The sequence below is a fragment of the Arenimonas terrae genome (assembly GCF_006265115.1).
Lineage (GTDB): Bacteria > Pseudomonadota > Gammaproteobacteria > Xanthomonadales > Xanthomonadaceae > Arenimonas > Arenimonas terrae.
The window spans coordinates 283,628-340,882 of record NZ_SMDR01000002.1 but is presented as its reverse complement, the minus strand read 5'-3'; the positions used below and the strand labels follow the sequence as shown (position 1 = coordinate 340,882).

Here is a 57,255-nt window from a genome sequence, read left to right as displayed (position 1 = left end):
CCGTCGGCGAGAACTTTCGCGGTGTGCCCACTATGCTTCCCACGCGGAGAATGCAGTGTCTGTCCGGCTGACAGTGATCCAGCGAGCATGAGGTCCTGAATCTCGACATTGATGGATGGGGTCTCCGACGCGCGAGCAGTAGCGACCTTGTGTCCATCTGGCACACGCCAGATGGACAAGATCGTAGAGATTGCCTTTTCGGTCCTCTGGTCTATAGATGATTCGTCCCACGTGGTGGCTCCGAACTCCTTCAAGAGATGCGAGTTGAGCAAGAGGACATCGTTGAGCTGCAGCTGGGCGGCCTTGCCATTGGCGCCATGCCATGGACCATTGGACAAGGTGCTATTCAGCTTCTTGCTTAGCAAGGTCAAATTTCCGAGCCGGTGAATGCGTGCGTCACGTTCGAGTTCGACGCCGCCTGAAGAGAGTGGCCAATGGCGGTGCCACGACTGCGGTAGAACATGTTCAATGGCATAGGTGCCGCGCCTGATTCGAACTCCAGCTGCTGAAGTTTGGCCGCGGCGCCACCCGCGCCAATCGTCTTCGATAGATTCCAGCACCATTCGCAGTCGCCCACGGCCAAGCCGTCGATAGGCCGGCAGCGATGTGAGTTCATTTCTAACCTCCTCGTCGTCGGGCCAATAGTTTGTTTCCGCAGTCTGAGTGGTGAAGAAGGACTGCAATGCGGCAGCCATAGCTTTGGCCGGGGTAGCCTTTACGAGGGAGGCGACCTCGGCGAATAGCTTGTTATATGACTTTGCCGTCGCACGGATCAGCATTCGACGAACAAACCAGCTTTCTATGATGTCGAGGCTGCGCCCCAGTTCTTCAGCAGGTAGTGGGTCCACGGGTCGATCTAGCAGTGCCAGCAGAACTGGCTTGACGACCTCGCTCTCCATCGTCTGTAGCCGATAAGCGAAAAGTCCAAGGCGATCCAGCGGACCTTCGAGGATGTCGGCCTTCTCGATGAAGCTGCGGTAGATGCCAGCCGCGCGGTCAATTTCGCGCAGAAGTTCGATCATCGTGGAGCCAGCCTGGAAATCGACATAGGCCTTGAATCGCGTGAATACCTCCCGTGCCACTACCTCTTCGCCGGTCTGCGAGATAAGCCAGTGATTAAGAAATACCGATGAGCGCGGATAGTTGAACCGGCCGACATTGACCTCTTCTTCCCAGAACGGGCTTTCGAACTGAGCCCAATAGCGGCGATATGCCTCTTCAACGTTGGCACCCTGCTCAAGCATGCGTTGGAACACGAAGTTCTTGATGAGATCAGCTGCAGTCAAAACCGATCCGCGCGCATTGAGAGTTTCAAAGATCTCCTGCGCGTTTTCTGTTGGTGTGAGGTCAATGACTACCAACTGAAGGAGTTCGCGTGCACATCTTTCCAGGACATCGGCGCGGCTAGACACCGCGTCTACTCCTTGGGCGAACAGCCACTCCCGCGCTTCTTCTGCGAAAAACGCGTGTGCTCTAGCCATACGGGATTCACCATGCGTCAGTGCGGCGTAGTCCACCGGTGGGGGCGCCGCCATAACTTCGTTGAAGGCTTCTCTATCACGATTTGTTGGCCATACCTTGAACTGGTCTTCCTTGTGACGTCGAAATGCTTCGTCGTTCGCAATAAGCGGTCTAAGTCGTGCGGCGGGCACCGCCGCTCCGGCTTGGGTCAGCTCCGCGTGGAGCGCATCCAGCAGAAGCTGAAGTGTCGTCAATCGCTGTTGACCATCAATGACTGTCCGCTGCTGAAGGTCTCCAGCCTGCGATTGCATCTGCTGTAGAACGACTGCGCCTAGAAAGTGCGGGAGCTGTGCTTCGAGGGGCTTCTGGATGACGCGGTCGGCGACACGTACCAGATCTTTCCAAAGCGGCTCCCATTGCATTTCTTCATTCCATACGTATGGGCGCTGGAATAGGGGGACAAGCAGTCGCTGAGGCTGCATGAAAACGGCTTGGGGTGTACGGACTTGGGTATCCATATTGTCCTTTGGTTGGCCCGTGACTGTGCGGTTGCCAGATTGCCAATTGAAGATTGAGATGTTTCTTACGAAGTGCAGCTGTCGCAGATAGAAGGCAGCTTCCCGAATTCCCTCTCGCAGAAACTCTCCAGCTTCTTGCGATCTAGGCCGCATATTTTGATGTAATCGCCGGTGGTGAAGTTTCCGATCTTTGACGTGGATATCAGCTTGTGACTTGCCGAGTGGATCATCGGGTACTGGGACATTTGCCGTTTCCTATCCATGTTGACCACGAATCCTTTGGGGTTCGCGGAGACCCAATTCAGGTAAGCCACCTCGTCGTCGTCAAACAGAATCGGCATCGCAGCGTCCTTTTTCGGGTTCAGTCATTTTTGTATCTCTTGTAGGGTCTTTCGTTCGCGTATGTACTTTCCGGGCGGTGACCCGACAGTTCGCCGGAATGCGGTCGCGAATGCGCTGGATGAGCGGTACCCGACCCTAGCGGCGATTTCGTCCACATGTTGGGTTCCCCTCTCCAGCAAGCCCTTCGCTACAGTCATTCGCCACACAAGCAGGTACTCCATGGGAGGCAAGCCAACCGCCCTCGTAAACCGCTCGTAAAACGCTGAGCGCGACAAAGCAGCCTTCATTGCCAGCTCGGCCATGGTCCAGGCGCGCTCCACGCAGGCGTGCATTTGCTGTAACGCCATCGCAACACGCGGATCGGCCAATCCACGCAGGAGTCCAGGCTGTGTGCCTGCTCCTGGCGCACTACGCAGGGCTTCGATCAGCAACGCGTCCACCAGCCTGGCCTGCATCAGTTCGCGGCCGGGGCGCGTGTCGGTGGCTTCTTCGCGCAGCAGCTGCACCAGGCGGGTCAGGCGGTCGACGCCGCGCACGTGCACCTGGCCGGGCAGCAGGGACACCAGCAGGGCGGCGTCGGGGGTGGCAAATTCGAACCAACCACCCAGCGATACGAAGTCGGGATCGCCGCCTAGCCGGCCGTGCCGGAGAGGCTTCTCGTCGGTCACGATGCCCCCAGCCTGCGGGTCCAGCCACACCGGCGGGGTTGGCGCGCCGCCTGACAGGGTGAAGCCCGGGGTGGCGGGCAGCAGCACGAAGTCGCCGGGCTGCAGGTCCAGCGGGGGCTGGCCGTCCACGGCCAGGCGGGCCTGGCCGGCCAGGATCACGGTGAAGGCGGGCTGGCCGAAGGCGCCGTAGCGCACGGCCCAGTCGCCGGCGCCCTCGATGGCCCGCGAGAACACGGCCCGGGGCTGCAGGCGCTGGATCACTTCGGATAGCGGATCGCTCATTCCGGACGCTCGCAAACAAAAACCGGACTTCAGAGCGTAGTCCGTCCGGGTGCCGTTCGCCAAGCTGGACTCCCCAACCAAGGAGTTCCGCCATGAAATCGATCCTGATCACCGGCACCTCGTCCGGCTACGGCCTCGCCACCGCCCGCCACTTCCTCGCCCAGGGCTGGCGCGTGGTCGCCACGATGCGCACGCCGAAGCCCGGGTTGTTCCCGGCCTCGCCGAACCTGCAGCTGCTGCCGCTCGACGTCACCGACCTGGGCAGCATCCAAGCCGCGCTGGACGCCGCCGGCGACCTGGACGCGATCGTCAACAACGCCGGCATCGGCGTGGTCGGCGCCTTCGAGGCCACGCCGATGGCGACGGTGGACGAGGTCTTCGCCACCAACACCTTCGGCACGATGGCGGTGTGCCAGGCGGCGATTCCGCGGCTGCGGGCGCGGGGTGGTGGTGTGCTGGTCAACGTCACCTCCAGCGTGACGCTGGCGCGCATGCCGCTGGCGGCCGCGTATTCGGCCAGCAAAGCAGCGGTGGATGCGTTCACCGCGTCGCTGGCGTTCGAACTGGAGCCGTTTGGCATCCGCAGCAAGCTGGTGCTGCCGGGTTACGGCCCGACCACGGCCTTCGCGGCGAATGGTGGCGATCGCATGCAGGGCCTGGTGCCGCCGGCGTATGCGGCGTTTGCGGAGAAGGTGTTTGCCGGCTTCGCCAATGTGACGCTGACCACGCGCGAGAGTGATGTGGCGGAGGCGGTGTGGCGGGCGGTGCAGGACACGACCGGCCAGCTGCGGTTTCCGGCCGGGGCGGATGCGGTGGCCTTGGCGCAGGCGCGGTAATGGGGCCCGTCATGTACCGCGCCGACGGCCTGGAAGGGTATCGTCGTGGCCGTCGAATCTGCCACTGAGGGAAGCCGAGTGACCTCCACCGATCCTATCGGAGCAACCGTGCGCGCCGACATCCAGGCTCGACTGGCCGCCGCCGAGCAGGAACACGATGTCCGTGTCCTGCTCGCCGTCGAGTCCGGAAGCCGGGCCTGGGGCTTCGCCTCCCCCGACAGCGACTACGACGCACGCTTCATCTACGTACATCGGCGCGACTGGTACCTGGCCGTCGGGCTGGAGGAGCAGCGCGACGTCATCGAGTACCCGATCGTCGACGAGGTGGACATCAACGGCTGGGATTTGCGCAAGGCGCTGCGGCTCTTCTGGAAATCCAATCCCGCGTTCGTCGAGTGGATCCAGTCGCCGATCCTGTACCAGCAGCGCGGCAGCTTCGCCAACGAGGCGCGCTCGCTGCTGCCGCAGGTGTATTCCTGCGAGCGGGGCATCTATCACTACCGCAGCATGGCCAAGACCAACTATCGCGGCTATCTCCGGGCCGATCGGGTGCCCTTGAAGAAGTACTTCTACGTGTTGCGGCCTCTGCTGGCGGTGCGTTGGCTTGAACGACATGGCGAGGCAGCGCCAATCGAATTCCACCGGCTGCTGGAGATGCTCGACGATTCGCCGCTCTTGGCCGATATCCAGGAATTGCTCGACCGCAAGCGGGTTCAGCCGGAGATGGGGCTGGCGCCGCCGATTCCCCGCATCAATGCCTTCGTCGAAGCGGAGCTGGAGCGGTTGGAAGCGCTGGTCGCGCCCGCGTGGCGACCGGTGGATGTCGTGCCGACCTTGGACGCCGTGTTTCGGAAGTTGCTTGCGGAGGCGTGGCTGGATCCGGGGGAGCCCGGAACTGCGGTGTGATGCGAAAGAAAACGGGCCGCTTTCGCGGCCCGTTTCCTTCTCCCGGTCCTCTCCCGAATCGGCAGAGGAGGGCAGTACTTACTTCTTCAGACCCGCCGCCTTGCGCAGCGCCTCGGCGCGGTCGGTCTTCTCCCACGAGAACGCCGTCGCCGTGTGTTTCTTGCCGGCGCCGTCGGTGTAGGTGATTTCCTTGGGCTTGCGGCCGAAGTGGCCGTAGCTCGCGGTCGGCTGGTAGATCGGGTGCAGCAGGTCCAGCATCTTGGTGATGCCGTACGGGCGCAGGTCGAAGTGGGCGCGGATCAGCTTCTCGATCTTGTCGTCGCTGATCTTGCCGGTGCCGAAGGTGGTGACCGAGATGCTGGTCGGCTCGGCCACGCCGATGGCGTAGCTGACCTGCACTTCGCAGCGGTCGGCCAGGCCGGCGGCCACGATGTTCTTGGCCACGTAGCGCGCGGCGTAGGCGGCCGAACGGTCGACCTTGGACGGGTCCTTGCCGCTGAACGCGCCGCCGCCGTGGCGGGCCATGCCGCCGTAGCTGTCCACGATGATCTTGCGGCCGGTCAGGCCGCAGTCGCCCACCGGGCCGCCGATCACGAACTTGCCGGTCGGGTTGATGTGCACCTTCGACTTGGGCAGGTTCTTCAGCCATTCCTTCGGCAGCACGGGCTTGAGGATGTGCTCGTACACGGCCTCGACCAGCGCCTTCTGCTTGATGTCCTCGTCGTGCTGGGTGGACAGCACCACGGCATCGAGGCCGAGGATCTTGTTGTTCTCGTAGCGCAGGGTGACCTGCGACTTCGCGTCCGGGCGCAGCCACTTGAGCTTGCCGGCCTTGCGGACCTTGGCCTGCTGCTCGACCAGGCGGTGCGAGTAGTACAGCGGCGCCGGCATGAATTCCGGGGCCTCGTTGCAGGCATAGCCGAACATCAGGCCCTGGTCGCCCGCGCCCTGTTCTTCCGGCTTCTTGCGGTCCACGCCCTGGTTGATGTCGGGCGACTGCTTGCCGAGCATGTTGATGATGGCGCAGGTGTGGCCGTCGAAGCCGACGTCGGAATTGTTGTAGCCGATGTCGTTGATGACCTTGCGCGCCAGGGCTTCGATGTCGACCCAGGCCGAGGTGGTGACTTCGCCGGCGACGATGGCCGCACCGGTCTTCACCAGGGTCTCGCAGGCGACGCGCGCGCGCTTGTCCTGCGCCAGGATGGCGTCGAGGACGGCGTCCGAGATCTGGTCGGCGATCTTGTCCGGGTGGCCTTCGGAGACCGACTCGGAGGTGAAGAGGTAGCTGGACATCGTCGCTTATATCCCTTGATTGAGATGAAAGGATGGTTGGGGCCGGGCATGATACACGCCCGGGTCCCGGGGTGCATCCTGCGCCCCCCGAGGTTGCACCTGCGTTAAGCGATTGTCACCGGGCTGACGCGGGGTTTTCACCGGGCTGTCAGGCGCGCCGCCCAAGCTGCCGGCCATCGACCCCGGACCCCGACCGATGACCGAGCTCGAACGCCGACTGGCCGAGCGTTACCCGCACTGGTTCCAGGGCCGGCGCGCCCGTTTCGCCCGGCCGCTGCTGCGCGGGCTGGGTCGCCTGGCCCGGCTCGACGAGGCCGAGGCCTTCCTGGCCGCCAACGGCCACCTCTGCGGCCGCGCCTTCATCGAGGCGGCGCTGGACCACCTGGACGTGCGCTACACCGTCGACCAGGTCGAGCGCGAGCGCATTCCCCAGACCGGGCGCCTGCTGATCGTCGCCAACCATCCCTCCGGCGCGCTGGACGCGCTGGCCCTGCTGCACTTCGTCACCGGCCTCCGCCGCGACGTGCGCATCCTGGCCAACGACGTGCTGGCCGGCATCGCGCCGCTGCGCGAGCACCTGCTGCCGCTGCGCATCCTCGGCGGCCGGCCCACGCCCGACAGCCTGGCCGCGGTCGAGGCGGCACTGCAGCGCGAGGAGTGCGTCATCGTCTTCCCGGCCGGCGAAGTGTCGCGGCTGGGCCTGGCCGGCATCCGCGACGGGCGCTGGCGCCAGGGTTTCGTGCGCTTCGCCAGGGCCACCGGTGCGCCGGTGCTGCCGGTGCGCGTGGGCGCGCGCAACTCCGCGCTGTTCTACGGTGCGTCTGCCCTGTACAAGCCGGCCGGCACCGCCCTGCTGCCGCGCGAGATCTTCGCCCGCCGCGGCAGCCGCATCGAACTGCGCATCGGCCGGCCCGGTGCGCTTCCCGAACCGCAGGCACCGGAAAAGGCCCTGGCCTCGATCCGCCAGGCCCTGTACGCGATCGGCTCGCGCCGCGAAACGCGGCCGGCCGGTCCGGAGCCGCTGGTGCATGCGGTCGACCGCCGTCTGCTGCTGGGCGAACTCGCGCGCCTGCCGCTGCTGGGCCGCACGCCCGACGGCAAGCGCATCCACGCCGGCCCGCTGGCCGCCGACTCGCCCCTGCTGCGCGAGATCGGCCGCCTGCGCGAGCTGACCTTCCGCGCGGTGGGCGAGGGCACTGGCAAGCGCCTGGACCTGGATCGCTACGACAGCTGGTACGAACACATCGTGCTGTGGGACCCGGAGGCGCTGGAGATCGCCGGCGCCTACCGCGTGGCGCCCGGCGAGCGCGTGCTGGCCGAGCGCGGGCTCGAAGGCTTCTACACGTCCACCCTGTTCCGCTACCCGTGCACCATGCTCGAGCGCCTGGCCCAGAGCATGGAGCTGGGCCGCAGTTTCGTGGCGCCGGCCTACCAGGGAACACGCAGCCTCGACTATCTGTGGCTGGGCATCGGGGCCTACCTGCGGGCGCATCCGGAGGTGCGTTATCTGTTCGGGCCGGTGTCGATCAGCGCGGATCTGCCGATTGCCGCGCGCGAGCAGTTGGTCGCCTATTACCAGCGCTATTTCGGCTGCCGCGACGGCTCGGTGGCGGCGAACCGGCCGTTCCGGTTCCTGGCCACGCCGCCGGCCTTCGGCGAGATCGATGCGGAAACCGGCTTCCGCGTGCTCAAGGCCAACCTCGGGGCCCTGGGCGCGCGGGTGCCGACGCTGTACAAGCAGTACACCGAGCTGTGCGAGCCGGGCGGCGCGCGATTCCTGGCCTTCGGCGTGGACCCGGACTTCAACAATTCGGTGGACGGGCTGATCGAGCTCGACCTGGCGCGCGTGCGGCCGCGCAAGCGCGAGCGTTACCTGGACGCGGGCGCGGCCCCGCTGGCGGCGCCGGAGGCGGCGTGAGCGCCGCGGCCGCCCTGCCGAAGCAGCGGGCGGTCTTCGTCTCCGATGTGCATCTGGGGTCGAAGAACTGCCATGCCGCCGAGCTGGCCAACTTCCTGTCCGGGCTGCAGACGCGGCGCCTGTACCTCGTCGGCGACATCGTTGACCTGTGGTGGATGGCGCAGCGCCGCGCCGCCTGGGGCGCCGACCAGCACCGCGTGGTCGAATGCCTGCACGACCTGGCGCGCGCCGGCACCGAGCTGATCTACGTGCCCGGCAACCACGACCGCCCGATCCGCCGCTTCTGCGGCCTGATGCTGCCGAACATGCAGGTGCGCCGGCGCGCCATCCACACCCTGGCCGACGGCCGCCGCCTGCTGGTGACGCACGGCGACGACTACGACGCGGTCACGCATTTCGGCGGCTTCCAGGAACGTTTCGGCGACTGGCTGTACGACCGCATCCTGGCCGGCAACCGCGTCACCAACCTCGCGCGCCGGCAGATGGGCCTGCGCTACTGGTCGCTGGCGGATTTCCTGAAGCGGCAGAGCGGGGCGGCCGAGCGTTATATCGAACGTTTCGTGCACGCGGGCATCGAAGACGCCCGCCGGCGCGGGCTCGACGGCATCGTCTGCGGCCACATCCACCGCGCCGCGCTGCGCGAGGTGGACGGCCTGGTCTACGCCAACGACGGCGACTGGGTCGAAAGCCTGACCGCCCTGGCGGAAGATGCCGAGGGCGCGCTGTGCCTGCTCGGCCACGACGGTCGCGTGCAGACCCGCCTGGAGCCGCGGCGCCGCCCGCTGCGCCTGGCCTACGCCGCCTGAGGCCGCCACGCCGCGCTCACCGCCGGCTCGGCTAGCATGGCGGCATGGATTCCCTGACCCAGTTCGTGCTCGGCGCGGCCGTCGCCGGCGCCATCGCTCCCGCCCGCCATCGCCGCGCGGCCCTGTTGGCCGGCGCCGCGCTCGGTACCTTCCCGGACCTCGACGCGCTGGCGCTGATGGCCATGGACGTGGACCCGGTGCGCAACATGACCTGGCACCGCTCGGCCTCGCACTCGCTGCTGGTGCTGGCGCCGCTGGCGGCCTTGGTCTGGGCCTTCTTCCGGACGCGCGGCGGGCGGGTGAGCGAAGCGCCGAAACGCTGGTACTGGGCGATCACCCTGGCCCTGGTCACGCATCCGCTGCTCGACGCCTTCACCGTCTACGGCACGCAGCTGTGGTGGCCGCTGTCGCCGCCGCCGGCGATGTGGTCGAGCGTCTTCATCATCGACCCGCTGTACACGCTGCCGCTGCTGGTGGCCTGCGCGCTGGCCTGGGTGAAAAACTGGCGGCCGGCGGCGCAGACCGCGCTGGTGGCCGGCCTGGCGCTGAGCACGGCCTACCTGGGCTGGTCGCTGGTGGCCAAGGGCCTGGTCGAGCGCGCGGCGGAGCGCACGCTGGCGGAACGCGGGCTGCAGGACGCGCCGCGGTTCTCGGTGCCGATGCCCTTCACCACGCTGCTGTGGCGGGTGGTGGTGATGACGCCGGAGGGGTATCTGGAGGGGGAGCGGTCGCTGGTGGCGGATCGCGGGGCGATGCGTTTTTGCGACTATCGGTCGGACGTCCGGGCGCTCGATGAGGTCGCCGGTTTTGAGTCCGTGTCGCGACTCCTTTGGTTCAACCACCGCTTCATGAAGTCCGAAGCGCGCGAGGGCCGGCTGGTGCTGTCGGACCTGCGCATGGGCGTGGAGCCGGACTACACCTTCCAGTTCGTCGTCGCCGAACGCGCGGGCGGGGGCTGGCGTGAAGTGCGGCCCGAACAGCTGCGCTGGCCCTGGGATGCGGCCGAGCGGCTGCCGCAGATGTGGCGCCGGATCTGGACGATGCCGGCGGCCGCGCCCGCAGGCGCGCACCGGCCTTGCGGGGTCACCGCCGGCTGAGCGCCGGCCGCGCCGGAAGCTCAGGCCGCTGCGGCGGCCTCCCAGGGCAGGCCGGCGGCGAGGGCGTCGAAGTAGTCGCGCGTGAGTCGAAGCTGGTCGTCCGCGCTCTCGGCGCGGTTCACCACGCTGCGGAATGCGGCGTTTTCCGGGCGGTCCTTCGCGTACCAGCCCAGGTGCTTGCGGGCGATGCGCACGCCGGAGACTTCGCCGTAGAAGGCGTGCAGGTGTTCGAGGTGGCCGAGCAGGATGTCGCGCACTTCCGGCACGGTCGGTTCCGGCAGTTTTTCGCCGGTGGCCAGGTAGTGCGCGATCTCGCGGAAAATCCACGGCCGGCCCTGCGCGGCGCGGCCGACCAGCACGGCGTCGGCGCCGGTGTGTTCCAGCACGAAGGCGGCCTTCTCCGGCGAGTCGACGTCGCCGTTGGCCAGCACCGGAATGCGCAGCGCCGCCTTCACCGCAGCGATGGTGTCGTATTCGGCGAAGCCGGTGTACTGCTGGTCGCGCGTGCGGCCGTGCACGGCCAAGGCGGCGATGCCGCTGTCTTGTGCGATGCGGGCGATGGTGAGCGCGTTGCGGTTCTCGGCGTTCCAGCCGGTACGGATCTTCAGCGTCACCGGCACGTCCACCGCTTTCACCACGGCGGAGAGGATGCGCGCCACCAGTGCCTCGTCGCGCATCAGGGCCGAACCGGCCCAGGCATTGCAGACCTTCTTGGCCGGGCAGCCCATGTTGATGTCGATGATCTGGGCGCCGTGGCCGACGTTGTACTTCGCGGCCTCGGCCAGGATCTCGGGCACGGTGCCGGCGATCTGCACGCTGATCGGCGCGGGTTCGCCGTCGTGGTCCATGCGGTGCAGGGACTTCTCGGTTTTCCACAGCCGCGGATCGGACGTCGTCATCTCCGACACGCACAGGCCGGCGCCCAGGCGCTTGCACAGCATGCGGAAGGGTTTGTCGGTGACGCCGGCCATCGGCGCCAGCACCACGCGCGGCGCGATGGCGTAGGGCCCGATGCGCAGCTCAGGCGAGGGCGATGCGCTGGGCATGGTTGGCCAGGTGCAGCAGGTGGGCGCGGGTGTACCGGGTCTTGTCGAGCTCGCCGTAGGCGAAGTGCGGCTGCAGCGGCGCGTCGTGCGCCTCGAAGCGGTCGAAGGCGGCGTGCAGGCGCGCGGCGGCCGCGGCCAGGTCGGTGGCGGCCAGCGGCGGCGCGCCGGGGATCGCTTCGGTCAGGCCGTGCCGCATCGCGCCGCGGCGGTTGAAGGCCGCGAAGGCCAGCGCGCCCGCCGTGTCCTGGAACAGGGCGGGCTTCGGCTGCGGAAAGCCATCGAGCGAGAACTCCACACTTTGCGCGCAGTGTTCGAGCACCTGGGCCAGCGGCCAGTCGGTCAGCGAGCGCGCGGCCGGATTCGTGGCCAGCGCCTGCAGCCATTCGCGTGCCTGCGCCATCGAATCGAAGCCGACAATCGGTGCCGGCTGACCCGACAGCCACAGCGCACCGCCGCCGCCGGCCACGGCCAGGGTGGCGGCGCTCCACGCGCTGAAGGTCAGGAAGCGGCGTCGCTGCATGGCGGCATTCTATCGCGGGCGCGCCGCGGCGCCGGTTCAGCGCGCGGGCGCCAGGTCGGCGGCGTAGGGCATGGCGAGCGCGGCGCCGTGCCGCTCGGTCGAACGGCTGGCGTAGCGGTTGGCGTAGGCCACGGCGTCGCGGAAGCGGCCTTTGGGCACCGCCGCCAACGCGGCCGCCAGCGCGCCGCTGAAGGCGTCGCCGGCGCCGGTGGTGTCGACGGTGCGGGCCGGCACGCCGGCCATGCGGTAGTGCGAGGTCTCGTCGCCGCGCAGGTTGTCGGACGGGTGCGAGACGAACACGCCGGCCGCGCCGAGCGTGATCACCACGGTGCCGTCGCGCACGAGCTGGCGGCACAGGTCCTGCAGCGCGGCGTCGTTCATCGTCGCCAGGCGGTCGGGGTCGACCTGCAGGTCGGCGTGGCGTTCGAGCAGGGCGGCGAACTCGGTTTCGTTCGGCGTCAGGATGTCGGCCTGGGCCAGCAGGCCGGCGGTGGTGGGTGCGTTCGCCGGGGCCGGATTCAGGATGGTCGCGGCGCCGGCGATGTTGGCGATGCGCAGCGCCGACGCGATCGCCTCCGTCGCCACCTCGAGCTGGGCCAGCACCACCGCGGCGGTTTCCAGGCGCTCGCGCTGGCCGAGGATGAAGTCCGGCGACAGCGCCGCGTTGGCGCCGGCCGCGACCACGATCACGTTGCGGCCCTGGGCATCGACGAAGATGCCGGCGGCGCCGGAGGGCAGGTCGGGATGGATCTGCGCCAGCAGGGTGATGCCTTCGGCCTGGGCGAGCGCGAAGGCGTGGCTGGCGGCGAGGTCTTCGCCCAGGGCGGTGACGAAGCTGGTGCGGGCGCCGGCGCGGGCCGACGCGACCGCCTGGTTGAAGCCCTTGCCGCCCGGGCCGCTGGCGTAGGTGCCCAGCCGGGTCGCGCCGGGTTCGGGCAGGTCGTCGGCGGACCAGACATGGTCCTGGTTGTAGGAACCGACGACGACGACCGTGCCGCTCACCGCATCAGCCGCCGATCGTGGTCAGCACACCCGCGATGGTCGCGGTCATGAAGGTCGCCAGGGTGCCGCCGAGCACGGCGCGCAGGCCGAACTTCGCCAGGTCCTGGCGGCGTTCCGGGGCCAGGCCGCCGATGCCGCCGATCTGGATCGCGATCGAGCTGAAGTTGGCGAAGCCGCACAGCGCGTAGGTGGCGATCAGCTTGCCCTTCTCGCTCAGCACCACGCCCTCGACGTTGCCGTTGACGATCTCGGCCAGCTGCAGGTAGGCGACGAATTCGTTGAGCACGATCTTCTGGCCGATCAGGCCGCCGACCGTGGTGGCGTCGGCCCAGGGCACGCCGATCACCCAGGCGATCGGGGCCAGCAGGTAACCCAACAGGGTGGCCATGTCGGTCGGGCGGCCGAGCCATTCGGCCAGGCCGGTGACTTCGCCGACCCAGGTCAGCGGCCAGTTCAGCAGGGCGATCAGGGCGATGAAGGCCAGCAGCATCGCGCCGATGTTCAGGGCCAGGCGCAGGCCGTCGGCGGCGCCGGCGGCCGCGGCGTCGATCACGTTCGAGGTGGTCTTCTCGACCTCCATCTTCACCGTGCCGCGGGTGAGCGGGTTGCCGGTTTCCGGGATCAGCAGCTTGGCGATCACCAGGGTGGCCGGCGCGGCCATGATCGAGGCGGCCAGCAGGTGCTTGGCGTAATAGGCCGAGGCTACCGGGTCGCCGCCGCCGAGCATGCCGACGTAGGCCGCCAGCACGCCGCCGGCGATGTGGGCCATGCCGCCGATCATCATCGTGATCAGCTCGGACTCGGTCATCTTCGGGATGTAGGGCCGCACGGTCAGCGGCGCCTCGGTCTGGCCGATGAAGACGCTGGCGCAGACGCTGGTGGTCTCGGCGCCGGACACGCGCATCACCTTGGTGATGGCCCAGGCCATGACCCGCACGATGAACTGCATCACGCCCAGGTGGTAGAGCACGCCCATCAGCGCGGCGAAGAAGATGATGGTCGGCAGCACCTGGAAGGCGAAGATGAAGCCGTACTTCGACGTGTCCATCAGGCCGCCGAAGATGAAGTTCGAGCCGGCGCCGACGAAGCCCAGGATCTTGACGAAGCCGTCGCCCAGCGCGTCGAACACGTCCTTGCCGCCCGGCACCAGCAGCACCAGGGCCGCGAAGCCGATCTGCAGGCTGATGCCCGTGATCACCAGCCGCCAGTCGACCGAGCGCTTGTTGCTGGAAAACAGCCAGGCGATGCCGATGAGGACGGCGAGCCCGAACAGGCCGAAAAGGATGCTGCTGATCATGCGATGGGAATCCCCGGGAGATGCGGCAGGGTAGTGCAGGCCCCCGGCCCCGGCAAGGCGAGCCCTAGCCCTCGCGGGCGACCACCCGGTTGCGGCCGTTGTCCTTGGCCAGGCGCAGGCGCTGGTCGGCGCGCTTCATCAGGCCCGACAGGTCGTTGGCGTCCTGCGGGCAGCCAGCCAGGCCGGCGCTGAGCGTGAGCTTGCGCGGCTCGACGCCGGGCTCGGGCACGAAGGGCTGGGCTTCGAGCTTGCGGCGCAGCACTTCCATCCGCTCCCAGGCCGCGCCGATCGGCAGCCGCAGCACCAGCACGAACTCCTCGCCGCCGACCCGGATCAGCGCGTCCTGGTGGCCGAGTTCGCTGCGCAGCACCTTCACCGCGTGGCGCAGGGCGCGGTCGCCGGCCAGGTGGCCGAGTTCGGCATTGATGTGGCGGAAGTGGTCGAGGTCGATCAGGGCCAGGCTCAGCGTGCGGCCGTCGGCGCGCGCCTCGGCCACCTGCTGCGGCACCCGGGTGTTGAGGAAGCTGCGGTTGGGCAGGCCGGTCAGGCCGTCGGTGCCGGACAGCTGGGTCAGGCGCTGGGCGCGGAACACCACCACGGCGGTGAGCAGGGTGACCGCGACCAGCAGCACCAGCCGCTGCAGCTGGCTCGAAGTGCTGACGGTGCCGTAGGCGGCCGACACCAGCGGTTCGCTCGTCATCTGCACCACCGCCAGCCAGAGCAGGGCCGACTGCACCAGGGCCATCAGGCCGGCGAACAGGGTGACGCGCAGGTCGTGGCGCAGGGCGGTGGCGAAGATCGCCAGCGGGTAGCAGCACCAGACCACGGCGCTGTTGAGCGTGGCGACCGGGGTTTCCAGGCTCAGCAGCGCCAGCACCAGGCTGACCATGGTGATGTCGAAGCCGGCCGACACGGTCGGCAGCCAGGCGTGCCGGCGCTTGCGCTGCGCCAGCCCCAGCCAGAGCCGACTGAGCAGCAGGACCAGGATCACGCCGACCAGGCCGGCGGCGGTTTCCTGCAGGCTGCCGCCGGAGAGGTGGTTCACCAGCGGCAGCAGCAGGAGCAGACCGGCCAGCAGCATGCGCAGGCGCGCGACCAGCAGTTCGCCGCCGGCGCCGACTTCCAGCAGGATCTCGTCCGGCCGGTCGCGTAGCGAGGCGACGACGTCTTCGAAGGTTTCGCGCAGGGTGCTCACGCCGGGGGCCGTGGTCGCAGGGGTGCCCGGAGGATAGCCGGGCCGTCCCGGCCTGTCAGGTGGACTTTCGGGACAGCCCCGCTTGCCGGTCCTTCACAGGGCGCCGGGCAGGCCGCGCAGGGCGACCCACAGGCCCAGGCCGGCGAACAGCGCCGCGGCGGCCCAGCGGGCGGCCTTCAGCGGCAGCTTCGCGGCGAAGCGCGCGCCCAGCACCACCACCGGCACGTTCGCGACCGCCATGCCCAGGGTGGTGCCGGCGATCACCTGCCACAGCGGCGTGTACTGCGCGGCCAGCACGATCGTGGCGACCTGGGTCTTGTCGCCGATCTCGACGATGAAAAAGGCGACCAGGGTGGCTACGAAGGGGCCGAAACGGGGAGCTTTGACTTCGCCCTCGTCGAGCTTGTCCGGCACCAGCGCCCAGGCGGCGACCGCCAGGAAGGAGATCACCACGCCCCAGCGCAGCCACTGCGGATCGACCCAGGCGGTGATGAGGCTGCCGAACCAGCCGGCCAGTGCGTGGTTGAGCAGGGTGGCGGCGAGGATGCCGGCGATGATGGGCCAGGGTTTGCGGTAGCGCGCGGCGAGCACGAGCGCGAGCAGCTGGGTCTTGTCGCCGATCTCGGCGACGGCCACGGCCAGGGTGGAAACGAACAAAGCGTCCAAGTAGTACTCCGGGGCCGGGACGCAGGGCGGACGAAGGCCGGCGCCTCGCGGCCCGGCCCGGGTTCGCGACGCGCTGACCTTCGGTCTTGCCCGCAAGGCGGCTGCCTTGCCCGCGCACCATGGCGTGCTGCCAAGTGTGTTGATGCGCGGCTCCCGGGAGGGATGGGCTACTCCCCGAAGTCAAAGGAACGGCCGTGATTATACGCGGGCCCGGGTACGGTCCAATAAACCAACACCCCCAAGCCCGGCTCCAGAATCTCCGGCAAACCGCGACCCCATCCCCACATCCCCTACCGCCGGCAGAACCCCGGATCCCGCCCATCGCTGCCCGCCGAAAACAGGGCCGGCAGGAACGCCTGCTCCGCCGACTCCAGGCGCCGGTTGCCGAAGTGGCGCTGATGCAGTTCCGTCGCCAGCGCCTCGGCCTGGGCGACGTCCGCCGCCCCCAGGCGGGAGGTCGGCGACGGACGATTGGTCAGGCGGAAATGCAGAATCTGGAACGCCAGCCCACGGATCGGATCGTTGGCGACCAGGCCGCTGTTGGGGGAAAAGTCGTCGAGGTAAGCACTCATCAGAAGGTTGACCGACCGCGGGTCCCCCGCCTCCAGCGCGCGCTGCAGCATGCCGGGGGCGTCGCGCCGCCAGACGTCGAAGCGGCTGTCGGCGAGGAAGTCGTCGAGGTTGATGCCCCAGTGTTCCCCCATCGCGTAGCGGAGCATGGCTTCGGGCTCACCGGCACGCGCCGCCTGGACCAGGTAGTCGGCGCCGCGGCGGCGCACGTCGTCCGGCAGCTGCCGGCACTGGATCTGCAGCTCCAGTTGCCGGAGCTGCTGTTCCTCGACCTGGTTGGCCAGCGCCAACTGGCCCTTCGCCTCCTTCTCGCGGACGAAGCCGGTCGAGTGGCTCTGGTGGAAGCTCACCGCATAGTCGTTGGCGTCGCAGCGGAGCAGCTCCACGCCGAGCCGGCAGGCCGCCAGGCTGTCGCCGGCATCGGCGCGGGGCTGCAGCAGGGCGAGCAGCGCGGGCAGGGGCGTGTCGCTCGGGGGCAGGGTGGCGTTCGACGCCAGCGGATCGTCTCCCGTCGTCGCGCGGGCGCGCGTCGGCGGCGGAGCGGCATCGCTCCGGGAAACCTCCGTCGCCGCGGTGCTTGCCTGCGGCGCGGCTAGCGGCGCCCTGTCGCGGATCCACCAGGACAGGGTGACCGCGCCCGCCACGATCAGGGCGAGGCACAAAGCGACTTGCCGAGGCTTCATGGCGCGTCCCCGGCCGCATCGGACTGGCAGAAGCGATCGGCCACCGCGGCGTGTTTCGACAATGCGAACGGATCGGTCAGTGGCGGCAGGCCCAGCACCACGCGTTCCGGGTCCACGACGACGCCGTCGAAGTGCCGCTGCCGCAGGTCCTCGGCGAGCGCCTGCGCGCGCGCACGTCCGGCGTCGTCCAGTCCCGCGGCGGGACGCTGGCCCGGTGGGCTGATCCCGCCCGACAGCTGGCGCTGAAGCAGGGAATAGGCGTGGGCCTGGACCGGATCGTTCGGGATCACCCAGCCGACGATCGTGGTGGTGGCTTCATCGCCCGGCCGGTAGGCCTCGGCGAGAAGCTGCACCGCCTCGGGGCGACCCGCGGCCAGCGCGCGCGCAAGCAGCGCCGGCGCTTCACGACGCCAGGCGTCGACTTCCGGAGACGTCAGCCGGTCGAAACGGCCCATCAGCCCCAGCGACTCTCCGCTGGCGTAACGCAGCTGAGCGTCGGGTTCGCCGGCCAGCGCGGCCAGCCGGAGGTAGTGGTGGGCGCGATCGCGCGTGGCCTGGGGAATGCCGCGGCAGGCGGCGAGGAGGTCCCGCTGGGCGCGTCGTCCTGCCGCGATGCGCTCCGCCCTCTGCGTGTCGCCCTCATCGCGGTGGTGTTTCTCCTGCCGCTCGAGTTCCTGGAAGTGGTGTTCGGCAAATTCGTCCGGCACCTGTTGGCAACGCAGCAGCTCCATGCCCAGCCGGCAGGCGGCCAGGCTGTCGCCGGCGTCGGCGCGGGCCTGCAGCGACGTTGCGATATCGGTGATCGGAGCGTCCGCGGGAGGCAGAGGCGCACGCGCCGTCGTTGCCGCCCGCACGGTGCGATCAGGCGGCGCTGCCTGCGCTGTGGCGGGGGGCGTGGCGGCCGGTGTGTCCGGTCCGGAACGAGCCTGCCCCGGCAGATGCTGCCACGCACGGAACAGGAGGAACAACACGACGGGCAGCAGCACGACCGTCATCAGCAGCACACGGGTTTGCAAGCGCATCCGTCGGGGGCGTCCGGAGGGTCGGGCGCCCAGTAGAGCGTCCGCGGTGCGCCGGGGGCAAGCCTTGGACGCTGCGCCCGTGCAGGGGCACAGCGTCCGGAAGCGGGGCTTACTCCGCCGAATCGGCTTCGGTCTGGATCACGATGTGCTCGTTGCCCTCATCGTCCACCCAGCGCCGCTGGCTGACGATGCGGGTGACCACGCCGTCGGCGAAGGCGACGGTGTCGCCGTCCACGGCCGGCGGTGCGGGCGGCGCCGGCGGCGGAGGGGGTGCCGGCAGGCCAGCCGGCGCGGCGGGTGCGGCCGGAGGCGGTGGCAGCGGCGCGGTACGCGGGGTCGGCGGCGCCGGCGGGGCGGGAGGTGCCGGGGGCGCAGGCGGCGGCGGTGGCGCGAACCAGCGCACGCCGGGCGCATCGGGCACGGTCACCTCGACGGTGCGCGGCTTGCGCTCGCGCAGCACCTCGACCTTCACCTTCTCGCCTTCGTCCTGGTCGCGCAGCGCGCGCATGGCGTCGCGCGGCGACTGCACCGGCTGGCCGGCGATGCGCTGGATCACGTCGCCCGATTCCAGCGCCTCCAGGCCGGGGCCGCCGCTGAGCACCAGCACGCCGCTGCTGGTGCCGAAGTAGCGGCCCAGCTGCGGATTCATCGAGGCCAGGTTCACGCCGCTCCAGCGGAAGGCCTGGGCCAGCGCGGGGAAGCTGCAGTCCTTGTCGCTGCCGGGCGGGCAGGGCGCGGCGGCCAGGCGCGCGAGCTCCATCTCGACCCGCGGTGCGATCACCGGCATGGCGCGGGCGCGTTCGTAGGCCAGGGCTTCGGCCTGCGGCGATTCGCCGGTGCGGAACACCATCACGCGGTCCAGCGGTTCGGCCCGGACGGTGGCCTGGCCCGACTTGCCTTCGCGGGCGTAACCCAGGCGCAGCTGCTGGCCGTCCTTCAGCCCGCCCAGCAGTTCGCGCGCCTGCGCGATGGCGGCGTCGCCCTTGCCGCCGATGGTCTTGCCGTCGACGCTGAGCAGCACGTCACCGGCGCGCAGGCCGGCCTTGGCGGCGGGGCCATTGGGTGTCACCGCGGCCAGGCGCACGCCGCTGGCGGCCGGGTTGGCGCCCATCACCACGCCGATCGCGGGACGGTCGCGGGCGTGGTCGAATTCTTCGGAGTTGAAGGTGAAGCTGTAGCCGCCGCGTTCGCCGAGCTCGCGGCTCAGTTCGGCGACGCGCTGGCCGTAGCGGCTCATTTCGGCGCGGGCGCGCTCGAGTTCGGCGCGTTTGGCGGCCTCGTCGGCCGCGGCCTTGGGCGTGTCGGCGGCCTGGACCGAGGCCGCCAGCGCGGCCGCCACCATCAGGGAGATCAGGCGGAGCTTCATCGGGAATACCTCATCGTGCGGAAGCGGAAGGGGTTCAGAACGTGGCGACCAGGGCGCCGTCGAGGCTGCCGCCGTCGGCGGCCAGCCACTGCGAGGTGCCCTGCACGCCGGCGTATTCGCGCAGCAGCGACACGCGCTGCTGCCAGAGCTGGGTGCGGGTCTGGAGATCCAGCGTCGGCGCCGACAGCGCGACGTCGAGGCGGCGCAGCCGGTCCTCGAACTCCAGGCCGAGCGCAGCGGCGCTGGCGCTGGCCATGTCATCGGCGGACACGGCGCTGATGAAGTTCTCCAGCTGGGCCGATTCGGCCATCAGCGCCTCGAGCTCGCCGCGCGCCGGGGCCGCCGTCGTTGCGACCGGCGTTCCGGTGGGCGCGACGACGGGCGGTGACAGCAGCCTCGGCATCAGCGCGGCCACGGCGAGCGTGGCCGCGGCGGCCAGCGCCAGCGGCCAGCGTCGGCGCGGCGCCGCCGCGGGCGGCGCGGCGATGATGCGCCGTTCCAGCAGCGGCCACGCGCTGCGGTCGGGCGTTTCCAGCGGCAGCCGGGACAGAGCCTCGGCGGCGCTCAGGCCGCGCTCGGGCGTGTGGGCGTCAGGCATGGGAAGGCGCCTCCGTTTCGACGTTCAGCAGCTCGCGCAGCTTGCGGGTGCCGCGGGCGAGCTGGGATTTGGAAAAGCTCGCCGTCTTGCCCATCAGGCAGGCGATCTCTTCGTGGGTGTAACCCTCGGCGTGGTAGAGCCAGATCACGCTGCGGGTGGCGTCGGGCATGCGGCCGAGGGCGCGGGTCAGCAGGGCGGCGTCGGCGGCGGCCGGCGGCAGCATCGTGTCGTGGCACTCGAGCTCGATCTCGTCGGAGTCTTCGGTGAAGGGCGTGCGGCCGCGTTTGCGCAGGCGCATCAGGGCTTCGTTGACGGCGATCTGCCGCAGCCAGCCCCAGAAGGGCGACTCGGAGCGGAACTCGCCGATGCGGTCGAAGAGCTTGAGCATGGTGTCCTGCAGTACGTCCTGGGCCTCCTCGCGCTCGCCGGTGAGGCGCAGCGCCAGGGTGAAGACCGGTCGCTCGAACCGGCGGTAGATCTGCTCGAACGCGCTCGCCTCGCCGCGTCGGGCGCGGGCAAGCAGGGCGTCTGGCACATCGATCGCGAAGGACGAGGGTGGGCTCACATCGGTCAGGGATGCAGCGGGACGGAAAAGGGTCGCAGCGGAAAAGGGGTCAGGTTCACTTCCCGGGGCCGGACGTCCGGCCTTCGGCCAGATTACGCCTCCGGGAAGTGAACCTGACCCCCTTCTCCGTCGGTGCGGGCAAAGAAAAAGGGCCGGGGGAAGCCCCGGCCCTTGGGCGCGATCCCGATGGCCCGGCTCAGAACGCCAGGCGGATGCCGACGAAGGCGCTGCGCGGCTGGCCCGGGCGGGCACCGGCGGGCCGGCGGGCGACGATGTACTCCTCGTCCGACAGGTTTTCGACGCGGGCATACAGTTCGGCCTGCTTGTCGATGCGGAAGCCGGCGCTCAGGTCCCAGACCACGGCCGAATCGGTGGCTTCGCCCGCCGGGATGGCGCCGCGGCCGGCGACGCTGCGCATCTCGTCCAGGTAGTTGGCGGCCAGCGCGAGGCGCCAGCGTTCGCCGACCACGCCGGCTTCGGCGTGCAGCAGGTGTTCGGGCAGGTAGGGCAGGCGGTCGCCATCCTCGATGCTGCCCCACTCTTCGAAGCTGGAGTTGAAGCTGCTGCGGAACTCGGCCCGGGTGAAGGTGTAGCTGAGCGACACCGGGAAGGACAGTGCGCCGCCCTGGCCGAAGTCGTAACCCAGGCTGGCCTCGACGCCGGAAACGCGCGCTTCGCCGCCGTCGAACTGGTCGCCGATGGTGCAGTTGCCGCCGCTGGACGCGGTGCAGGTGCCGACCAGGTTCGAGTAGTCGCTGACGAAACCGACCAGCTCGGTGCTGAGCGCATCGCGGCCGTAACGCAGGCCGAATTCCGCATTGACGCTCTTTTCCGACTCCGAGCCCGAGGCCGGGCCCGGCGGGTTGAAGCCGCGGTGCACGCTGGCGAACAGGCTGAGGTTCTGATTCATCAGCCAGGTGGCGCCGAAACCGGGGATCACCGCGTCCACTTCGGTTTCATTGACCGACAGCACCACGTCGCGGCGGCCGGTGGCGGTGGAGTAGTTGGTGCGGCTCAGGTCGATGCGCTCGTAGCGCACGCCGGGGCTGAGGATCCAGCGGCCCAGGGTGATGGTGTCCTGCACGTAGATGGAAAGCGCCTCGGCGTCGCCGACGCGGTTCTCCTGGGTGCCCGGTGCGCCATCGGTGGTGCGCACCAGCTGGCCGTCGAGCATCTGGTAGCGGTCGTCGTCCTGGTAGCGGTCTTCCTGGTCGCGGTGCAGGCGCAGGCCGATCTCGAGGTCGTGCGCCACGGCGCCGCTTTCGAAGCCCAGGCCCAGCACGCTCTGCAGGCCCTGGGCGTAGTAGCTGCGGTTGTTGTTGCGCAGGCGCAGCGCGTTGGCGGGGCTGTCGGTGCTGCCGGTCAGCCAGCCGTACTGGGCGGCGTAGGTCGCGGGGTCGGCGAGGATGCTGGCGATGGAGACGCCCTGCACGTCGTTGAGCTTGTACCAGTTGCGCGAGAACTCGGTGCGGTAGGCGACGGTGGTCAGGTCGACGTTGTCGCCGAGTTCGATCAGGTGGCGCAGTTCGTACAGGTGCTGCTCGGTCTGGATGTTGTCCCGGCGCGAGGCGGCGTAGCGGCGGTTCGGGTCGGCGGCGAAATCGGCGTCGGTCAGGCCGAGGTAGGTTTCGTCGCTGTCCTGGGTGTTGCGGCCGATCTTCAGGTCGAGCTGCTGGTAGTGCGCGGCGTCGGGGCCGCTGACCCAGCGCAGCTTGCCGACGGCGTCGTTCAGGCCGTAGCCGCTGTCGCCGCCGCCGTCCACGCGCTTGAAACCGTCGGTCTGCTGGCGCACGCCCTCGATCAGGCCGCCGAATCGTTCGCCCATGGCGCCGGCCCAGCCGTGGGCGAGCAGGGTGGCGTCGCTGCCGACCGAGACGTCGATTTCGCCGGAGGCCGTGGTCGGGATCGGGGTCGAAATCAGGTTGAGCGCGCCGCCGGTGGTGCGCGGGCCGGCCACGACCGACGCCGAGCCCTTGCGGATCTCGACCGCGCTGATGCGCGACATCGTCGGGAAGTAATACGCGGCCGGGGCGGCATAGGGTGCCGGCGCGATCAGCACGCCGTCCTCCATCACCGTGATGCGGCTGTTGCGGTCGGTGCCCGAGCCACGGATGCCGATGTTCGGGCGCAGGCCGTAACCCTCTTCCTCGACCAGGTAGACGCCGGGCACCTGGCGCAGCACGCGGTGGATGTCGCGGTAAGCGAACTTCTCCAGCGTCTCGCCGTCGATGTAGTGCGCCGAGCCGGCGGCCTGCTTCACTTCGGCCAGGTTGCCGAAGACGTTGATGCGATCGAGACGGACCAGGGACTGGTCGGGGTTTTCGGCCGCAAGGACGGCGGCCGGAAGCAGGGCCAGCGTGATGGCGAGGCGCAGGGTCGGAGACATGGGGAGGAAAACCGAAGGGCCGGGGTGTCGGCGGACGGTTAAGATTTTATTACGGACAAGAATGATTCGCAATAACAGTGACTGTCCGCCGGGCCTTCCTTGTGTTTCAGATGAGAACCGTTATCATTTGCGGCGTCCGCCCCCGGGCCGAACCTCCTGGAGTCCACATGCCGCGTCTCGTTTACTGCCTGCTGCTCGCCAGTCTGGCCGTGTCCAGCGTCTCCGCCGCCGAGCTGGTGGTCTACACCGAGCGCAAGGAGCCGCTGGTCAAGCCGATCTTCGACCGCTACCAGCGCGAAACCGGCACCACAGTGCGCCTGCTGTCCGACGGTGCGCCGGTGCTGATCGAACGCCTGGCCGCGGAAGGCGCCAACACCCGCGCCGACCTGTTCATGTCGGTGGACGCCGGCAGCCTGTGGCAGGCAGCCGAACGTGGCCTGCTGGCGCCGGTGAAATCGCCCGCGCTCGACGCCGCCATTCCCGCCCACCTGCGCGATCCGCAGGGCCGCTGGTTCGCGCTGTCGCAGCGCGCCCGCACCATCGTCTATTCCACCGCGCGCGTGAAGCCGGCCGAGCTGTCGACCTACGAAGCCCTGGCCGATGCGAAATGGAAGGGCCGCCTGTGCCTGCGTTCGTCCAAGAAGGTCTACAACCAGTCCCTGGTCGCGACGATGATCGAGCGCCTCGGCGCCGAGCGCACCGAAGCGGTCGTGCGCGGCTGGGTCGCCAACCTCGCCACCGCGCCCTTCGCCGACGACACCCTGCTGGCCAACGCGATCGCCGCCGGCCAGTGCGACGTCGGCCTGATCAACACCTACTACCTGGGCCGCCTGCAGCACGACACCGCCGGTTATCCGGTGCAGGTGTTCTGGGCCAACCAGGCCGGCAGCGGCGCGCACGTGAACATCTCGGGCGCCGGCATCGTCGCCGCCTCCAGGCACAAGGCCGAAGCGCAGAAGTTCCTGGAGTGGCTGGCCTCGGACGCGGTGCAGGCCGACTTCGCCAGCGTCAACTTCGAGATCCCGGCCAGGCCCGGCGTGAAGCTCGACCCGGTCGTCGCCGCCTGGGGCAAGTTCAAGGCCGATCCGGTGAACGTCTCGGTCGCCGGCCATCGCCAGGCCGAAGCCGTGCGCCTGATGGACCGCGCCGGCTGGCGCTGATCCGATGAGCCAAGGCGCGGCACGCACGGCCTGGCCCCGGGCGCTGGCCTGGGGCCTGGCGCTGCCGCTGCTGCTGCCGGCGCTGTGGCTGGCCAGCGCCTTCGCGGTGCCGCCGCCGGAGGTCTGGCCGCACCTGCTCGAGCAGGTGCTGCCGCTGGCGCTGCGCAACACGCTCGCGCTGCTGGGGCTGCTGGCGCTGTTCGCGCTGCTGCCCGGCATCGGATTCGCCTGGGCAAGCGCGCGTTACGACTGGCCGGGCCGGCGCTTCTTCGACTGGGCCCTCGTGCTGCCGATGGCGCTGCCCGGTTATGTCGTCGCCTTCGTCTATGTCGGCCTGGCCGACTACGGCGGACCGCTGCAGACGGCGTGGCGCGCGCTGGGCGGCGCGCCCGCGGGTTTCCCGGAACTGCGCAGCGTGCCCGGTGCGGCCGCGGTGCTGGCGACGGTGCTTTATCCCTATGTGTTCCTGATCGTGCGCGCAGCCTTCCTGCGCCAGGGCAGCGCGGCGATGGACGCCGCGCGCTCGCTCGGCCATGGCCCGGTCGCCTCCTTCTTCCGCGCCGCGCTGCCGATGGCGCGGCCGGCCTGGGTCGCGGGCCTGAGCCTGGTGCTGCTGGAGGCGCTGGCCGACTTCGGCGCGGTCAGCATCCTGGGCGTGGATACCCTGACCACGGCGATCTACAAGACCTGGTTCGGCCTGTACTCGCTGCCGGCCGCGGCGCAGCTGGCCTTCGGGATGATCGGGCTGGTGGCGCTGGTGCTGGTGCTCGAACGTATCGCGCGTGGGCGCGCCCGCCACGCCGGCCGGCAGCTGGTGCCGCCGCCGCGCCGCCGGCTGTCCGGCGCGCGCGCCTGGGCGATCACGGCCCTGGCGGCGCTGACCGTGGGCATCGGTTTCGTGGTGCCGGTCGGGCAGTTGCTGGTGTGGTCCTGGCAGGTGCGCGCCAGCCTGCCCGAGGTCGGCGAGGCAGCCTGGAATACGCTGCTGCTGGCGATGATGGCGGCCAGCGGCGTGCTGCTGCTGTCGCTGGTCTTCGCCCTGCTCGGGCGCCGCAGCGGCGGCGACCGCGGCGTGCATGCGGCCGGTTTCGCGGCGGGGCTGGGTTACGCGGTGCCCGGCACCGTGCTCGCGGTCGGCGCGATGTGGCTGCTGGTCGCCGCCGAACGCGCCGCGCCCTGGCTGGCCGCGCTGGCCCTGAGTTCGTCGCTGGCGGGCGTGTTGCTGGCGCTGTGCGTGCGCTTCTTCCGGGTCGGCCACGAGGCCACCGAATCCGCTTTCCAGTCGCTCCGGCCTTCGCTGCTCGAATCGGCGCGCCTGCTCGGCGTGCCGGCCCGCGAACGCCTGCGCCTGATCGTGCTGCCGCTGCTGCGCCCGGGCCTGGTGGCGGCGCTGCTGCTGGTGCTGGTGGAGACGGTGAAGGAACTGCCGGCCACCCTGATGCTGCGCCCCTTCGGCTGGGACACGCTGGCGGTGAAGATCTACAGCCACACCACCGAAGGCCTGTGGCAGCAGGCGGCGTGGCCGGCGCTGTGGTTGTGCGCGGTCGGGCTGGTCCCGGTCTGGTGGCTGGTGAAGCAGCAGCGCTGAGGCGGTGCCGCCCGGCCCGGCCGGGTCTGCGATAATGCCGGCCTTTCCCGCAAACCCCCTGGGCAGGCCATGAGCAAGAAGACGGTCCTCAACGACACCCACCGCGCGCTCGGCGCCAAGATGGTGGACTTCGGCGGCTGGGACATGCCGATCAACTACGGCTCGCAGATCGAAGAACACCACCAGGTGCGCCGCGACGCCGGCATGTTCGACGTCTCGCACATGACCATCCTGGACCTGCGCGGCGACCAGGTGCGGCCCTTCCTGCGCCAGCTGGTCGCGAACTCGGTGGACAAGCTCAAGACGCCGGGCAAGGCGCTGTACGCCTGCATGCTCGACGCCAACGGCGGCGTCATCGACGACCTGATCATCTATTTCATGGCCGAGGACTTCTTCCGTCTGGTGGTCAACGCCGCCACCCGCGACAAGGACCTGGCCTGGATCACTGCCCAGGCGGCGCCGTTCGGCATCACGCTCACCGAACGCCGCGACCTGGCCATCGTCGCCGTGCAGGGACCGAACGCCCGCGCCAAGGTGCTCGAGCTGCTGAGCCCGGCGGCGGCGCAGGCGGCCGGCAAGCTCGGCAAGTTCGTCGCCTGCGAGGCCGACGGCCTGTTCGTCGCCCGCACGGGCTACACCGGCGAGGACGGCTTCGAGATCATGGTGCCGGAGGCGCAGGCGGTGGACTTCTGGAACCGCCTGCTCGCCGTCGGCGTGAAGCCGGCCGGCCTGGGCGCGCGCGACACGCTGCGCCTGGAAGCGGGCATGGCGCTCTACGGCCAGGACATGGACGAGAACGCCACGCCCTACGAAGCCGGCCTGGCCTGGACGGTGGCGCTGGACGAAGGCCGCGCCTTCACCGGCCGCGCCCGGCTCGAGTCGCAGAAGGCCGCCGGCGCCGCCCGCCAGATGATCGGCCTGGTGCTCGACGAGAAGGGCGTGCTGCGCCACGGCCAGGCGGTGTTCACCGCCGCGGGCGAGGGCGAGATCCTGTCCGGCACCTTCTCGCCGACCCTGGGCAAGGCGATCGCGCTGGCGCGCGTGCCGGCCGGCGACGTCGGTTCGGTCGAGGTCGACATCCGCGGCAAGCGCCTGCCGGTGCGGGTCGTGAAATATCCGTTCGTCCGCGACGGCGCAGCCCAGCCGGGCGTGCTCGCCTGATCCTGTTCGCGCCTGATGCCACGGCGCGTCCACCCCGCTAGACTACGCGCCACCCCCCTGCCGCACACCGACCACCGAGGCCTGTCATGAGTGAGATTCCCGGCGACCTGAAGTTCCTCAAGTCCCACGAATGGGCCCGCGTCGAAGACAGCGGCCGCGTCACCGTCGGCATCTCCGACCACGCCCAGGGCCTGCTCGGCGACCTGGTCTACGTCGAGCTCCCGAACGTCGGCGACACCCTGGAGGCGGGCAACGCCAGCGCCGTGGTCGAGTCGGTGAAGGCCGCCTCCGACGTCTACGCGCCGCTGTCGGGCACCGTCGTCGAGGTCAACGCGGCCCTGGCCGACAAGCCCGAGACGATCAACGAGGACGCCTACGGCGAGGGCTGGATCTACGTCATCCAGCCGTCCGAGCCGGAGCAGCTCAACGAGCTGCTGTCGCCCGATGACTACGCCCAGCTGCTCGAGGACGAAGGCCACTGAGGCCGGGCGACATCGTCGATTTCCGCCGGCCGCCTTCGGGCGGCCGGTTTGTTTTCGGGGTGTCGGAATCGGTCGCGGCGGTCGCGGCGGCGGTGGTGTCGGGACATCGCCGGATGCCCGATCGACGACGGGGCCGGTCGCGGAATCCGCGCAGTTCGGGGTTTTGCGGCGCGCAAAAACCGTTTCCGGCGGTCGGCCGGCGAGGCGCCCGAAGGGATGCATTTGCGCTCCGTCGATGCCGGCCGGCGTTCGCCGCATGCGATGCGCGCGTCGCCGGCCTGCTTCACTCGGATGCTTTTTTTCCGATGTTTTTTTTCATGGGAGTTTTTCCGACGGCTTCGCGCGGCGTCTGCGGAGGCGCCGATCGGATCATCGCCGCGGCGTCCGGTCGCTCCGGCCCTTGAATTTTTTTTTGCAAAGTTGTTGACATCAGAATTTCCCGTGATTAGCTTTCGCCCAGCAGATGTCAACTGCGGAAGCGAGTGATCAAGAACGATTCGACAACGCGGGCCACAACACCGAACTCCACCCGGGAACTCGACACGGTGGATCAGGGCCAACATCCCTCCGCGAAATCGAAATCGACCTTCCGTAGAAGCCGCCAATCCCACGCCCGGACCGGTCATGGCCCGGGCGTTTTCATTTCCGGCGCCGCCCCGCGCCGGACCCCATCCGCCCGCCGCGCCTTGTGCGCGACGGCGGTGCGCCACGGGAATCGTCCCGTGGCGGTGCCTTTGTGACTGGGCAGTCCAAAAGCCAACTGACGAGGAGTTGACCATGGCTACGAAGAAAGCTGCGAAGAAACCGGCCAAGAAGGCCGCGAAGAAGACCGTGAAGAAGGCCGCTGCCAAGAAGACCGTGAAGAAGGCCGCCAAGAAGGTTGCCAAGAAGCCGGCCAAGAAGGCTGCGAAGAAGGTCGCCAAGAAGCCGGCCAAGAAGGCTGCGAAGAAGGTTGCCAAGAAGAAGCCGGCTAAGAAGAAGGCTGCCAAGAAGGTCGCCAAGAAGCCGGCGGCCAAGAAGGCTGCCAAGAAGCCGGCTAAGAAGAAGGCTGCCAAGAAGGCTGCCAAGAAGCCGGCGGCCAAGAAGGCGGCCAAGAAGCCTGCTGCAAAGAAGAAGGCTGCGCGCAAGCCGGCCGCCAAGAAGCCGGCTGCCATGCCGGCCGCCCCGGTCGCTCCGGCGCTGTAAGCCGGAACACCAAACGTTTCATCTGGGCTCTCTCCCCGTGTTGCCCAGGCGGGGAGGGAGACTTTCCAGAGGCACCGAAAAGAAAACGCCGGCCCTGGGCCGGCGTTTGCATTTGTGGGCCCGCGACCGCGGGGTGCGCCGGGTCAGCGGCGCCGGCGCCGCGGCGCCGGGCGCACGGGTTCCGGCGCCAGCCATTCCCGGGCCGGCAGGCCGAGCGCGCGGTCCATGACCGTCGGCAGCAGGCCCGATGGCATGGCGCTCTCGCTGTTCCAGAGGACGACGACGCCGATGTCCCGGTCGGGCAGGAAGGCCGCCATCGCGCGGTAACCCTGCACGGCGCCGCCGTGGAAGACCAGGGTGTGGCCGGCATAGTCGTAGATGCGCCAGCCCAGGCCGTAGTAGGCGCTGTTGAGGCGCTCGCGCCGCCAGGCGCTGCTGCGGGTCTCGCCCGGCGTTTCCACCTGCGGGGTCTGGATCTGGTTGAGCACTTCGGGCGGCAGCACGTCCGGGCGATGGCCCATCTGCGCGATCAGCCACTGCGCCATGTCGTGGATGCTGGCATTGACGCCGGCCGCGGGCGGGATGCGGTAGTAGGTTTCCTTCGGCCGCACCGGCACCCAGGTGCCGCCGCTGCGCACGTGCGGACGCGCCCAGCTCGGGCTGGCCTCGAGGCCGTCGCGGCCGAAGGTGGCGCCGTACATGCCCAGCGGGTGGAAGAGCCGTTTCTCGACCTGGTGTGCGTAGAAATCGCCGGTGACGGCGAACACGAGGTCGCCGACCAGGCTGAAGGCGATGTTCTGGTAGGCGTAGCACTCGCCCGGGCTGCAGGTGAGCGGCGCCTGCGACAGGCGTTCGGCGAGCAGCGGGTAGGGCTGGTCGGCTTCCAGGTCGCGGTCGAAGGTGTTGTAGGCCAGGCCGATCCGGTGGCTGAGGATCTCGCGCACGGTGATCTTCTGGGCGCCCTGCAGGTCGCGCAGGCTGAAGGCGGGCAGCTGGTTGGCGATCGGGCTGTCCCAGGACATCGCGCCTTCATTCACCAGCAGTGCGCTCAGGGTGCCGGCGAAGGCCTTGGACAACGAGGCGACACGGAACACGGTGTCGGTGCCCACCGGCTGCCCGGCCTTGCTGTCGACGACGCCGTAACCGCGCAGCGACACCACCTTGCCGTCCTCGACGATGGCCATCGCCAGCCCCGGGATCCGCGATTGTGCGACGACCCGTTCGGCCAGGCGCTCGATCTCGCGCGCCTCGGTGCTGAAGTCCTCGGTGGTGGATGCACTCGTCGCGCAGGCCAGGGCGGGCGCCAAAGCGATCAGGCTCATGACGATCAGATGGCGGAGGCGGCCGGACGGGTTCACTTTCTTGCGTGGCATGACCGATGTAGGCTTGCGGGACGGGCCATTCTAGCGCGCCACCCGCGCACCGGCCTGAACCAGGGGAGTTCCAGACATGATGACGCTCGTTGTCCTGGTCGTGATCGCCGCCATCGCCCTGTTCTGGGGCGTGGGCATCTACAACGGCCTGATCACCGCCCGCAATGCCTTCAAGAACGCCTTCGCCCAGATCGACGTGCAGCTGACGCGGCGCTACGACCTGATCCCCAACCTTGTCGAGGTCGCCAAGGGCTACCTCAAGCACGAGCGCGAAACGCTGGAAGCGGTCATCCAGGCCCGCGCCGCCGCGGTCAGCGGCCTCGCCGCCGCCAAGGCCGCTCCCGGCGACGCCGCCGCCATGGCCCAGCTGGGCAGCGCCGAAACCGGCCTCGCCGGCGCGCTCTCGCGGCTGATGGTCGTCGCCGAGGCCTACCCGGACCTCAAGGCCAACCAGAACATGATGCAGCTCACCGAGGAGCTGACCTCGACCGAGAACCGCATCGCCTTCGCGCGTCAGGCCTACAACGACAGCGTGATGGCCTACAACAACAAGCGCGAGGTGTTCCCTTCGAACCTCCTCGCCGGCATGTTCGGCTTCGTCGCCGCCGCCCTGCTCGAGATCACCGAGCCGGCCAAGCGCGAAGCGCCCAAGGTTTCCTTCTGATCGCCGCGCCCGCTCCCTGACGGGGCGGGCGTTCTCCGGAGCCCGGACGCGCATGAACTTCTTCGAGCGCCAGGACCAGGCCCGGCGCCAGTCCAAGCGGCTGATCCTGATGTTCGTCCTGGCGGTGGCCGCGATCGTGGTCGCCGTGGACTTCGTCTTCCTGCTCGCCTTCGGCGCCCTCGGAGAGGACAGCACGCCCGAGGGCCTGGCCGCCGGCGTGGTGGTGGCCACCCTGCTGACCCTGGGCATCATCGGCGTCGCGTCGCTTTACCGGATCTCCAGCCTGCGCAGTGGCGGCGAGGCGGTGGCGCGCCAGCTCGGCGGCACGCCGGTGCCGGAGGACACCCAGGACTTCCATTACCGGCGCCTGCGCAACGTGGTCGAGGAGATCGCCATCGCCTCGGGCGTGCCGGTGCCGCAGATCTTCGTGCTCGAGGACGAGGCCGGCATCAACGCCTTCGCCGCCGGCTACGCGCCCAGCGACGCCGCCGTGGCGGTGACCCGCGGCGCCCTGGACAAGCTCAACCGCGACGAACTGCAGGGCGTGATCGCGCACGAGTTCAGCCACGTGCTCAACGGCGACATGCGCCTGAACATCCGGCTGATGGGCATGCTGTTCGGCATCCTGGCCCTGGCCATCATCGGCCGGAAGGTGCTGGTGCATGGGCGCGGCAGCTCGAAGGACGCGCTGCCGGTGATGCTGGCGGCGCTGGGACTGCTGGTCGTCGGTTACGCGGGCCTGTTCTTCGGTCGGCTGATCAAGGCCGGCGTGAGCCGCCAGCGCGAGTTCCTGGCCGACTCCTCGGCAGTGCAGTTCACCCGCCAGACCGCCGGCCTGGCCGGGGCGCTGAAGAAGATCGGCGGCCTGGAGGGGGGCTCGAAGCTGGCCAGCCGGGACAGCGAGGAAGTGGCGCACATGCTGTTCGGCGACGGCGTCGGCTATTCGTCGCTGTTCGCCACGCATCCGCCGCTGATCGAGCGCATCCAGGCGCTGGAGCCGGGGTTCAAGCCGCAGGCGATGACGGAGCTGGCCGCGCGCTGGCAGATGCGCCCGCCCTCGGGTCTGGACGAAGACCAGGCGCTGGGCCTGGACAGCCGCTCTGCGTCGCCGCTGCCGTCCGACCGCACCGAGCTGCGGGTGACGCCTCCGTCCGTCGTCGCCCAGGTGGGAGCGCCGCAGGCCAACGACTACGTGCGCGCCGGCGCCCTGGTGCGCGCCATTCCCGATGTGCTGCAGCGCGCCGCCCGTGAGCGCGACGAGGCGGTGCCCCTGCTGTTCGGCCTGCTGATGGCGCCGCCGGGCAAGGTGCGCGAGCGCCAGCAGTTCGAGCTGGCGGCCCGCCATGACGAGCGCCTGGCCCGCCAGTCGCTCGACTATGCCGACCGCCTGGCCGACCTGCCGCGCATCCTCTACCTGCCGCTGGCGGCCATGGCGATGCCGGTGCTGCGGCGGCGGCCGCGCGCCGAGCTCGAGAAGTTCATGGACGGCTGCTTCGCGCTGAGCCATGCCGACGGCAAGGTGGACCTGTTCGAGTACTGCCTGGGCCGGCTGCTGCGCATCCACGTGCGCGACGCGCTCGATCCGGCCGGGACGTGGGTGGCGGGCAATCGCCGCCTGGCCGATCTCACGACGCCGGCGGTGACCCTGATGGCGGTGCTGGCGCAGGCCGGCCACGAGGATCCGGCGGCGGCGATGCGGGCCTACCTCGCGGGTCTGGCGCTGGTGTTCCCGCGCCTGAACTCGCCCTACCGGCCGCCCGCCGATGCGCTGCGCGCACTCGACGAGGTGTGGCCGGTCCTGGACGTGCTCGAGCCCATGGGCAAGGAGCTGCTGGTCGAAGGCCTGGTGGCCGCGGTCAGCCACGACGGCCGGCTCAACGTCGCCGAAGCCGAACTGCTGCGCGTGGTCTGCGCCTCGCTGCACTGCCCGCTGCCGCCCATGCTCGAAGGCGCCTAAAAAAATCCGGGGTCAGAGTGCATTTATCTTCCCAAGATAAATGCACTCTGACCCCGGATTTTTCAGGCGGCGCGGCCGCGGATCAGGTCGGCGGCGCGTTCGGCGATCATCATGGTCGGGGCATTGGTATTGCCGCCGATCAGGCGCGGCATCACCGAGGCGTCCACCACGCGCAGGGCGCCGATGCCCTTTACGCGCAGCTGCGGGTCGACCACAGTGTCCGGGTCGTCGGCGCGGCCCATGCGGCAGGTGCCGACCGGGTGGTAGATGGATTCGGCCTTGCGGCGGATGAAGGCGACGATGTCGGCCTCGTCCTGGACCTTGGCGCCGGGCAGGATCTCTTCGCCGCGGAACGGCGCGAATGCCGGCTGGGCCAGGATCTCGCGCGACAGGCGCACGGCTTCCACCATCACCTTCAGGTCGTAGCCCTCCGGGTCGTTGAGGTAGCCGGCCTCGATGCGCGGCTTGTCCGCGGCGCTGGCGCTGGCCAGGTACAGCCGGCCGCGGCTGCGCGGGCGCAGACCGCAGGCGTGCAGGGTGTAGCCGTTGCCGGGCAGACGGTTGCGGCCGTGGTCGTCGAGCTGGGCCGGCACGAAGTGGAACTGCATGTCCGGCCGCTCGTCCTCGGCCAGTGCGCTGCGCAGGAAGCCGCCGGCTTCGGCGATGTTGCTGCTGCCCGGGCCCTTGCGGCCGCCCAGGTAGTACTGCAGCGCGACCAGGGTGTCGCTGAGCTTGTCGTAGCTCAGGCCCTGGGTGCAGCGCTGCAGGGTGCAGATGTCCAGGTGGTCCTGCAGGTTGCCGCCCACGCCCGGCAGGTCGGCGACCACGTCGATGCCGTGCTGGCGCAGGTGCGCGGCCGGGCCGATGCCCGAGAGCATCAGCAGCTGCGGCGAATTGATCGCACCGCCGCACAGGATCACTTCGCGCGAAGCGCCTTCGCAGAACGCGCCCTTGCCGGCGACCGAATAGACCACGCCGGTGGCGCGGCCGTGCTCGACGGTGATGCGGTTGGCGCTGGCGCGGGTGATGACCGTGAGGTTCGGGCGCTTGCGCACCGGCTTGAGGTAGGCGGCGGCGCTGGAGCTGCGGGCGCCGTCGCGGGTGGTGGTCTGGTACCAGCCGAAGCCGTCCTGGCGCGGGCCGTTGAAGTCGTCGGTGCCCGGATGGCCGGCCTGGACGGCGGCTTCCACGAAGGCTTCCGAAAGCGGGTTCCTGTGGCGCGGGTCGGAGACGCCGAGCGGGCCATCGCCGCCGTGGAGTTCGCTGCCGCCGCGTTCATTGCCTTCGCTGCGGAGGAAGTAGGGCAGCACATTGTCCCAGTGCCAGCCTTCGGCGCCCATCTGCGCCCACTCGTCGTAGTCGCGGGCGTGGCCGCGGATGTAGCACATGGCGTTGATCGAGCTGGAGCCGCCCAGCACCTTGCCGCGCGGCCACCACAGCAGGCGGCCGTCGAGCTGGGGCTCGGGCGCGGTGCTGTAGTCCCAGTTCACGCCCTTCTGGCCCACCAGCTTGGAAAGCCCGGCCGGCATGTGGATGAAGGGGTGCCAGTCGCTGGGACCGGCCTCGAGCAGGAGGACGCGGCATTCCGGGTCTTCGCTCAGGCGGTTGGCCATCACGCAGCCCGCGGAGCCCGCACCCACGATGATGTAGTCGTACACGCGTTCTTCTTCTTTCGAGGTCGGGCCGAGGCTAGGCCCCCGTTCTAGAGCAAACACTCGGGGCACCGGTACAGTATTGGCAACTGGGACGGGGATCACTAACCCAGCGTTCCGGTGGCGGGCTGGCGGGTCTCGGCCGGGTTGGCTATGGTGCCGGCACTCACAGGGAACCCGGATGACCCAGGGCAAGGATACCGCCGGCCGCTTCGACCACCTGCGCGGCGCGCTGCGGGAGTTCCCGCCGCTGATCTGGTCCTTCCTGTACTTCTTCTTCCTGCTGACCGGCTACTACGTGCTGCGGCCGGTTCGCGATGCGATGGGGGCCTCGGGCGACATCGAGGCCGTGTTCCCGCGGGCGCTGGTGGACTGGGCCTCGGCGCGCGGCTGGGTGCTGGGCGACCTGACCCTGCAGCTGTTGTTCACCGGCACCTTCATCGCGATGGTGCTGCTGCAGCCGGCTTACGGCGCGCTGGTCAGCCGCTATCCGCGGCGGGTGTTCCTGCCGGTGCTGTATGCGATCTTCATCGCCTGCCTGTTCGGGTTCTACGTCGTCTTCGGCAAGGAGATCCCGGGGCGCGGCGCGGCGTTCTTCATCTGGGTGGCGGTGTTCAACCTGTTCGCGGTGTCGGTGTTCTGGTCGTTCATGGCGGACATCTACAGCGACATCGAAGCGCGCCGGTTATACGGTTTCATCGCGGCCGGCGGCACCGCCGGCGGGTTCCTGGGCCCGCTGATCACGCGCGCGCTGGTGCACCAGATCGGCGTACCCAACCTGCTGCTGGTGTCGGCCAGTCTGCTGGCGGTGTGCGTATTCTGCATCCTGCGGCTGGGCCGCTGGGCCCGGCTTCGCGAACAGTCGCGCGGACAGACCGGCGGCGAGCAGGCGATGGGCGGCAGCATGCTGGCCGGTCTGCGGTTGCTGCGCGACGTGCCGCTGCTTCGGGCGATGGCGGTGCTGATGTTCTTCGGCGTCGGCGTCGGCACCCTGCTGTACAACGAGCAGGCGGCGATCGCCCGCCTGTACTACCCGGGCGACGAGGCGCGGACCGCGTATTACGCCAACATCGACCTGGCGATCAACCTGCTCACCATCGTCGTGCAGGTGTTCCTGACCCGGCCGCTGCTGGTGCGCTTCGGCGTGGGGCCCGTGCTGCTGCTGCCGGCGGTGGCGATCCTGGTCGGATTCGCGGCCCTGACGGCGTCGCCGCTGCCGCTGCTGGTCGCCGCGGTGCAGATCGCGACGCGCGCGGGCGAGTTCTCGCTGTCCAAGCCGGCCCGCGAAACCATCTACACCCGCGTGGACCGCGAGACCCGCTACAAGGCCAAGGCCGTGATCGACACCGCGGTATACCGCGGCGGCGACCTGTTCTTCGTCTGGGCGCACAAGTTCCTGGCGGCGTTCGGCTCGGCTGCGGTGTTCGCGACCGGGCTGGCCGTGGCGGGTGCCATGACCTTCGGCGCCTGGCGCCTGATCCGCGAGCAGGCCAGGCTGCCCTCGCGGCCGGACTGACGTCGGGACGTCGGTCGAATCCGGGCGCGATCTTCGCGCCTTCGCGACCCGGGCGGTGGCGCGGCGCGTTACCCTGTACGCCTGTCTTCGCAGGAGCCGCCGCATGAAGGTCAAAGCCGCCGTCGCGCTGGAAGCGGGCAAGCCGCTGAGCATCGAAACCGTCGACCTGGAGGGCCCGCGCTTCGGCGAGGTGCTGGTCGAGATCAAGGCCACGGGCGTCTGCCACACCGACGAGTTCACGCTGTCGGGCGCCGATCCCGAAGGTCTTTTCCCGGCGATCCTGGGCCACGAGGGCGCGGGCGTCGTCGTCGATGTCGGTCCGGGCGTGACCACGCTCAAGAAGGGCGACCACGTCATCCCGCTGTACACGCCCGAATGCCGGCAATGCGAGTACTGCCTCAACCCCAAGACCAACCTCTGCCAGTCGATCCGCAGCACCCAGGGCCAGGGCCTGATGCCCGACGGCAGCAGCCGCTTCTCGCTCGACGGCCGGCCGGTGCTGCACTACATGGGCACGTCCACCTTCGCGAACTACACCGTGGTGCCCGAGATCGCGCTGGCCAAGATCCGTGAGGACGCGCCCTTCGACAAGGTCTGCTACATCGGCTGCGGCGTCACCACCGGCATCGGCGCGGTGATCTACACGGCGAAGGCGGAGGTGGGCTGCAGGGCGGTGGTGTTCGGCCTGGGCGGCATCGGCCTGAACGTGATCCAGGGCCTGCGCCTGGCCGGGGCCGACATGATCGTCGGCGTGGACCTCAATCCCGCGCGCGAACCCATGGCGCGCAAGTTCGGCATGACGCACTTCGTCAACCCGGCCGACGTCGAGGGCGATCTGGTGCCCTACCTGGTGTCCCTGACCAAGGGCGGCGCCGACTACACCTTCGAATGCATCGGCAACGTCAAGGTGATGCGCCAGGCGCTGGAGTGCGCGCACAAGGGCTGGGGCACCAGCATCATCATCGGCGTGGCGCCGGCCGGCGCCGAGATCAGCACGCGGCCGTTCCAGCTGGTGACGGGCCGCAACTGGCGCGGCAGCGCCTTCGGCGGCGCCCGCGGCCGCACCGACGTGCCCAAGATCGTCGACTGGTACATGGACGGCAAGATCGACATCGACTCGCTGATCACCCACACGATGCCGCTGGAGAGGATCAACGACGCCTTCGACCTGATGCACCGCGGCGAGTCCATCCGCAGCGTGGTCGTCTACTGATGTCCATCGAACTCACCAGCGAGCATGGCTGCTTCGGCGGCGTGCAGGGCTTCTACCGGATGGCCTCGGCGGCCTGCGGCGGGCCGATGCGCTTCGCCGTGTTCCAGCCGCCGCAGGCGCGCGGGGGCCGGGTGCCGGTGCTGTATTTCCTGGCCGGACTGACCTGCAGCGAAGAGACCGCCACGATCAAGGCGGGCGCCCAGCGGGTCGCGGCCGAGCTGGGGCTGATGCTGGTGATGCCCGACACCAGCCCACGCGACACCGGCTTCGAAGGCGCCACGGGCGACTGGGAGTTCGGCGAGGCGGCGGGTTTCTATCTCGACGCCACCCAGGCGCCGTGGTCGGCCCGCTTCCGGATGGAGCGCCACGTCGTGCACGAGCTGCCCGCCGTGCTCACCGACCATTTCCCGGCCGATCCGTCGCGCTGCGGCATCTTCGGCCACTCCATGGGCGGGCACGGCGCGCTGACGCTGGCGCTGCGCCACCCGGACCGCTACCGCAGCCTGTCGGCGTTCGCGCCGATCGTCGCGCCCAGCCAGGTGCCCTGGGGCCAGAAGGCGTTCGCGCGCTACCTGGGCGACCACCACCGCGCCTGGGCCGAACATGATGCCTGCGAGCTGGTGCGGCGCCGGCCCTTCGGCGGTCCGATCCTGGTCGACCAGGGCCTGGACGACAAATTCCTGGCCACGCAGCTGCAGCCCGAGCGGTTCGAAGCCGCCTGCGCCGAGGCCGGCCAGGCCCTGACCCTGCGCCGGCACGCCGGCTACGATCACGGCTACTATTTCGTCGCCAGCTTCATCGAGGACCACCTGCGGCACCACGCCGCGCAGCTGGCCTGACCGGGGAACGCCATGTCCATGCTCGCGATCGTGCTCACCGCCTTCGTCGCCCTGCTGCACCTGGGCTTCCTGGTGCTGGAGATGTTCTTCTGGACCAAGCCGCTGGGCCGCAAGGTGTTCCGGCTCGACCCGCAGGTGGCCCGCGATTCGGCCAAGCTGGCGATGAACCAGGGCCTCTACAACGGCTTCCTCGCCGCCGGCCTGGCCTGGGGCCTGTGGCTGGGCGACAAGGGCATCTGCCTTTTCTTCCTGGGCTGCGTGGTGGTCGCCGGCCTGTTCGGCGCGGCGACGGTCAAGCGCTCGATCCTCTACGTGCAGGCGCTGCCGGCCATTGCGGCGGCGGTGGCGATGCACTACTTCTGAAGGATCACTTCTTCGGGCTGAGCCACATCGTGATGACCGCATTGAACACGCGCTCGCCCGCCGGATCGAACACGTCCACGTTCACCGGCAGCTCGTAACCGGCCGCCGCGCTGACGATCGGGACCGCCGGCGTGGCGACGCCGCGCTGGGTGCCGACGGCCTTCTTCAGGTACTGGACGGTCATGCCCTTGGGAATCCAGCGCATGTCCTTGGGCAGCGAGGCGTCGGTCATCACGCCCGCGCACAGCTCGGCCAGGTTGCACAACGCGATCGCGTGCACGGTGCCGATGTGGTTGTGCACGCTCCGGCGGTCGGGGATGGTCGCCTCGCAGCGGCCGTTCTCCAGCACCTGGAAGGTCGGCTTCACCGTGCCGAAGTAGGGCGCCTTGAAGCACACGGCGCGGCTGAACAGCCAGCGGCCGCCCGGGTAGCGCAGGAACTTTCGGTACATCCGCAGCAGCGGCGTGTCGGACATGGCGTGCTCCGGGCAGATGGGCGCGGGCGGCGTGGCGCCGCCCGCGCGTCGGACCTCAGGCCGCGCGGTGCTGCGCGGCCGGCTGGCCGCGGTGCAGCGAGGCGGCCACGAGATCGGCGGGGTCGAAATCGTCCACGGTGATCGCGTCCCAGGTCAGCGTGCGCAGCTCTTCGAGCTGGGTCTTCTCCTCGGCGGTGATCCAGCCCTCGGCCACGCCCTCGGCCAGCTGCGAGGCGAAGTCCAGGGCCTCGATGTCGCTGTTCTTAAGCGCCTTGAGGAACTTGCGCTCCACCGGCTCGGCCAGGATCACCTTCGGCAGGTAGCTGTTGATGCGGCCGGCCGGGTTGTTCTCGCAGGGCGTCAGGAAGGTGCCCGAGGCCAGACGGTCGCGCGCGTCCGACGGCGACATCAGCAGCGCCGCGGCGCGGCGACCCAGGCGGTCCGACGGTGCCTGCGCGCGGCGGCCCCACGGGAACACCAGCATCCACAGCAGCCAGCCCACCGGGCGGATCGGGAAGTTGCGCAGCGCGCCCGACAGCGCCAGTTCGATCTTGTGCGCCGAGTCGTGGAAGGCGTAGGCCAGCAGCGGCTGCTCCGCGGCCGGACGGCCCTCGTCCTCGTAACGCTTCAGCATCGCGCTGGAGATGTAGAGCTGGCTCAGCACGTCGCCCAGCCGGCCGGAGAGCTTCTCCTTGAACTTGAGCTTGCCGCCGAGCAGCAGCATCGAGGTGTCGGCCACCAGCGCCAGGTTGGCGGAGTAGCGGTTGAGCTTGCGGTAGTAGCGTCGGGTGTAGGCGTCGCCCGGCGCCTTGCCGATGCGCGCCGCGGTCAGGCCCAGGATCCAGCTGCGCACCGCGTTGGAGATCGCGAAGCCGATGTGGCCGAACAGGTTGGCGTCGAACTCGCGCAGGCGCACTTCCGGATCCGGATGCTGCGCGGCCTGCATCTCCTTCAGGACCCAGGGATGGCAGCGGATGGCGCCCTGGCCGAAGATCATCAGGGAGCGGGTCATGATGTTGGCGCCCTCGACCGTGATCGAGATCGGTGCCGCCTGCCAGCCGCGGCCCAGGTAGTTCATCGGGCCCAGGATCACGCCCTTGCCGCCGTGGATGTCCATGGCGTCCTTGGCGACTTCGCGCGCCATTTCGGTGGCGTGGTACTTGGCGATGGCCGAGGGTACGGCCGGCTTCTCGCCGCGGTCGACGGCGGCGGCGGTGGACTGCGACAGCGCCGCGGCGGCGTAGGCGTTGCCGGCGATGCGGGCCAAGGCTTCCTCGACACCTTCGAAGCGGCCGATGGACAGGCCGAACTGCTTGCGGATGCGCGCGTAGGCGCCGGTGACGACGGCGGCGAGCTTGGAGGCGCCGGCCGAGGTGGAGGGGAGGGTGATCGCGCGGCCCACGCTCAGGCACTCGACCAGCATGCGCCAGCCCTGGCCGACGTAGTCTTCGCCGCCGATCAGCTGGCTCAGCGGCAGGAAGATTTCCTTGCCGCGCACCGGGCCGTTCTGGAAGGCGCAGTTGAGCGGGAAGTGGCGGCGGCCGATTTCCAGGCCGGCGGTGTCGCGCGGGATCAGGGCCAGGGTGATGCCGCGGTCGGCTTCCTCGCCCAGCAGCTTGTTCGGGTCGTACAGGCGGAAGGCCAGGCCGATCACGGTCGCGACCGGGGCCAGCGTGATGTAGCGCTTGTCGAAGGTCAGCTTGACGCCGAGCACGCGGGCGCCGTTCCAGTCGCCTTCGGTGACGATGCCGTAGTCCGGAATGGACGTGGCATCGGAGCCTGCGGTCGGGCCGGTCAGGGCGAAACACGGCACTTCGCGGCCGTCGGCCAGGCGCGGCAGGTAGTGCTTCTTCTGCTCGTCGGTGCCGTAGTGCAGCAGCAGTTCGGCCGGGCCCAGCGAGTTGGGCACGCCGACGGTGGAGCTGAGCGTGGCCGAGATCGAGGCCAGCTTCTGGATCACCTTGTGGTGGGCGAGGGCGCTGAAGCCCAGGCCGCCGTATTCCTTCGGGATGATCATGCCGAAGAACTTCTGCTTCTTCAGGTAATCCCAAAGTTCCGGCGGCAGGTCGTTGCGGACATGGGTGATGTCCCAGTCATTGGTCATGCGGCAGGCCTGTTCGACCGGGCCGTCGAGGAAGGCCTGCTCTTCGGCGGTCAGTTCGGGCTTGGGCTGCGCCAGCAGATCGGCCCACTTCGGCATGCCGGAGAACAGCTCGCCCTCGAAACCGACGGTGCCGGCTTCCAGCGCGGTCTTCTCGGTGGCCGACAGCGGCGGCAGGATCTTGGTGTAGAACTTGAGCAGCGGCGCGGTGATCGCCGACTGGCGCAGCGGCGTGATCAGCAGCGGCAGCGCGAACAGGGCCAGCAGCACGCCGGCGACGACGGTCGCGGTGACGTTGGCGCCGGCCAGGCCGACCGCCACCAGCAGCGTGGCCGAGAGCGCGGTGAACACCACCAGGCTGAGCCGGTGGTAGGCCACCACGAGGGTCGCCAGCAGCAGGGCGAGGAAGGGGGCGAGGATGCTCATCGTGGATCTCCGGGGGCGGCCGTGGGGGCCGCGGACAGGTCGGACAGGAAATGCAGCAGGGTGCCGGTGAAGGCGTCGTTGTCGTCGCCGGCCACCATATGCGTGGCCTGCGGCAGTTGTACGTGACGCGCGTGGGGCGCCAGCTCTAGAAAATGGGCGACGGTGCGGTCGGTGACCAGGTCGCTGCGGCCGCCGCTGACCAGCAGCACCGGCACGTCGAGGCGCCGGCAGGCCTCGTCGAGCACGTCGTGCAGGCCGTGGGTGTCGGGGATGAACTCGCTCAGCAGGCGCGGGTCCCAGTGCCAGGCCAGGCGGCCGTCGGTGCGGGCCACGAGCAGGTGGGCGAGCTGGGCCGGCGTCTTCCTTTCGCGCCGGTGCGGCAGGTAGGCGGCGATCTGTTCGGCCGCGTGCTCGTAGGACTCGAAGCCGTCCGGATGCGCATTCATGAAACCGAGGATGCGCTCGACGCCGGAGGCTTCCCAGCGCGGCGTGATGTCCACCAGCACCAGGGCCGAGAACAGCGGCTGTCGGGCCTGGGCCATCAGGCCGGTCAGGCCGCCCATCGAGGCTCCGACCAGGACCGGGCGCGTGCCGGCGGCCGCCGCGGCGGTCCCGACGTCGGCCACGAACTGTTCGCCGGCGTAACGCGAGTCCGCCGGGTTGCGGTCGGACTGGCCGTGGCCGCGCAGGTCCCAGGCCAGGCTGGCGTGGCCGGCGGCGGCAAGCCGCTGCTGTGTCGCGGCCCAGGCCTGGCGGGTCTGGCCGAAGCCATGGGCCAGCAGGATGCCCGGGCCGACGCCCTGGAACCGGTCCGCCGCCAGTCGCAGGCCGTCGGTCGCGGTCAGCGATTCGGAGCGGGCGCCAGGCACGGGGAGTTCTTGGGCGTGGATGACCATACGGCCGAGTATTGAACGTCGCCCCCGGGCCTGTCAATACCAGCCCGTATGGTGCATGATGCGCCGAACCGGCCGCGCCCGCGGCTTACCGGCCCCGCCTTCAGCCAGTAGACTTGCCGACCGTATGGTAGCCCCCGCCCCCAAAGTCGAACGTCCGTCCCGCCTGAGCGCGGAAGATTGGGCCCTGGCCGCGCTCGACGTGATCGCCGAGCAGGGTCTGGCCGCCGTGGCGGTCGAGCCGCTGGCCCGCCGCCTGGGCGTGACCAAAGGCAGCTTCTACTGGCATTTCCCCTCCCGCGAGGCGCTGCTGGTCGCCGCGCTCGAGCGCTGGGAGGTGATGGAGCAGGAAACCGTCTTCGGCCAGCTCGAGGCCATCTCCGACCCGCGCGCGCGCCTGAAGGCGCTGTTCCAGCTGGTCGCGCACGAGCTCAAGCCGCACATCATCTATTCCGAGCTGCTCAAGGCACTGGACCATCCGGTGGTGCAGCCGGTGCTGCACCGCGTGTCGCAGCGGCGCCTGGATTACCTCACGGCCAGTTTCCGCCAGGCCGGCCTGCCGCGCCTGGACGCGCAGAACCGCGCCCGCCTTACCTATGCCGCCTATGTCGGCTTCCTGCAGCTCTCGCTCCAGCTCGGCCAGCCGCGTCTTCATCACGATGAATTCGAGGCCTACGTCGGCCACGTGATGACCACGCTGATCCCGGTCTGAACCCGAGGGCCTGTCCCGGCGGGACAGGGCCCCGGGGGAGCCGTTAGAATACGCAGGCACTGGCTGGCGCTGAATCCGCGCGCCGCCCTCCGATTTCCCCTTAGATGGCCCCGCCCGGAGCCCTTCCTCATGTCCAGCAAACTCGCCGCCCTCAACGACTGGGTCGCTTCGGTCGCCAAACTCACCCAGCCCGACGCCATCCACTGGTGCGACGGCTCCGACGCCGAAAATGCGAAGCTCACCGAGCTGATGCTGTCTACCGGCGATCTGGTCAAGCTCAACGAGCAGACCCACCCGAACTGCTACCTGCACCGTTCCAGCCCGTCCGACGTGGCGCGTGTCGAGCACCTGACCTTCGTCTGCACGTCGAAGCAGGAAGACGCCGGCCCGAACAACCACTGGATGGCGCCGGCCGAGGCGCACGCGAAGATCGACGCGCTGTATGCGGGCTGCATGCGCGGCCGCACGATGTACGTGGTGCCCTACTGCATGGGCCCGATCGATTCGCCGCTGGCGCGCTGCGGCGTCGAGATCACCGATTCGCCGTACGTGGTCGCCAACATGCGCATCATGACGCGCATGGGCGCCGCGGCGCAGGCGCGCATCGAGCGCGAGGGCTCCTTCGTGAAGGGCCTGCACTCGATCGGCCAGCTCGATCCCGAGCGCCGTTTCATCATGCATTTCCCGGAAGAGCTCACCATCAAGTCCTTCGGCTCGGGCTACGGCGGCAATGCGCTGCTGGGCAAGAAGTGCCATGCGCTGCGCATCGCCAGCTACCAGGCGCGCACCGAGGGCTGGCTGGCCGAGCACATGCTGATCGTCGGCATCGAGAACCCGAAGGGCGAGACGCACTACGTCGCCGCCGCGTTCCCGAGCGCCTGCGGCAAGACCAACCTGGCGATGTTGATCCCGCCGGAAGGCTACCGCCGTGACGGCTGGAAGGTGTGGACGGTCGGCGACGACATCTGCTGGATGCGACCGGGTGCCGACGGCCGCATGTACGCGATCAACCCGGAAGCCGGCTATTTCGGTGTGGCGCCAGGCACCAGCGCCAAGACCAACCCGAACGCCCTGGCAATGCTGTACAAGGACGCGATCTTCACCAACGTCGGCGTCACTGCCGACAACCAGCCCTGGTGGGAAGGCCTGCCGGAAGGCACGCCTGCGAAGGACTGGCAGGGCCGCCCCTACGACAAGGCCGTCAGCCCGGCCGCGCACCCGAACTCGCGCTTCACCGTCAGCGCGAAGAACTGCCCCAGCTATACCGCGAAGGCGGAAGATCCTCAGGGCGTGCCGCTGAGCGCGATCGTGTTCGGCGGCCGGCGCGAGTCGCTGGTGCCGCTGGTGTTCGAAGCCCGCGACTGGACCCACGGCGTGCTGGTCGGCGCCTCGATGGCCTCGGAAACCACCGCCGCCGCCACCGGCGCGGTCGGCGTGGTGCGCCGCGACTCGATGGCGATGAAGCCCTTCGCCGGCTACAACTTCGCCGACTACTTCGCGCACTGGCTGTCGTTCGACAAGCCGGGTGCGCAGCTGCCGAAGATCTTCCACGTCAACTGGTTCCGCAAGAACGACCAGGGCAAGTTCATGTGGCCCGGCTTCGGCGACAACCTGCGCGTGCTCGAGTGGATGCTCAAGCGAGTCACCGGCCAGGCCGGCGCCATCGAGACCCCGGTGGGCAACCTGCCCAAGCCGTCCGACCTCAACACCGACGGCCTGGGCCTGGATGCCGCCACGCTCGAGCAGCTGCTCACGATCGACCGTGCCGGCTGGAAGGCCGAAATGGAGAGCATCGGCGAATACCTCGACAGCTATGGCGAGCGCACCCCGCACGTGCTCAAGGCCGAACGCGCCAAGATCGCCGCGCAGCTCGCTTAAGCGGCCGCGCCGCCACGGTAAATACGGGTCGGCCTCGCCGGCCCGTTTTTTTTCGCCCCCTTTCACGTCATCGCGCGTCGCGGCGCCGTTATCCTTGGTCGATGAAAGCGTTCTACTGCCACCACTTCGTGCTGCCGCTGCCGGATGGCCACTCCTTCCCGATGGCGAAGTACTCGCGGCTGCACGAGCGCATCGCCGCCGCCGCGCCGGCGCTCGGCATCACCCTGCACGAACCGCCGGCCGCCAGCGACGCCGACCTGCAGCGCGCGCATGCGCCGGACTACGTGCGCGCGATGTCCGACGGCAGCGCCGATGCGGCGATGATGCGGCGCATCGGCTTCCCCTGGTCGGCGGCGATGGTCGAGCGTTCCCGGCGTTCTTCGGGCGGCACGATGATGGCGCTGCGCGCGGCGCTGGAAGGCGAGGGCGTAGCGGTGAACCTGGCCGGCGGCACCCACCACGCCGGCCATGCCCGCGGCGGCGGCTACTGCGTGTTCAACGATGCGGTGGTGGCGGCACGCTACGTGCAGTCGCTGGGCCTGGCGCGGCGGCTGCTGGTCGTCGACCTCGACGTACACCAGGGCAACGGCACCGCCGAACTCTGCGCTGGCGACGACACGCTGTTCGCCTTCTCGATGCATTCCGCGCGCAACTACCCGGCGGTGAAGCCGCTGTCCGACCTCGACGTGGCGCTGCCCGACGGCACCGGCGACGCCGACTACCTCGACGCCCTGGCCCGCCATTTGCCCGAGGCGATCGCCCGGGCCGGCGCCGACGCCGTGGTCTATCTCGCCGGCGCCGACCCCTTCGTCGGCGATCGCCTGGGCCACCTCGCCCTGAGCAAGCGCGGGCTGGCCGAGCGCGACCGCCAGGTGCTGGCCGCCTGCGGCCGGCACGGCCTGCCGGTGGCGGTCTGCATGGCCGGAGGCTATGCGCCGCAGGTCGAGGACATCGTGGACATCCACGAAGCGACGGTCCGCCTGGCCGCGGGGCACTGGCGTGCCCTGGCCGGGCTCGCGGCCGGCTAAACCTTCCGCCGGTCCGCTGCATCAGAGCCGGTATGCTCAGCCTCGCCGTGACCTTGGACGCCGCCACCCACGCCAGCCCCGCCCCGATGCGCGAGGAGGACCATGCCCTGGTCCGCGCCGCCGGCGCTGGCGACATGCGTGCGTTCGAGGCGCTGTACCGCAAGCATTCGCGCCGCGTCTATTCCGTGCTGTGGCGATTGTGCGGACACGAGGCGCGCGCCGAGGACCTGGTGCAGGAAGCCTTCGTGCGTGCCTGGCAGGCGCTGCCGGGATTCCGCTTCGAGAGCGCCTTCTCGACCTGGCTGCACCGGCTGGCGGTGAACACCGCGCTGATGGAGATCCGTTCGCGCAGCGGCGGCGAAGCGCTGGAAACCGACGACGCCGCCCTGGAGTTCCAGGCCACCGCCGACAGCGCCGGCCACCGCACCGCCCTGGGCCTCGACCTCGAGCGCGCCGTCGCCACGCTGCCGCCGCGTGCGCGCGCCGTGCTGGTGCTGCACGACATCGAAGGCTGGAAACACGAAGAAATCGCCGCCGAGCTGGGAATGGCCGTCGGAAGTTCCAAGGCGCAACTGCATCGCGCCCGCAACCTGCTGCGCAAGCGGCTGGGAGAAGACCATGAGTGACAACGAACTGCGCTGGCAGCTGCGCCAGCTGCCGCGTGAGATCGATCCGCCGCGCGACCTGTGGCCGGGCATCGCGGACCGGCTGCAGCGGCCGGCCGCGCCGCGCCGCCGGCCCTGGTTTGCGGCGTTGGCGGTGGCCGCGTCGCTGTGCCTGGCGGTCGGCCTGGCCTGGCACCTGCGCCAGCCGCCGCCCCCGGCCAGTCCCGACTTTCGCGCCGAGCTGGTGCAGCGCGAAGCCGCGGCCCTGACCCTTGAGTACCAGGCCGCGCTGGACCAGTTCCAGGGCGCGCCGATGCCCGAACCGCTGATGCCGGCCCTGGCGACGCTCGACCGGAGCGCCGCGGATATCCGCCTGGCGATTGCCAGCGACCCCGAGGCGGTCTTCCTGCTCGACCAGCTCCGCCGCACCTACGCCCGCCGGCTTTCGCTGACCCAGCGCGCCGTCACCGGCTGATCCGCACCTATATATATGTATGAGGAGACACCCATGTTTGCCCGTCTGATCGTCCTGGCCGCCCTGGTGGCCGCACCTGCGGCTTTCGCCGCTTCGCCCATCAACCAGACCCGGCCGCTGGCCGCCGATGGCCAGGTGTCCATCGACAACGTCAAGGGTCGCGTGACCGTGCGCACCTGGGACCGGCCCGAAGTCAGGATCACCGGCAGCCTCGGCGCCGGGGTGGAGAAGCTGGCGATCGAAGGCGATGCGTCGGACCTTCGCATCGAGGTGCGTTATCCGAAGAACAGCGGCGGCTGGTTCGGCTGGGGCGGCGGCGACGGCGATTCGGAGCCGACCATGCTCGAAATCAGCGTGCCGGCGAAGGCCTCGGTGTCGGTCGACGCGGTGAGCGCCGATGTCGATGTCGCGGGCACCGGCGGACGTCGCCTTGCGCTGGCATCGGTTAGCGGTGATGTCCTGGTGCGCGGCGCTCGCGCCGACGACGCGAGCTTCGAAAGCGTCAGCGGCGACGTGGATGCCGAAGTCGACAGCACGAACGTCAGCGCCGAAACCGTCAGCGGCGATCTGTCGCTCAAGGGCCGCATCGGCGGGCGCGTCAGCCTGGACACGGTCTCGGGCGACGCCACCCTGATCGCCGGCCCGGTCGAGCGCCTCAACCTGAGCACGGTGTCGGGCGACGGCCACCTGAGTGCGGGGCTGGCGGCGTCGGGCAGCATCACCGCCGACTCGGTCAGCGGCAACGTCGACCTGGTGCTGCCCCGGGACACCTCGGCCCGGCTGCAGATCGACACCTTCAGCGGCGGCATCAGCAGCCCCGTGGGCGAAGTCCAGACCGAGGAATACGGCCCTGGCAAGTCCCTGAAGGCCCGTTTGGGGGCTGGATCGGGCAGCATCCGGCTGGAATCGTTCTCCGGGAACGTTCGCGTCACCGTAAAGTAACTTATTGATTAAAAAGAAAAACAAGCGCCCGGGGCCGGCGACGGCCCCGGGCGTTCTGCTTAGGACGTCGCAAAACTGCCTTTACGGAGACTTAACCCAGTTTGCGGTCCGTAAAGATTGCGTTATGCTCCGGCAGGCCAGGGCGCCTTTCAGTCCGAATTTCGCCCTTAGGCTTTTGTCCCGAACTCTAGAGTCACCATCACTCTGACGTTGGAGAGAGAGTAAATGTCTAATTTCAATCAGCTGTCCGGCGCGATCCGTTTCGCGCTCCTCGCCGGCGCCGCTTCCACCTTCGCGGCGGTTCCCGCCTTCGCGCAGGAGTCGGAAGAGGACGCCGCCACCCTCGACACCATCGAGGTCACCGGTTCGCGCGTTAAGCGCGCCGACATCGAAGGCGCCCTGCCGGTCACGGTCATCAGCCGCCAGCAGATCGACGCTTCCGGTGACGTGTCCGTCGCCGAGTTCCTCCGCGACACGACCTTCAACTCGACCGGTTCGTTCCGCCCGCAGTCCGGCTCGTCGGCCCAGTCCGGCGCCGAGATCAGCCTGCGTGGCCTCGGCTCCAGCCGCACCCTGGTGCTGGTTGACGGCCGTCGCGCCCCGAAGTCCCCGTTCACCGGCAACGCTGCCGACCTGAACTCGGTCCCGCTGGCCGCGGTTGAGCGCATCGAGATCCTGTCCGACGGCGCCTCGGCCATCTACGGCTCCGACGCGATCGGCGGCGTGGTGAACATCATCACCCGTAAGGACTACAACGGCGTCCAGATCAACTACGGCATCGGCACCCCGAAGTACGACGGTGGCGAGACCGAAGAAGGCTCCGTGATCATGGGCATCTCCGGTGACCGCGGCCGCATGCTGGCCGGCGCCGGCTTCAACAAGCGCGGCATGGTGTTCACCCGCGAGCGCCCCTGGGGCGTCATCCCGGGCGCCTCGGTGTACGGCAACAACTACCGTCTGCTGAACGCCGCCGAGACCGCCTTCACCACCGGCTACCTGCCGGTGCCGGGTGGTTGCACCAACACCGGCTTCTACATCAACCCGGCCAACGGCCGCTGCGTGTTCAACTTCAACCTCGTCGCTGCTGACGAGGCCAAGGTTGGCAACCAGTCCGCCTTCGCCCGCGGCGAATACGACATCAACGACAACTGGTCGACCTACCTGTCCACCACCGTGTCGCGCGTCGAGTCCTTCGGCCGTTACGCTCCCGACCTGGGCGCGCTGTACATCCCGATCGACAGCCCGAACAACCCGACCTACGACCCGGTCACCGGCACCGGCACCAACAGCGCGTACCTGTACCACCGCTTCGCCGCGCTGGGCAACCGCGATACGTACATCGACTCCAACGTGTACGACATCATGGTTGGCTTCCAGGGCCGCCTGTTCGACAAGGTCGACGTCGACTTCGGCGTTCGCCAGTCCGAGTTCAAGTACTTCGAGCTGGGCCGCAACTACGTCATCAGCACCCTGGCCGAGCAGGCCATTGCTGACGGTTCGTACGACATCTACGATCCGATCAACAACGACATCGACGTCCTGAACGGCATCAAGGCCACCATCAACCGCGAAAGCCAGTGGCTGACGCAGGAGCTGTTCGCCGTTGCCAACTTCGACGTGTTCGAGATGGGCGGTGGCACCTCCAACATGGCGGTCGGCGCCGAGTACCGCGACGAGACCTACTCCGACCAGTACGACTCGCTGCAGGAAGCCGGTCTGACCCCGGGTTCGGCGGGCAACTCCGCCGCCGGCGGCCGTGACGTCACGGCGATCTACGCCGAGTGGCTGTTCCCGATCACGACCAACTTCGAAATCAGCATCGCTGCCCGTTACGAGGACTACTCGGACTACGGCGACGACCTGGCCCCGAAGATCGCGTTCCGCTGGCAGCCGCTGGACAGCCTGACCCTGCGTGGTTCCTACGGTGAGGGCTTCGCCGCCCCGACCCTGGACATCCTGACCCAGAAGGATTCGTTCTCGGCCGACACCGTGTTCGACCCGCAGACCTGCGTGGCCGAAGGCGACTACCCGCCGGCGGGCAGCAATGGCCGTGGCGCGACCGAGTCGGTGGCCGACTACTGCAACCGCACCGGTGGTCTCGGCGGCGTGCAGATCGACGCCTTCCGCATCGCCAACCCGAACCTGGCTTCCGAGCAGTCGAAGCAGTACTCGCTGGGCGTTGCCTGGGATGCCGCTGACTGGCTGAACGTCACCCTCGATTACTTCAACATCAAGATCGAAGACCGCATCGCGTTCTTCAGCTCGCAGACCCTCGTGAACATCGACATCGGTCAGGACCCCCTGAACCGTCCGTTCCCGGGCGCCCCCTGCTCGCTGACCCGCGATCCGCTCAACGGCAACATGGTTGACGTGATCAACAACTGCTACTTCAACCAGGGTGAGATCGAAACCGACGGCGCCGATCTGAAGATCCGCACCAACTTCGACATCGGCAGCTGGGGCACCATCAACAACCAGCTCGACGTGTCCTGGCTCAACAGCCAGACCGTCGACGGTGGCCCGAATGCCGTCGGCAACGAAGGCGTGCCGGAGTTCCGCGCGAACCTGATGACCCAGTGGGCCATCAGCGACTTCTCGTTCAACTGGAACATCCGTCACATCGACGAGAACGGTCGTTACAGCTCGCAGACCCTGCACGACCTGCAGGGCAGCTGGATGGCCCCGTGGAATGGCCGCATCACCGTTGGCGTGACCAACGTTGAGAACGACCTCCCGGAGCTGTTCGCCTTCGGCAGCCGTAACTACAACTTCAACCTGTACGACGCCTACGGCCGCACGCCGTACATCCGTTACACCCAGGAGTTCTAAGAACCCCTGCGTCAACGGTTGAGTGTCACGGAGAGGGGCCTTCGGGCCCCTCTCTTTTTTTATGCCCGCGATACGCGTTCCGCGGCCTGGCGCCTATACTTCCGGGCCATGAATCCGCACTCCTCCCCGGCCGCCCCGGGTTCCTCCGGCGGCGAGCTCCGCGACGTCCAGGAACTTCAGCGCCGCGGCCGCTTTGTCGAAGCCGAGCAGCGGCTGCAGGCCCTGGCCGAGCGCCAGCCCGGCGACCCCGCGGTGCACCGCGCACTCGCGCTCCTGGCCGCACAGACCGCACGGCCCGACCTGGCCCGGCTGCATATGGCGACTGCCGTGCGCCTCGCCCCGGCCTCCGGCCTGCTGCGCTGCGAGCTCGGCCGCCTCCTGGCCGGGGAAGGCCGCCTGGCCGAATCGCTGGAACACTTCCGCGAAGCCGCCGTGCTCGAACCTGCGCTGGCCGAAGCCTGGTTTTTCCTCGGCATCACCCTGGTGCGGCTGGACCGTGGCGCCGAAGCGGCCCCCGCGCTGCGCCAGGCGCTGGCGCTGGCGCCCGACCAGGTGCAGATCCTGGCGCCGCTGGCCGACCTGGAGTTCCGGGCCGGCAACGATGCCGCCGCCCTGCCGCTGTGGCAGCGGCTGGTGCAGCAGCGTCCGGGCGAGGAAGACGCCCGCCTGAAGCTCGGCGAGACCCTGACCCGGCTGGGCCGCCACGCCGAGGCGCGCACGGCCTTCCGGGAGGCGCTGCAGGCGCTTCCGGGTTCGTCCGGTCTGTGGATGGCGCTGGGCCAGGCGGAAGAGGATGCCGGCGACCGCGACCAGGCCGAGCAGGCCTACGGCCGCGCCCTGGCCCTGCGGCCCGGCTGGGCCTTTCCGCTGAGCGGGCTGCTGGGCCTGCATCGCGCCAAGTCGCCCGATTCCCGTGTGGGCGAAGCCGAAGCGCTGCAGCGCGGCGATGCGCTGAGCGATCCCGAGCGGGCCCTGATCGGCTATTCGCTGGGCAAGGTGTACGACGGCCGCGGCGACTACGCCCGGGCCATGGCCAGCTGGCAGGACGCCAATGCCGCACGCCGGCGCGAGACCGCGCCGCTGGACCGCGCGCGCTTCGCCGAGGCGGTCGAGCGCATCCTCGCCGGTTTCCCGGCCGGTGCGCTGGCCGGCGCGGCGACGGGGCCGCGGGATCCGCGGCCGGTGTTCGTGGTCGGCATGCCGCGCAGTGGCACCACCCTGGTCGAGCAGATCATCGCCTCGCATCCGCAGGCCGCCGGCTGCGGCGAGCTTCCGGACCTGGGGCTGTTGGCCGAAGCCCTGCCGGTGCAGCCGGTCGCCGACGCCGCACGCCTGCAGCACGACGCCGCGCGCTTGCTCGCCACCGCCGAACGCCACGCCTCGCGCCCCGCGGCGCTGCGCCTGGTGGACAAGGCGCCGCTGAACTTCTTCCATCTCGGCCTGGCGGCCCAGCTCTTCCCGGGCGCTCGCGTGATCTGGTGCCGGCGCGAAGCCCGCGACATCGGTCTGTCGATCTTCAGCGAAAACTTCGCGCTCGACTCCCTGTTCGCCACCGACCTGGGAGACATCGGCCTGACCGTCAACGCGCAGCACCGACTGATGCGCCACTGGCAGGCGACGCTGCCGGTCCCGGTGCTGGAAGTCGACTACGAAGCGCTGGTGACGGACATCGAGCCGGGCATCCGCCGCATCATCGATTTCCTCGGCCTGCCCTGGGATGCCGCCTGCCTGGACTTCCACACCAGCGAGCGCGCCGTGCAGACGCCGAGCCGCTGGCAGGTCCGCCGCCCGGCGCATACCGGCTCCATCGGTCGCTGGCGCAACTACGCGCCGTGGCTGTCCCCGCTGACCGAAGCGCTGGCCTTGCCGGCCGGCGCTGACGGCGTGATCAAGAGCTGAGCCCGCCGATGAGCGCCGCGAACGACACGCCCGCAGACCGCGATGACCGCCGCGCCGTCTGGTCGCGCTACTGGGCCGGCGGCGCCCTGCATTCCTGCGGCGGCTCCTTCGACGGCAACTACAGCGGCGACATCCGCGAATTCTGGCGCGAAGCCTTCGCGCCCCTGGGCGAGGGCAGCCGCCTGCTCGACATCGCGACCGGCAACGGGCCGATCCCGAAACTCTTGCTGACGCTGCGCCCGGGCGTCGACGTGCACTGCGATGCCGTCGATCTGGCGGCCGTCGCTCCGGCCTGGCCGGCGGAGCTGCCGGAGGGCGAACGCCGCCGGCTGCAGTTCCACCCGCGGGTGGAAGCCGAGGCGCTGCCCTTCGCCGACGCCCGCTTCGATCTGGTCGTCAGCCAGTACGGACTGGAATACAGCCAGCTGGCGCGCTCGGTGCCGGAGCTGCTGAGGGTGCTCAAGTCCAGTGGTCGCGTGCGGCTGCTGGCGCATCACGCCGCATCGGTGCCGGTGACGCTGGCGCGGGAAGAGCTGCGGCAGATCGACTGGCTGCGTTCGCCGGCTGGCCTGCTGGCGGCCGCCGCGCCGATGCTCGGCCCGATGGCGCGCGCGGCGACGCCCGAGGGGCGTGCGGCCCTGCGCGGCGACGCGGTGGCGCACTCCGCGCGCGAGGCCTTCGACCGGAGCCAGTCCGAACGCGAGGCCCGGGCGACGGCCAGCAGCTGCCCGGACATCCTGCACGAGACGGCGGGCTGGATCGCCCAGGCCTTCCAGGCCGCACACACCGGTGGCGAAGCGCGTGGCCGCGAAGCGCTGGCGCGCATCGACCGGATGCTCGACGACGCCCGCCTGCGCCTGCAGGAACTCTGCGACCACGCGCTCGACGAGGCCGGGGCACGCGCGCTGTGCGATCAGCTGGGACAGGGCGGCCGGCGCAGCGCCGATGCCGTGCCACTGCGCCAGGAAGGCCGCCTGATGGCCTGGGCGATCCGCGCCGGCTGAGCGCCGGGGCCGCGTTTCAGAGCTCGCCCAGCGGCGCGCCCGTGCCGTAGTAGGCCATCATGCCTTCCTGCGTGGCCTTCACCAGCACGCGCTCGGCCTCGGTCAGCATCGGATGCCAGATGTCGAAGATCATCACCACGCGCAGCTGGTCGCTGTCGTTCCAGGCCTCGTGTTCGATGGTGTCGTCGAAGATCAGCAGTTCGCCCGGGGTCCAGGTGCGCACGTGGTTGCCGACGCGGAAGCGGCAGCGGTCGGGCACGATCAGCGGCAGGTGCACGGTTAGCCGGCAGTTGGTGGCGCCGTTGTGGGCAGGGATGTGCGTATGCGGCTTGAGCGCCGAAAACAGTGCCGCCGGCGCCCGGTGGTCGACGTGGATCTGCGGCACGGCGTCGAGCGCGGCCATCGTGGCGGGGCAGCGGCGCGCATGTTCCTCGATGCGCTGGCCGTGTTTCCACAGGAAGTACGCGCTCCAGTCCGGGTTGCGGTCCAGCGGCGCGAACTGGCCGGCGGGTTCGTCGGCCAGGGTCTGCACATAGGGCTCGAAGCCGTCGCCGTCGTCGGCGATCACCGCGCGCAACTCGGCCTGGATCGCCGCGGTCTGCGCCTCCATCGCCGGCGCCCAGTCGAAATCCTCGCGGTCGAAGAAGGCGATCGCGGGCAGGCCGGGGAAGTTGAACATCAGCGGGCGCGCCACGTAGGCAGGCTTGCGGCCGAGGTTGATGTCCAGGCTTTCCTCGAAGCGGCGCATCGCCCGGCTGCCGGCCGGGCCGCGCAGGCCCGCGAGCCGGTCTTCCAGGAAGGCTGCAAGCTGGTCCTTGTTGGCCACCACGCTGGCGCGCGCGCGCGCCACCAGTGCCTGCAGCTGTGGCGCCTGCGCGTGCTGCGGCGGCAGCATCTGCAGCGCCATCTCGTAGGCCAGCGCGGCGTCGCGTTCGCGGCCGAGCTGCTCGTAGATCGACGCCTTCTCGAAATGGATGGCGTAGGCCGAGGGTTCCAGCTTGCCGGCGGCATCGAGCGCGGCCAGGGCGCCAGGCAGGTCGCCCTGCGCGCGAAGCACGCGCGCCAGGTTGGCCGAGGCGATCGCCAGCTTCGGCTGGCCGCGCGTCGCGCGTTCGAGCAGGCGACGGGCTTCGGCCAGGTCGCCGCGCGCCAGCGCCGCCTGGCCCAGGAAGTTCAGCGCGCCGCCGTGTTCGGGCGCCAGCGCCAGCACCTGGTCCCAGGTGCGGGCGGCGGCGGCCGGCTGGCCGCTGCGGGCCAGGCGTTCGGCTTCGGCGGCGAGCGCCTCGGCCTGCGGGGAAACGGACGGGGCGTTCGCGGCCATCGGCGGGCTCGGTGCGGGGCTCAGCAGCAGCCGTGGTCGCCGAAGGCGGCGTGGCCTTCGTGCACGCCGACACCGCGGGTCAGGCCCTTCTCGCTCGCCTCGTAGTGGTCGGCGATCACCCGGGCGACGGCGGCGGTGACGCGCTTGCCGGTCGGGATGTGCAGGAACTCGTTCGGGCCATGGGCATTGGAGTGCGGGCCGAGCACGCCGGTGATCATGAACTGCGCGCCCGGGAACTTCTCGCCGAGCATGCCCATGAACGGGATCGTGCCGCCTTCGCCCATGTACATCGCCGGCGCGCCGAAGAAATCCTGGCTGGCGGTGTTGATCGCCTGCTCCAGCCACGGCGCCAGCGCCGGCGCGTTCCAGCCGGTGGAAGCCTTCTCGAGTTCGACTTCGACCTTGCAGCCGTTGGGTGGGTTGGCCTCGAGCACGCGCTTGATGATCTCGCCGGCCTTTTTCGGCTCCAGCGTCGGCGGCAGGCGCAGGCTCAGCTTGACCGAGGTGAACGGGCGCAGCACGTTGCCGGCGCTCGACAGCGGCGGCATGCCGTCCACGCCAGTGATCGACAGCGCCGGGCGCCAGGTGCGGTTGAGCACCAGCTCGGTCAGGTCGGGATTCATCGGCGTCATGCCGGGCAGGAACGGGAACTTGTCCCAGATCTCGCTGCCCAGCACTTCGGCGGCGCGGGCGGCCTGGGCCAGGCGCTGTTCGGGAATGTCGACGTACAGCTCGTCCACCAGGATCTTGCCGGTGGCCTCGTCCTCGAGCCGCGACAGCAGCTGGCGCAGGATGCGGAAGCTCGAGGGCACGATGCCGCTGGCGTCGCCGCTGTGCACGCCTTCGCTGAGCACGTTCACCTTCAGGTTGCCGCCGGCCAGGCCGCGCAGCGAGGTGGTGCACCAGAGCTGGTCGTAGTTGGCGCAGCCCGAATCCAGGCAGACCACCAGCGAGGGCTTGCCGATGCGCTCGGCGAGGTGGTCGACGTAGAAGGGCAGGTCGTAGCTGCCCGATTCCTCGCAGGCCTCGATCAGGATCACGCAGCGGCTGTGCGGCTTGCCCTGTTCCTTGAGCGCGCGGATCGCGGTGAGCGAACCGAACAGGGCGTAGCCGTCGTCGGCGCCGCCGCGGCCGTAGAGCTTGTCGCCCTTGATCACCGGCTTCCAGGGGCCGAGGTCGTCGGCCCAACCGGTCATTTCCGGCTGCTTGTCGAGGTGGCCGTAAAGCAGCACGCAGTCGTCGCCTTCGCCCGGCACCTCGATGTAGATCAGCGGGGTGCGGCCCTGCAGCTCGAGCACCTCGACGGTCATGCCGGGAATCGGCTGCGCCTTGGCCCAGCCGGCGAGCAGCTTCACGGCGTCGTCCATGTAGCCGTTTTCCTTCCACTTCGCGTCGAACATCGGCGACTTGTTCGGGATGCGGATGTACTCGACCAGCTGCGGGACGATGTCGCCGTCCCAGGCGTCGGCGATGAAGCGGTCGGTCTTGGCGGTGTCCATGGAGAGTCCTTCGTGAGCCAGTGCCGCGATTTTACTCCCTTCGGCGGCCCGGCCGCCGACACCGGCCAGGAAATCCCCGACAGCCCGGCCCGCGGGCTTCCGAGCCCCGCGGCCGTGGAACGGCGATGGGCGCACGCACGGCGCTTTCCGAGACTGGCTACACCGCCGCGGCATGCGCCCGGCGGCCACCCTTCCACGAGGAACCGCCATGAAGAAGTCGATCCCGCTGCTGTCCCTGCTGTTCTCGGCCCTGCTCGCCGGTGGCGCCTTCGCCGCCGAGGAGAAGGTCAACATCAATACCGCCGATGCCGCCACGCTCGACCGCGTGCTCAACGGCATCGGCCCGAGCAAGGCCGAGGCCATCGTCGCCCACCGCAAGCAGCACGGCGCCTTCCGCAGCGCCGACGAGCTGTCCGAGGTCAAGGGCATCGGCCTGGCCACCATCGAGCAGAACCGCGACCGCATCACGGTCGGCGGCGGCGCCCCGGCCGCCCGTCCGGCGGCGGCCGGGGCCGCGGCCAAGCCCAAGCCCGCGCCCGCCTCGAACTGAGCCATGGGGGCCCGGCTCCGGCCGGGCCTTTCCCGACGACACCCAGGTGCCCCGATGTCCGCGATCCTGCCCACGCCCGTCCAACGGCCCGTCCGCCGCGCCCGTGCCGATGGCCGGGCGCAGCGGTCGGTGGCCGGACAAACCTATGTGGTCACGGTCGCCACGCTGTACCGGCGTCCCGTGTTCCTGGACGACGAGGCCGCGCGCGCCGTCTGCCGGGTGCACACCGCCCGCTGGCCCTGGCGTGATGCCCGGCTGCTGGCCTGGGTGCTGATGCCGGCGCACTGGCAGGGCTTGGTCACCCTCGGCGAGCGCGACACGCTCTCCACCCTGATCGGCCGCTTCAAGGCCCTGACTTCGCGTGCGGTGGAGGACCGGCATCGCATCAACGGCTGGCTGTGGGGGCGTGGTTTCGGCGACCG

The 57,255-nt window shown here is 69.6% G+C and carries 49 protein-coding genes and 1 riboswitch (2 of these 50 only partly in view); of the genes, 27 read left to right on the top strand and 22 right to left on the bottom strand.

What is annotated here, in order from left to right:
- On the bottom strand, positions 1-1,943 hold the 5' portion of the coding sequence (locus E1B00_RS10360) for a DUF4268 domain-containing protein (RefSeq protein WP_281280700.1). 613 nt of this gene lie to the left of the window's left edge; 1,943 of the gene's 2,556 nt are visible here — the first part of the coding sequence; the start codon lies at positions 1,941-1,943; its stop codon lies off the left edge, out of view.
- A 401-nt stretch (positions 1,944-2,344) separates the two neighbouring features.
- Entirely contained in the window at positions 2,345-3,271 is a 927-nt protein-coding gene (locus tag E1B00_RS10355; RefSeq protein ID WP_139448433.1) for an AraC family transcriptional regulator, read from the bottom strand.
- Positions 3,272-3,363: 92 nt separating this feature from the next.
- On the opposite strand from E1B00_RS10355, the gene E1B00_RS10350 reads away from it, so the two are divergent.
- Entirely contained in the window at positions 3,364-4,107 is a 744-nt protein-coding gene (locus E1B00_RS10350) for an SDR family NAD(P)-dependent oxidoreductase (protein WP_139448431.1), read from the top strand.
- Positions 4,108-4,215: 108 nt separating this feature from the next.
- Positions 4,216-5,013 carry a nucleotidyltransferase domain-containing protein gene (locus E1B00_RS10345; RefSeq protein ID WP_246048655.1) on the top strand — a complete coding sequence of 266 codons (798 nt, stop codon included), beginning with the start codon at positions 4,216-4,218 and terminating at the stop codon, positions 5,011-5,013.
- Between the two features lie 78 nt (positions 5,014-5,091).
- On the opposite strand, the gene metK is transcribed toward E1B00_RS10345, so the two are convergent.
- Entirely contained in the window at positions 5,092-6,306 is a 1,215-nt protein-coding gene (gene metK / locus E1B00_RS10340) for a methionine adenosyltransferase (protein ID WP_139448429.1), read from the bottom strand.
- 196 nt (positions 6,307-6,502) lie between these two features.
- Here metK and olsF point away from each other — a divergent pair, with 196 nt between their 5' ends.
- The 3 genes from olsF to E1B00_RS10325 are packed head-to-tail and all read left to right on the top strand — an operon-like array spanning position 6,503 to position 10,127.
- Positions 6,503-8,224 carry a bifunctional ornithine lipid synthase OlsF gene (gene olsF, locus E1B00_RS10335; RefSeq protein ID WP_139448426.1) on the top strand — a complete coding sequence of 574 codons (1,722 nt, stop codon included), beginning with the start codon at positions 6,503-6,505 and terminating at the stop codon, positions 8,222-8,224.
- The gene (locus tag E1B00_RS10330; RefSeq protein WP_139448424.1) at positions 8,221-9,030 is read left to right on the top strand and encodes a UDP-2,3-diacylglucosamine diphosphatase; all 810 of its coding nucleotides are present in this window, start codon (positions 8,221-8,223) and stop codon (positions 9,028-9,030) included. The genes olsF and E1B00_RS10330 overlap by 4 nt, the downstream gene beginning before the upstream one ends.
- 44 nt (positions 9,031-9,074) lie before the next feature.
- Positions 9,075-10,127, top strand: a complete 1,053-nt coding sequence (locus tag E1B00_RS10325) for a metal-dependent hydrolase (RefSeq protein ID WP_139448422.1) — start codon at positions 9,075-9,077, stop codon at positions 10,125-10,127.
- A gap of 20 nt (positions 10,128-10,147) precedes the next feature.
- Here E1B00_RS10325 and dusB read toward each other — a convergent pair whose 3' ends face one another.
- The 12 genes from dusB to E1B00_RS10270 form a co-directional block, all read right to left on the bottom strand.
- On the bottom strand, positions 10,148-11,146 hold the full coding sequence (gene dusB, locus E1B00_RS10320) for a tRNA dihydrouridine synthase DusB (protein ID WP_139448970.1): 999 nt from the start codon (positions 11,144-11,146) through the stop codon (positions 10,148-10,150).
- A gap of 1 nt (position 11,147) precedes the next feature.
- The gene (locus E1B00_RS10315) at positions 11,148-11,693 is read right to left on the bottom strand and encodes a DUF1569 domain-containing protein (protein ID WP_139448420.1); all 546 of its coding nucleotides are present in this window, start codon (positions 11,691-11,693) and stop codon (positions 11,148-11,150) included.
- A gap of 36 nt (positions 11,694-11,729) precedes the next feature.
- A complete protein-coding gene (locus tag E1B00_RS10310; protein ID WP_139448418.1) occupies positions 11,730-12,695 on the bottom strand; it encodes a ribokinase in 966 nt (321 codons plus the stop codon).
- A gap of 4 nt (positions 12,696-12,699) precedes the next feature.
- Positions 12,700-13,992 carry a NupC/NupG family nucleoside CNT transporter gene (locus tag E1B00_RS10305; RefSeq protein ID WP_139448416.1) on the bottom strand — a complete coding sequence of 431 codons (1,293 nt, stop codon included), beginning with the start codon at positions 13,990-13,992 and terminating at the stop codon, positions 12,700-12,702.
- A gap of 64 nt (positions 13,993-14,056) precedes the next feature.
- Positions 14,057-15,187, bottom strand: a complete 1,131-nt coding sequence (locus tag E1B00_RS10300) for a GGDEF domain-containing protein (RefSeq protein WP_139448414.1) — start codon at positions 15,185-15,187, stop codon at positions 14,057-14,059.
- A gap of 93 nt (positions 15,188-15,280) precedes the next feature.
- Entirely contained in the window at positions 15,281-15,853 is a 573-nt protein-coding gene (locus E1B00_RS10295) for a TMEM165/GDT1 family protein (protein ID WP_139448412.1), read from the bottom strand.
- A gap of 92 nt (positions 15,854-15,945) precedes the next feature.
- Positions 15,946-16,041: riboswitch (yybP-ykoY riboswitch) on the bottom strand.
- A 102-nt stretch (positions 16,042-16,143) separates the two neighbouring features.
- Complete coding sequence (locus tag E1B00_RS10290) at positions 16,144-17,106, bottom strand: hypothetical protein (RefSeq protein ID WP_139448410.1); 963 nt, start codon at positions 17,104-17,106, stop codon at positions 16,144-16,146.
- Positions 17,103-18,110 (bottom strand): PLP-dependent aminotransferase family protein, encoded by a 1,008-nt coding sequence (locus E1B00_RS10285; protein ID WP_220396271.1) that lies wholly within the window; start codon positions 18,108-18,110, stop codon positions 17,103-17,105. Before E1B00_RS10285 ends, E1B00_RS10290 begins: the two co-directional genes overlap by 4 nt.
- Before the next feature lie 127 nt (positions 18,111-18,237).
- A complete protein-coding gene (locus E1B00_RS15890) occupies positions 18,238-19,494 on the bottom strand; it encodes a PDZ domain-containing protein (RefSeq protein ID WP_176693200.1) in 1,257 nt (418 codons plus the stop codon).
- A gap of 34 nt (positions 19,495-19,528) precedes the next feature.
- Positions 19,529-20,092, bottom strand: a complete 564-nt coding sequence (locus E1B00_RS15640; protein WP_176693199.1) for a hypothetical protein — start codon at positions 20,090-20,092, stop codon at positions 19,529-19,531.
- A complete protein-coding gene (locus E1B00_RS15825; protein WP_246048653.1) occupies positions 20,085-20,657 on the bottom strand; it encodes an RNA polymerase sigma factor in 573 nt (190 codons plus the stop codon). The genes E1B00_RS15640 and E1B00_RS15825 overlap by 8 nt, the downstream gene beginning before the upstream one ends.
- A gap of 196 nt (positions 20,658-20,853) precedes the next feature.
- Positions 20,854-23,043 carry a TonB-dependent receptor family protein gene (locus tag E1B00_RS10270; RefSeq protein WP_139448402.1) on the bottom strand — a complete coding sequence of 730 codons (2,190 nt, stop codon included), beginning with the start codon at positions 23,041-23,043 and terminating at the stop codon, positions 20,854-20,856.
- A gap of 167 nt (positions 23,044-23,210) precedes the next feature.
- Here E1B00_RS10270 and E1B00_RS10265 point away from each other — a divergent pair, with 167 nt between their 5' ends.
- The 5 genes from E1B00_RS10265 to E1B00_RS10245 all read left to right on the top strand — a co-directional run bounded on the left by E1B00_RS10265 (position 23,211) and on the right by E1B00_RS10245 (position 28,619).
- The gene (locus E1B00_RS10265; protein WP_139448400.1) at positions 23,211-24,203 is read left to right on the top strand and encodes an extracellular solute-binding protein; all 993 of its coding nucleotides are present in this window, start codon (positions 23,211-23,213) and stop codon (positions 24,201-24,203) included.
- Between the two features lie 4 nt (positions 24,204-24,207).
- Complete coding sequence (locus E1B00_RS10260; protein WP_139448398.1) at positions 24,208-25,791, top strand: ABC transporter permease; 1,584 nt, start codon at positions 24,208-24,210, stop codon at positions 25,789-25,791.
- A 69-nt stretch (positions 25,792-25,860) separates the two neighbouring features.
- Positions 25,861-26,952: a glycine cleavage system aminomethyltransferase GcvT gene (gene gcvT / locus E1B00_RS10255; RefSeq protein ID WP_139448395.1), complete on the top strand. Its 1,092-nt coding sequence runs from the start codon at positions 25,861-25,863 to the stop codon at positions 26,950-26,952.
- 86 nt (positions 26,953-27,038) lie between these two features.
- Entirely contained in the window at positions 27,039-27,434 is a 396-nt protein-coding gene (gene gcvH, locus E1B00_RS10250) for a glycine cleavage system protein GcvH (RefSeq protein ID WP_139448393.1), read from the top strand.
- 831 nt (positions 27,435-28,265) lie between these two features.
- Positions 28,266-28,619 carry a hypothetical protein gene (locus E1B00_RS10245; protein WP_176693198.1) on the top strand — a complete coding sequence of 118 codons (354 nt, stop codon included), beginning with the start codon at positions 28,266-28,268 and terminating at the stop codon, positions 28,617-28,619.
- Between the two features lie 143 nt (positions 28,620-28,762).
- Here the strand turns inward: E1B00_RS10245 and E1B00_RS10240 are convergent, their stop codons facing one another.
- Positions 28,763-29,941 (bottom strand): serine hydrolase domain-containing protein, encoded by a 1,179-nt coding sequence (locus E1B00_RS10240; protein WP_220396270.1) that lies wholly within the window; start codon positions 29,939-29,941, stop codon positions 28,763-28,765.
- A gap of 130 nt (positions 29,942-30,071) precedes the next feature.
- Between E1B00_RS10240 and E1B00_RS10235 the strand changes: the two genes are divergently transcribed.
- Together E1B00_RS10235 and E1B00_RS10230 are read left to right on the top strand one after the other, a co-directional pair.
- The gene (locus tag E1B00_RS10235; protein ID WP_139448966.1) at positions 30,072-30,656 is read left to right on the top strand and encodes a LemA family protein; all 585 of its coding nucleotides are present in this window, start codon (positions 30,072-30,074) and stop codon (positions 30,654-30,656) included.
- A 52-nt stretch (positions 30,657-30,708) separates the two neighbouring features.
- Positions 30,709-32,613 (top strand): M48 family metallopeptidase, encoded by a 1,905-nt coding sequence (locus tag E1B00_RS10230; RefSeq protein ID WP_139448389.1) that lies wholly within the window; start codon positions 30,709-30,711, stop codon positions 32,611-32,613.
- 62 nt (positions 32,614-32,675) lie between these two features.
- On the opposite strand, the gene E1B00_RS10225 is transcribed toward E1B00_RS10230, so the two are convergent.
- Complete coding sequence (locus E1B00_RS10225; RefSeq protein ID WP_139448387.1) at positions 32,676-34,271, bottom strand: GMC family oxidoreductase; 1,596 nt, start codon at positions 34,269-34,271, stop codon at positions 32,676-32,678.
- A 175-nt stretch (positions 34,272-34,446) separates the two neighbouring features.
- Here E1B00_RS10225 and E1B00_RS10220 point away from each other — a divergent pair, with 175 nt between their 5' ends.
- The 4 genes from E1B00_RS10220 (at position 34,447) to E1B00_RS10205 (ending at position 38,196) form a co-directional block, all read left to right on the top strand.
- Positions 34,447-35,781 (top strand): NTP/NDP exchange transporter, encoded by a 1,335-nt coding sequence (locus E1B00_RS10220; protein ID WP_139448385.1) that lies wholly within the window; start codon positions 34,447-34,449, stop codon positions 35,779-35,781.
- A 103-nt stretch (positions 35,782-35,884) separates the two neighbouring features.
- Positions 35,885-36,994, top strand: coding sequence for an S-(hydroxymethyl)glutathione dehydrogenase/class III alcohol dehydrogenase (locus E1B00_RS10215; RefSeq protein WP_139448963.1), 1,110 nt, complete (start codon positions 35,885-35,887; stop codon positions 36,992-36,994).
- Complete coding sequence (fghA, locus tag E1B00_RS10210; protein WP_281280699.1) at positions 36,994-37,833, top strand: S-formylglutathione hydrolase; 840 nt, start codon at positions 36,994-36,996, stop codon at positions 37,831-37,833. Before E1B00_RS10215 ends, fghA begins: the two co-directional genes overlap by 1 nt.
- Before the next feature lie 12 nt (positions 37,834-37,845).
- Positions 37,846-38,196 (top strand): DUF1304 domain-containing protein, encoded by a 351-nt coding sequence (locus tag E1B00_RS10205; protein ID WP_220396269.1) that lies wholly within the window; start codon positions 37,846-37,848, stop codon positions 38,194-38,196.
- 4 nt (positions 38,197-38,200) lie between these two features.
- Here the strand turns inward: E1B00_RS10205 and E1B00_RS10200 are convergent, their stop codons facing one another.
- Genes E1B00_RS10200 through E1B00_RS10190 form a run of 3 tightly spaced genes read right to left on the bottom strand, consistent with a single transcriptional unit; the run spans position 38,201 to position 42,094 of the window.
- On the bottom strand, positions 38,201-38,671 hold the full coding sequence (locus E1B00_RS10200; protein WP_139448383.1) for a hotdog fold domain-containing protein: 471 nt from the start codon (positions 38,669-38,671) through the stop codon (positions 38,201-38,203).
- Between the two features lie 55 nt (positions 38,672-38,726).
- Complete coding sequence (locus E1B00_RS10195) at positions 38,727-41,198, bottom strand: acyl-CoA dehydrogenase (RefSeq protein WP_139448382.1); 2,472 nt, start codon at positions 41,196-41,198, stop codon at positions 38,727-38,729.
- On the bottom strand, positions 41,195-42,094 hold the full coding sequence (locus tag E1B00_RS10190) for an alpha/beta fold hydrolase (RefSeq protein WP_139448380.1): 900 nt from the start codon (positions 42,092-42,094) through the stop codon (positions 41,195-41,197). Before E1B00_RS10190 ends, E1B00_RS10195 begins: the two co-directional genes overlap by 4 nt.
- A 124-nt stretch (positions 42,095-42,218) precedes the next feature.
- Between E1B00_RS10190 and E1B00_RS10185 the strand changes: the two genes are divergently transcribed.
- The 9 genes from E1B00_RS10185 to E1B00_RS10145 all read left to right on the top strand — a co-directional run bounded on the left by E1B00_RS10185 (position 42,219) and on the right by E1B00_RS10145 (position 53,463).
- Positions 42,219-42,803, top strand: coding sequence for a TetR/AcrR family transcriptional regulator (locus E1B00_RS10185; RefSeq protein ID WP_139448378.1), 585 nt, complete (start codon positions 42,219-42,221; stop codon positions 42,801-42,803).
- 129 nt (positions 42,804-42,932) lie between these two features.
- On the top strand, positions 42,933-44,681 hold the full coding sequence (locus E1B00_RS10180) for a phosphoenolpyruvate carboxykinase (GTP) (RefSeq protein WP_139448376.1): 1,749 nt from the start codon (positions 42,933-42,935) through the stop codon (positions 44,679-44,681).
- Between the two features lie 101 nt (positions 44,682-44,782).
- Positions 44,783-45,709, top strand: a complete 927-nt coding sequence (locus tag E1B00_RS10175; protein WP_139448374.1) for a histone deacetylase family protein — start codon at positions 44,783-44,785, stop codon at positions 45,707-45,709.
- Positions 45,710-45,795: 86 nt separating this feature from the next.
- A complete protein-coding gene (locus E1B00_RS10170) occupies positions 45,796-46,335 on the top strand; it encodes an RNA polymerase sigma factor (protein ID WP_246048684.1) in 540 nt (179 codons plus the stop codon).
- Positions 46,328-46,789, top strand: a complete 462-nt coding sequence (locus E1B00_RS10165; protein WP_139448369.1) for a DUF3379 domain-containing protein — start codon at positions 46,328-46,330, stop codon at positions 46,787-46,789. The genes E1B00_RS10170 and E1B00_RS10165 overlap by 8 nt, the downstream gene beginning before the upstream one ends.
- 33 nt (positions 46,790-46,822) lie before the next feature.
- On the top strand, positions 46,823-47,731 hold the full coding sequence (locus tag E1B00_RS10160; RefSeq protein WP_176693197.1) for a DUF4097 family beta strand repeat-containing protein: 909 nt from the start codon (positions 46,823-46,825) through the stop codon (positions 47,729-47,731).
- 225 nt (positions 47,732-47,956) lie between these two features.
- On the top strand, positions 47,957-50,560 hold the full coding sequence (locus E1B00_RS10155; RefSeq protein WP_139448365.1) for a TonB-dependent receptor plug domain-containing protein: 2,604 nt from the start codon (positions 47,957-47,959) through the stop codon (positions 50,558-50,560).
- 108 nt (positions 50,561-50,668) lie between these two features.
- Positions 50,669-52,459: a tetratricopeptide repeat-containing sulfotransferase family protein gene (locus tag E1B00_RS10150; protein WP_139448363.1), complete on the top strand. Its 1,791-nt coding sequence runs from the start codon at positions 50,669-50,671 to the stop codon at positions 52,457-52,459.
- A gap of 8 nt (positions 52,460-52,467) precedes the next feature.
- Positions 52,468-53,463: a class I SAM-dependent methyltransferase gene (locus tag E1B00_RS10145; RefSeq protein WP_139448361.1), complete on the top strand. Its 996-nt coding sequence runs from the start codon at positions 52,468-52,470 to the stop codon at positions 53,461-53,463.
- 16 nt (positions 53,464-53,479) lie between these two features.
- Here the strand turns inward: E1B00_RS10145 and E1B00_RS10140 are convergent, their stop codons facing one another.
- Complete coding sequence (locus E1B00_RS10140; protein WP_139448359.1) at positions 53,480-54,784, bottom strand: aspartyl/asparaginyl beta-hydroxylase domain-containing protein; 1,305 nt, start codon at positions 54,782-54,784, stop codon at positions 53,480-53,482.
- Between the two features lie 20 nt (positions 54,785-54,804).
- Positions 54,805-56,283, bottom strand: coding sequence for a M20 family metallopeptidase (locus tag E1B00_RS10135; protein WP_139448357.1), 1,479 nt, complete (start codon positions 56,281-56,283; stop codon positions 54,805-54,807).
- A gap of 208 nt (positions 56,284-56,491) precedes the next feature.
- Between E1B00_RS10135 and E1B00_RS10130 the strand changes: the two genes are divergently transcribed.
- Positions 56,492-56,833 (top strand): ComEA family DNA-binding protein, encoded by a 342-nt coding sequence (locus E1B00_RS10130; protein ID WP_139448355.1) that lies wholly within the window; start codon positions 56,492-56,494, stop codon positions 56,831-56,833.
- Positions 56,834-56,962: 129 nt separating this feature from the next.
- Positions 56,963-57,255: the 5' portion of an REP-associated tyrosine transposase gene (locus tag E1B00_RS10125; RefSeq protein WP_139448353.1), read on the top strand. It continues 142 nt past the right edge of the window; the window shows 293 of its 435 coding nt (coding positions 1-293); its start codon is at positions 56,963-56,965; the stop codon falls past the right edge of the window.

Coding starts and splice junctions, on each gene's coding strand:
- E1B00_RS10355 (WP_139448433.1), bottom strand. CDS start 3,271: ATGAGCGATCCGCTATCCGAAGTGATCCAGCGCCTGCAGCCCCGGGCC.
- E1B00_RS10190 (WP_139448380.1), bottom strand. CDS start 42,094: ATGGTCATCCACGCCCAAGAACTCCCCGTGCCTGGCGCCCGCTCCGAA.
- E1B00_RS10305 (WP_139448416.1), bottom strand. CDS start 13,992: ATGATCAGCAGCATCCTTTTCGGCCTGTTCGGGCTCGCCGTCCTCATC.
- E1B00_RS10230 (WP_139448389.1), top strand. CDS start 30,709: ATGAACTTCTTCGAGCGCCAGGACCAGGCCCGGCGCCAGTCCAAGCGG.
- E1B00_RS10315 (WP_139448420.1), bottom strand. CDS start 11,693: ATGCAGCGACGCCGCTTCCTGACCTTCAGCGCGTGGAGCGCCGCCACC.
- E1B00_RS10350 (WP_139448431.1), top strand. CDS start 3,364: ATGAAATCGATCCTGATCACCGGCACCTCGTCCGGCTACGGCCTCGCC.
- E1B00_RS15640 (WP_176693199.1), bottom strand. CDS start 20,092: ATGCCTGACGCCCACACGCCCGAGCGCGGCCTGAGCGCCGCCGAGGCT.
- E1B00_RS10200 (WP_139448383.1), bottom strand. CDS start 38,671: ATGTCCGACACGCCGCTGCTGCGGATGTACCGAAAGTTCCTGCGCTAC.
- E1B00_RS10185 (WP_139448378.1), top strand. CDS start 42,219: ATGGTAGCCCCCGCCCCCAAAGTCGAACGTCCGTCCCGCCTGAGCGCG.
- E1B00_RS10155 (WP_139448365.1), top strand. CDS start 47,957: ATGTCTAATTTCAATCAGCTGTCCGGCGCGATCCGTTTCGCGCTCCTC.
- E1B00_RS10215 (WP_139448963.1), top strand. CDS start 35,885: ATGAAGGTCAAAGCCGCCGTCGCGCTGGAAGCGGGCAAGCCGCTGAGC.
- E1B00_RS10170 (WP_246048684.1), top strand. CDS start 45,796: ATGCGCGAGGAGGACCATGCCCTGGTCCGCGCCGCCGGCGCTGGCGAC.
- E1B00_RS10235 (WP_139448966.1), top strand. CDS start 30,072: ATGACGCTCGTTGTCCTGGTCGTGATCGCCGCCATCGCCCTGTTCTGG.
- E1B00_RS10165 (WP_139448369.1), top strand. CDS start 46,328: ATGAGTGACAACGAACTGCGCTGGCAGCTGCGCCAGCTGCCGCGTGAG.
- E1B00_RS10265 (WP_139448400.1), top strand. CDS start 23,211: ATGCCGCGTCTCGTTTACTGCCTGCTGCTCGCCAGTCTGGCCGTGTCC.
- olsF (WP_139448426.1), top strand. CDS start 6,503: ATGACCGAGCTCGAACGCCGACTGGCCGAGCGTTACCCGCACTGGTTC.
- E1B00_RS10135 (WP_139448357.1), bottom strand. CDS start 56,283: ATGGACACCGCCAAGACCGACCGCTTCATCGCCGACGCCTGGGACGGC.
- E1B00_RS10130 (WP_139448355.1), top strand. CDS start 56,492: ATGAAGAAGTCGATCCCGCTGCTGTCCCTGCTGTTCTCGGCCCTGCTC.
- E1B00_RS10240 (WP_220396270.1), bottom strand. CDS start 29,941: ATGAGCCTGATCGCTTTGGCGCCCGCCCTGGCCTGCGCGACGAGTGCA.
- E1B00_RS10140 (WP_139448359.1), bottom strand. CDS start 54,784: ATGGCCGCGAACGCCCCGTCCGTTTCCCCGCAGGCCGAGGCGCTCGCC.
- gcvH (WP_139448393.1), top strand. CDS start 27,039: ATGAGTGAGATTCCCGGCGACCTGAAGTTCCTCAAGTCCCACGAATGG.
- E1B00_RS10205 (WP_220396269.1), top strand. CDS start 37,846: ATGTCCATGCTCGCGATCGTGCTCACCGCCTTCGTCGCCCTGCTGCAC.
- E1B00_RS10220 (WP_139448385.1), top strand. CDS start 34,447: ATGACCCAGGGCAAGGATACCGCCGGCCGCTTCGACCACCTGCGCGGC.
- E1B00_RS15890 (WP_176693200.1), bottom strand. CDS start 19,494: ATGAAGCTCCGCCTGATCTCCCTGATGGTGGCGGCCGCGCTGGCGGCC.
- E1B00_RS10325 (WP_139448422.1), top strand. CDS start 9,075: ATGGATTCCCTGACCCAGTTCGTGCTCGGCGCGGCCGTCGCCGGCGCC.
- E1B00_RS10180 (WP_139448376.1), top strand. CDS start 42,933: ATGTCCAGCAAACTCGCCGCCCTCAACGACTGGGTCGCTTCGGTCGCC.
- gcvT (WP_139448395.1), top strand. CDS start 25,861: ATGAGCAAGAAGACGGTCCTCAACGACACCCACCGCGCGCTCGGCGCC.
- fghA (WP_281280699.1), top strand. CDS start 36,994: ATGTCCATCGAACTCACCAGCGAGCATGGCTGCTTCGGCGGCGTGCAG.
- E1B00_RS10260 (WP_139448398.1), top strand. CDS start 24,208: ATGAGCCAAGGCGCGGCACGCACGGCCTGGCCCCGGGCGCTGGCCTGG.
- metK (WP_139448429.1), bottom strand. CDS start 6,306: ATGTCCAGCTACCTCTTCACCTCCGAGTCGGTCTCCGAAGGCCACCCG.
- E1B00_RS10145 (WP_139448361.1), top strand. CDS start 52,468: ATGAGCGCCGCGAACGACACGCCCGCAGACCGCGATGACCGCCGCGCC.
- E1B00_RS10160 (WP_176693197.1), top strand. CDS start 46,823: ATGTTTGCCCGTCTGATCGTCCTGGCCGCCCTGGTGGCCGCACCTGCG.
- E1B00_RS10270 (WP_139448402.1), bottom strand. CDS start 23,043: ATGTCTCCGACCCTGCGCCTCGCCATCACGCTGGCCCTGCTTCCGGCC.
- E1B00_RS10290 (WP_139448410.1), bottom strand. CDS start 17,106: ATGAAGCCTCGGCAAGTCGCTTTGTGCCTCGCCCTGATCGTGGCGGGC.
- E1B00_RS10175 (WP_139448374.1), top strand. CDS start 44,783: ATGAAAGCGTTCTACTGCCACCACTTCGTGCTGCCGCTGCCGGATGGC.
- E1B00_RS10150 (WP_139448363.1), top strand. CDS start 50,669: ATGAATCCGCACTCCTCCCCGGCCGCCCCGGGTTCCTCCGGCGGCGAG.
- E1B00_RS10195 (WP_139448382.1), bottom strand. CDS start 41,198: ATGAGCATCCTCGCCCCCTTCCTCGCCCTGCTGCTGGCGACCCTCGTG.